This window comes from Streptomyces sp. NPDC088745 (assembly GCF_044751045.1).
In the GTDB taxonomy this organism is placed as follows: domain Bacteria; phylum Actinomycetota; class Actinomycetes; order Streptomycetales; family Streptomycetaceae; genus Streptomyces; species Streptomyces cremeus.
The window spans coordinates 313,257-369,017 of sequence record NZ_JBIVLB010000002.1; the positions used below are offsets into that span (position 1 = coordinate 313,257).

A 55,761-nucleotide genomic window follows, 5' to 3' on the forward strand; every position below is an offset into this window, starting at 1 on the left:
TCGGGCCAGCGCACGTGCGCCAGCCCGGACTTCTCCAGGTCGATCTCGCCGGCGAGCAGCTCGCGCACCGCCACGTCCTGCTCGGGGCCGGACAGCAGCCGCAGCGGCTCGCTGAACAGGTCGCTGTCCTGGTGCGCGCGGACCAGGGCGTAGCAGAACGAGTGGAAGGTGGTGGCCTGCGGCGACTGCCGGGAGCCCAGGCGCAGCGCCATCCGGTCGCGCAGTTCGACGGCCGCCTTGCGGCTGAAGGTCAGCACCAGGACGCGCTCGGGGCGCGTTCCGGCGGCGATCCGGGCGGCGACGGCCTCGACGAGGGTGGTCGTCTTGCCGGTGCCGGGGCCCGCCAGGACGAGCAGGGGGCCTTCGGCGTGGTCAACCACCGCGCGCTGCGGTGCGTCCAGCAGAGGAGGGTCCACGCGGCCCGGTGCCGTCCGGATCAGCCGGTAGGCGCCCGGAGGCCGCTGCCGCGACCGTGGAGAGTGCCGGTACGTCTGGTTGCGGGAGGCCCCCGGGTGGCCCGAGGAAGTGGAGGTGCTCACGTGGATTGCTGGTCCTGGTGGGTGATGTGCCGGCCGTCTCGCGGCCGTAGGGGGTGACTGTGCCGTACGGGGTCGGTGTGCCGTGCGCGTCCGGCGTACCGCGTGCTGTGGACGCTACGCCAGTGAACGCCCCGGACGCAGCGCCTCCGGTGGCCGCGGGGGCGCACCGGAGTGCGCGACGGCGTACTCCGTACGGTCTGCGGACCGCCCGTGACGGCGGCGGATGGCGGAAGCTGGACGGTGTGAGCCCTGCGATCCGCCGCGCACCGGGCCCGGTCTCAGGGGCCGTCGCTCCCGGGTTCCGCCCCGGTGACCGCCCCCGTGTCCGCTCCGGCGCCCGTGCCGCCGTCCCATCGGGCCCGCCTCATGTCGAGGCGGGGCAGGTGGCCGTCGGCGCTGCGGGGGGCGGTGCGCAGCGGGGTGCCCTCCTGCCGGTAGCGCTCCAGGGCGCGCAGTTCGTGCCCGGGCAGCAGGCGACCGTCCGAACGCACCACGCGCCACCAGGGCACCGCGCCGCCGTACAGGGCCATCACCCGCCCGACCTGGCGCGGGCCGCCCTCCTCCAGCCACTCCGCCACGTCGCCGTACGTCATGACCCGGCCGGGAGGGACCTCCTCGGCGACCGCCAGGACCCGTTCCGCGTACTCGGGGTACTCGGGCGGTTCGTCACCGGGGGACAGCTCGTCGCTCATCCGGCCCATCCTGCACCACGCCACCGACAACGGGCCGGCACGGGCCCCCGGCGCCGAACAACACAGTGGGCCTGTGACCACGCGCGCGCGTACCGTGCACGGGACGAACGGGGGCCCGGCACCCTGCGGCCCCCTGTCATCATCCGGTCATGCCACCATCATCCGGACGGTGACCGGTGAGACGAGAGCAAGAAGACACGACGATGAAGGAGCAGGACGTGCAGCCTCGACCGGCGGCGGGCGCTCCTGACGCCGTCCCGCGCCCCGAGACGGACGCCCCGCACGGCGGCGGCGAACAGACCGACGACGGCCCGCCACGGCCGGACACGGCCGTGGACACGGCCGCGGACAGGACCGCAGACAGCGCTGCGGGGGCGGCAGCGGACAGGGCCTCCGCGGGGGCGGGCGACTGGTCCTCCGCGGAGGCGGCCGACAGCTCCTCCGCGGGGGCGACGCTCGTCACGCTCGACAAGGGGCACTCCGAGCGGGTGTCCGGCGACGAGCCGCTGCTCGCCGCCCGGGTGCACCGGCCCGCCGACCTGGTGCGGCTGCTGTCGGGCCTGTTCGGCATCGTCTGTGTGATCGCGCTGGCGGCGTTCGCGCACGGCACCGCGTCCGGCCTGGAGCAGGACATCATCGACGGCACGGCGCAGACCCCGGTGGTCTTCGTACGGCTGGCGGGCCTGATCTCCAGCATCGCCGTGCTGATCCTCCCGGTGGCCTTCGCGATCGAACGGCTGATCAAACGCGACGGCCTGCGCATCGCCGACGGCGTGCTGGCCGCGGTGCTCGCGCACGGTGTCGCGCTCGCCACCGACCTGTGGGTCTCCGGGTCCGCCCCGAAGCCCATCCGGGAGGCCCTCACCCGGCTCGCGAGCGACGGTTCCGGCCTCACCGACCCGGTGCACGGCTACCTCGCACCGGTGATCGCGTACATGACGGCGGTCGGGATGGCGCGCAGGCCGCGCTGGCGGGTGGCGCTGTGGGCGGTGCTGCTGCTCAACGCGTTCGCCGTGCTGGTGGGCGGTCAGACGACGCCGCTGTCGATCGTCGTGACGGTGCTCATCGGCTGGACGGTGGCGTACGCGACCCTCTACGCGGTGGGCTCCCCCAATGTGCGCCCCACCGGGCAGACCCTCCTCGCCGGGCTGCGGCACGTGGGCTTCCGTCCGGTGTCGGCGATGCGCGCCGAGGACGACCCCGACATGGGCGACCAGGGCGACCGGGGCCGGCGTTACCTCGTCACCCTGGAGGACGGTCCGCCGCTGGACATCACGGTCGTCGACCGCGAGCAGCAGGCGCACGGGTTCTTCTACCGGGTGTGGCGGCGGGTCACCCTGCGCGGCATCACCCAGCGCCGGTCGATCCAGTCCCTGCGCCAGGCGCTGGAGCAGGAGGCGCTCCTCGCGTACGCGGCCATCGCCGCCGGTGCGAACGCCCCGAAGCTGATCGCCACCTCCGAGCTGGGCCCGGACGCCGTGATGCTCGTGTACGAGCACCTGGGCGGCCGGTCGCTGGACTCGCTGCCCGACGAGGAGATCACCGACGAGCTGCTGCGGGACGCCTGGCGGCAGGTGGAGGCCCTCCAGTCGCGGCGCATCGCGCACCGCAGGCTGACGGGCGACGCGATCCTGGTGGATCGTTCCGGCACGGTGATCCTCACCGATCTGCGGGGCGGCGAGATCGCCGCGGGCGACGTGGTGCTGCGGATGGACGTGGCGCAGCTCCTGACCACGCTGGGGCTGCGCGCGGGGGCCGAGCGGGCCGTGGCGAGCGCCCTGGACGTGCTGGGCCCGGACCGGGTCGCCGACAGCCTGCCGCTGCTCCAGCCGATCGCGCTGAGCCGCTCCACCCGCGCGACGCTGCGCAAGCTGGGCCGTGAGCGGGCGCAGCGCCAGCGCGAAGCGGTCCTGGCGGCGTCGGAGGCGGCCAAGGAGGCCAGGGCCCGGGAGAAGGGCGCGGACGCGGACGTCCCCGGGCGCAAGGCCGTACGGGCGGAGAAGAAGGCCGAGAAGGAGGCCATCGACGACGCGATCGAGGACGCCAGGGAAGAGGACCTGCTGGCCCAGATCCGCCACCAGGTGCTGCTGATCCGCCCCCAGGCGCCGGTCGAGGCGGCCCGGCTGGAGCGCATCAAGCCGCGCACGCTCGTCAGCGTGCTGGCGGGCGCCTTCGCCGCGTACTTCCTGATCTCGACGCTGCTGGAAAACCCGGTGACCGACGCCTTCGCGCAGATGAACTGGGGCTGGGTCGCGGTGGCGGTGCTCTTCTCCGCGCTCAGCTACGTGGCGGCGGCGATGAGCCTCCTGGGCTTCGTCCCGGAGAAGGTCTCGTTCTGGCAGACCGTCAAGGCGCAGGTGGCCGGGTCGTTCGTCAAGCTGGTGGCGCCGGCGGCGATCGGCGGCGTCGCGCTCAACACCCGCTTCCTGCAACGGTCGGGCGTACGGCCCGGACTCGCCGTGGCGAGCGTGGGCGCCGCCCAGCTCTTCGGCCTGGGCAGCCACATCGGCCTGCTGATGATCTTCGGATACGTGACCGGGACCTCGCAGAGTTCCTGGGAGACCCCGTCCCGGACGGTGATCGCGGGCCTGCTGACGGCAGCGGTGCTGGCGATGATCGTGACGGCAGTACCGTTCCTGCGGAAGTTCGTCGTCACCCGTGTGCGGTCGCTGTTCGCGGGGGTGGTGCCGCGCATGCTGGACGTGCTCCAGCGGCCGAAGAAGCTCGCCACCGGCATCGGCGGCATGGTGCTGCTGACGGTGGTGTTCGTGATGTGCCTGGACGCGTCGATCCGCGCGTTCGGACAGGGCGACAACGAGCACCTCAGTTACGCCGCTGTCGCCGTGGTGTTCCTGACGGCCAACGCGGCGGGTTCGGCGGTGCCCACGCCCGGCGGTGTCGGCGCGGTCGAGCTCGCGTTGATCGGTTCGCTGACGTTCGTGGGGGTGCCGAAGGAGGTCGCGACGCCGGCGGTGATGCTGTTCCGGCTGCTGACCTTCTGGCTGCCGGTGCTGCCGGGGTGGCTGTGCTTCAACAGCCTCACCCGCAAGGGCGCCCTGTGACCACCCGCCGGGTGCCTCCCCGTCCCCTCGAAGAAGGTGGCAGGGGCACCCGCTTGGACCCCGGCGCGCGCGGACCGGCACCCCACCGCGCACGATAGAGGGCATGCCTACCCCTTCCGCTCTGCGCGTTCCGGCCCTGGCCGCCTCCGTCGTCGTACTGCTGTCCCTCGCGGGATGCTCCGACGGTGGTGAGAAGCAGGACGACAAGAAGCAGGACCTCGCCACCCAGGAGCTGACGTGGGAGGAGTGCCCGGCCCCGACTCCCGCCCAGGGCGAGGGCGGCAAGCCGTCGCCGCTGCCCGGCGGCGCCCGGTGGAAGTGCGCGACCATGCAGGCCCCGCGCGACTACGCCAAGCCGGACGGCGAGCGCATCGACCTGGCGCTGATCCGCGCGGAGGCCTCCGACAAGGACAGCCGCATCGGCTCGCTGATCTTCAACTTCGGCGGGCCCGGCGGCTCCGGGGTGAGCACCCTGCCGAGCGCCGCCAAGGACTACGAGAAGCTGCGCACCCGGTACGACCTGGTGAGCTTCGACCCCCGGGGAGTCGGCCGCAGCGCTCCTGTGAAGTGCCAGGGCGACAAGGAGCTCGACGCGTACTACGCCGAGGACGCCACCCCCGACGACGACGCCGAGGAGAAGAAGTACGCCGACGGCGTCAAGGCGTACGCGGCGGCCTGCGAGAAGAACTCCGGCAAGGAACTGCCGTACGTGGGCACCACCAACGCGGCCAAGGACCTCGACCTGATGCGACAGGTCCTCGGTGACGAGAAGCTGCACTACTTCGGCATCTCGTACGGCACCGAACTGGGCGGCGTGTACGCCCACCTGTTCCCGAAGAAGGTCGGCCGGGCGGTCTTCGACGCGGTCGTGGACCCCACCCAGAAGACCGAGCAGAGCTCCCTGGGCCAGGCCAAGGGCTTCCAGCTCGCGCTGAACAACTTCGCCAAGGACTGCGTGGCGCGCGGCGACGAGTGCAAGCTCCAGGGCAGCACGCCGCGGGAGATCGAGGACGACATCGTCGCCCTCCTCCAGCGCCTCGACAAGAAGCCGATCCCGGGCACGCCCGGCCGTGAGCTGACGCAGAGCCAGGCCACCAACGGCATCGTCCAGACCTTGTACTCCAAGGAGTTCTGGCCCTACCTGGAGCAGGGCCTCGACGAGGCGGACGGCGGCGACGGCGCGCTGCTGCTGGTCCTCGCCGACTCCATGAACGGCCGCAACGAGGACGGTACGTACAGCAACATCGGGGCGGCCAACGCCGCGATCAACTGCGTGGACTCCAAGGAGCGCTACGACCTGGCGTACGCCAAGTCGAAGGTCGCCGAGTTCAGGGCCGCCTCCCCCGTGTTCGGCGACTTCCTCGCCTGGGGCCTGTCCGGCTGCGCGTCGTGGCCGGTGCCCGGCCAGTGGGAGACGCCGGACGTGAGCGCGCCGGGCGCGGCGCCGATCGTCGTGATCGGCAACACCGGTGACCCGGCGACGCCTTACGAGGGCGCGCGGAAGATGGCCGAGCAGTTGGGCAAGGGCGTCGGCGTGGAGCTGACGTACAAGGGCGAGGGCCACGGCGCGTACAACGGCGGCAGCACGTGCGTGAAGTCGGCCGTGGACGACTACCTGCTGGAGGGGAAGGTCCCGGCAGCCGGCAAGGTCTGCGAGTAGGACCGCGCGGAGGGCCGCCGGACCGGTGACGGCCGGTCACCGCAAGGGATTTCCGTGACTGTCAGTGGTCGACCCTAGGATGTTGGCACCTGCTTTCGACATCGGGGCAGGTGTCGGACGAATGCGTTACGACGCGCGGCGGGGGGATCGGCCATGGCACGGCGGGGAGCGGCACGGCGGGGAGCGGGACGGCGGGCGGGACACACCAGGGCGGGGGCGAGGGCAAGTGCCCTGGCAGTGGCGGCGGTTCTGGCCGCCGCCACCGTCGGCGGATGCGCCACGAACACGGAGCCGGACCGGCCGGAAGCGGGCGGGACCGGCTCGGCCGCCGGGCCCACGGGCAGTGCCCGGCCGCCCGCCCCCGATCCGAAGTCCGGGCTGCCGGCGGCCCTGACCGGCCAGAAGCTGGTCTGGAAGGAGTGCGCCCCGCCCACGAAGGCGCAGGGCAACGAGGCGCAGCGGCCCGGCCGGGAGTGGCAGTGCGCCACCGCCGAGGTCCCGCTGGACTACGCAGCCCCGAAGGGCGAGACCCTCGGCATCGCGCTGGTCCGGGCGCGCGCGACGGGCGGCGACGACAAGCGGATCGGCTCGCTCCTGTTCAACTTCGGCGGGCCCGGCGGGTCAGGGGTGGCGTCGCTGCCGCAGATGGGAGACCTGTTCGCCGCCCTGCGCGAGCGGTACGACCTGGTGGGCTTCGACCCCCGGGGCGTGGCGGAGAGCTCGGAGGTGGTGTGCCGGGACGACAAGGAGACCGACGTCTCGCTGGCCCTGGACTCCACCCCGGACACCCCGGCCGAGGAACGGGCCTACTTCGCGGACGCCAAGGCGTTCGGCGAGGGCTGCGCGAAGCGCTCCGGGAAGATCCTCCCGCACGTCGGCACGGACGACGCCGCCCGCGACCTGGACGTCCTGCGCCAGGTCCTGGGCGACCGGAGACTGCACTACTTCGGCTTCTCCTACGGCACCGAACTGGGCGGCGTCTACGCCCACTTGTTCCCGGGGAAGGTGGGGCGACTGGTGATGGACGCGGTCGTCGACCCGTCCGCGGACGGCGTGGCCGGAGCCCGCAACCAGGCACTCGGCTTCCAGCGGGCCCTGGACAACTACTCCAGGAGCAGCGGAGCGAGCGCCGAGGCGGGCACCGACCGGGTGCGGCGCCTGCTGGACCGCCTGGACCGGAAGCCGCTCCCGGCGTCCGGAGGGCGCGAACTCACCCAGAGCCTCGCCCTGACCGGCATCATCGCCCCGCTCTACAGCAAGGAGAGCTGGCCCGCCCTCACCCGGGCCCTGAAGGCGGCGGAGGACGGCGACGGCACCCTGCTGCTCCTGCTCGCCGACTCCTACAACGACCGCGACTCGCAGGGGCACTACAGCACCGCGCACCACTCGCAGCGCGCCATCTCCTGCGCCGACACCGCCGCCCGGCCGACCGCCGAGCAGGTCCGCGCCACGCACCTGGCGGACTTCCGGAAGGTCTCCCCGGTCTTCGGCCCGTTCCTGGCCTGGGACCTGGCGGGCTGGTGCGCCTCCTGGCCGGTGCGGGGCGCGCACACCGACACGGACGTCTCGGCCCCCGGCTCGGCACCGGTCCTGGTGGTCGGCGGCACCGGGGACCCCGCGACACCCTTCGAGGGCTCGCAGCGGATGGCGGAGGAGCTGGGCAAGGGCGTCGGCGTGCACGTCACGTTCAGGGGCGAGGGCCACGGGGCCTACCCGACGGGCAACGCCTGTGTGGTGCGGACCGTCAACGCGTATCTGCTGGACGGGAGAATACCGGCGGCGGGCACCGTCTGCTCGTAGTGGCCGCCCCGCCCGCTCGCCCGTTCGGGACAAGCCGGAGGGGCCGGGCAGCCCCTGGCCGCCCGGCCCCTCGGCACATCCGGCCGGCCTAGTAGACCGGCTTCTCCGGCTCGATCTGGTGGACCCAGCCGATCACGCCGCCGCCGACGTGCACGGCGTCGGCGAAGCCCGCCGACTTCAGCACGGCGAGAACTTCCGCACTGCGGACACCCGTCTTGCAGTGCAGGACGATCTTCTTGTCCTGCGGCAGGCTCTCCAGGGCGGTGCCCATCAGGAACTCGCCCTTGGGGATCAGCTTCGCGCCGGGGATCGAGACGATCTCGTACTCGTTCGGCTCGCGGACGTCGATGATCTCGATCTTCTCATCGGCGTCGATCCACTCCTTGAGCTGCCGGGGAGTGATCGTGGAGCCGGCGGCGGCCTCCTGGGCCTCCTCGGACACGACGCCGCAGAAGGCCTCGTAGTCGATGAGCTCGGTCACGGTCGCGTTCGGGCCGCAGACCGCGCAGTCGGGGTCCTTGCGGACCTTGACCTGGCGGTACTGCATCTCCAGGGCGTCGTAGATCATCAGGCGGCCGACCAGCGGGTCGCCCACGCCGGTGAGGAGCTTGATGGCCTCGGTGACCTGGATGGAGCCGATGGACGCGCAGAGCACGCCGAGCACGCCGCCCTCGGCGCAGCTCGGCACCATGCCCGGCGGCGGGGGCTCCGGGTACAGGCAGCGGTAGCAGGGACCGTGCTCGGACCAGAAGACCGAGGCCTGGCCGTCGAAGCGGTAGATGGAGCCCCATACGTACGGCTTGTTCAGCAGCACGCACGCGTCGTTGACCAGGTAGCGCGTCGCGAAGTTGTCGGTGCCGTCGACGATCAGGTCGTACTGGGAGAAGATCTCCATCACGTTCTCGGCTTCGAGCCGCTCTTCGTGCAGGACGACGTTCACGTACGGGTTGATGCCGAGGACCGAGTCCCTCGCGGACTCCGCCTTCGAGCGGCCGATGTCGGCCTGGCTGTGGATGATCTGGCGCTGCAGGTTCGATTCGTCGACCTCGTCGAACTCGACGATGCCGAGCGTGCCGACTCCGGCGGCGGCCAGGTACATCAGAGCGGGGGACCCGAGGCCGCCGGCGCCCACAGCGAGCACCTTGGCGTTCTTCAGGCGCTTCTGCCCGTCCATCCCGACGTCCGGGATGATCAGGTGGCGGGAGTACCGACGGACCTCGTCGACGGTGAGCTCGGCAGCGGGCTCGACCAGGGGTGGCAGCGACACGGGAACTCCGGTGGTCGGTCAATCAATACGGTTGTTCGTCGTGTAACACTGCCACGCCCCTTCTCATTCCGAGACACCCGGTCCGATGCGCGAGACGATTTCGTCCCAGTACCCGGGCAGGGCCTCCCAGGGGCTGCCGGCCGGGTCGTCGGCGCCCGCCCGCTCGGTCCGGTCGGTGAACCAGATGGTGCCCGCCCCCTGCCAGCGGGCGATGCGCAGCGCCTCGTCCAGATGGGTGCGCGGCACGCCGTGCACCAGGTGGCAGAAGCGGGAGGCCGGGTGGGCGGCCGTCCACGGGGCCGCCTGCGACCAGCGGTAGTCCGTCCACGGCCCGGAGAAGGTCACCAACTGGTCGGCGGTCTCCGCGTATCCGGCATACGGGTGGGTGCCGTGGCCGAGGACCAGCCGGCCGCCGTCCGGGGCGTGCGTGCCCGCCAGCATCGACCGCAGGGCGGCGGTGAGCCGCCGGATTTCGGACAGTTCGTCCCGCCCTGTGGGACAGCGGTCCAGATAGAAGCCGTCGACCCGGTACCAGTCCAGGAAGCGCTGCGCGTCCGCGACCAGCTCGCCGAACGCCCGCACCCCGTAGGTCAGGTCCAGGTGCCCCAGCACCCGCAGCCCCGCGTTGCGCAGCCGCCCGGAGGCGTCGAGGCAGTGCGGGTCGGGGCGTGCGCCGGGCCCGTCGGCGACGTTCAGCACCGTCCAGTGCAGGGGCGCCGCGCGGCCCGGCCCGGCGTGCACCCGGGAGAAGCGCAGGAGTTCGGCCCACTCGACCGGCGCGAGCAGCGGGTGCGCGTAGCCCGGTACGCCGATCCCGAGCCGGTCCGCCCCAATCGCGGGGCGGACGGCGGGGGAGGTGCTCAGATGCGGCACGCCGCCTCCATCCAGATGTCCGCGAGCGATTCCTCCAGGTTGATCCGGGGCCGCCAGCCCAGCCGGTCGCGGGCGGTGCGCACGTCGGCCTGCTGCCAGCTCCCGCAGCCGTCGGGGTACGGGTACGGGGCCGCCCCGAGGTGCTCGGTGAGGGCGTCGCCGGAGCGGGGGGCGCCGATGGTCGGCACGCCTCCGTTGCGCACGGCGGCGCTGGCCGCAGCCGAGCTGGAGTACCCGCTGGGGGCGTCCAGTTCGTGCAGGGCGCCGCCGTATCCGGCGACCCGGGCGAGCACGGCGGCGGCGTCGCGCAGCCGCACCGCGCGGCCGGTGCCGATGTTCACGACGCCCTGGGCGGCGGACAGGGACGCGGCGTGCACGGCGCGCGCCACGTCCCGGACGTCGACGAAGTCGCGCTGCACGCCGAGACCGGAGAGCTTGAGCTCGCCGTCCCCGGACTGCATGGCCCGGCGCATCGCCTCGGCGAGCCGGCCGAGCGGCGATCCGGCGGGCGTGCCGGGGCCGACCGGCGAGAAGACCCGCAGCACGACGGCGTCCAGGCCCGAGCCGAGCACCAGCTCGGTGGCCGCCAGCTTGCTGACGCCGTACGGCCCGCCGGGGCGCGGCACCGCGTCCTCGGCGGTGGAGGACCCCGGCTGGGACGGCCCGTACTCGGCGGCGCAGCCGAGCTGGACCAGGCGCGCCCCGCAGCCGCTGCGGCGCAGCGCCTCGCAGACGGTGGCGACGGCGACGGTGTTGTGCCGGGTGAGGTCGCGGGCGCCGCCCCGGGTGGCACCGGCGCAGTTGACCACGACGCCGGGGTGCACGGCGTCCAGGAACCGGGTCAGGGCGCCGGGGCTGCCGGTGGCGAGGTCGAACCGCACGTCGGCGTCGTCGCCCCGGCCGAGTGCGGTGAGCTGGACGGCGGGGTCGGCGAGGAGCCGGTCCGCGACGAAGCGGCCGAGGTATCCGTTGGCGCCGAGCAGGAGGACCCTCATCGCGCCTCCTCCCCTCGGTGCCGACGGGCGTGCACGGACTGCACGGACAGGGGGGGTGGGGGGGTCATGTGACGTTCTCCTTGAGGGTGTTTGTGCGGGCACTGCGGGTGGGACGGGTGGTGCGGCGGCCGCCTCGGCGTCGGCTCCGGGGCTGCCAGGAAGGTGGCTCGGTCGGGTCGTACGACTGCGGGGGCCGTACGTCGGAGGGGCGGGCCGGCACGGCGACCGCGCGGCCGGCGGGCGCGCGCGGGGCCCACCGGGGGCGTGCCCGCGCGCTGTCGCGCCGGCCGGTCAGGCGCGCCGCCCGGCGTGGGCGGAGGCCCGTGACAGGGCGACGGCGGCGTGGGCGAGGAGCCCGAGGGCGGCGGCTCCGCAGGCGAGAGCCGGGACGGCGCCCGCGCCCCACTCCCGTACGGCGGCGCGCACGAGTGCCGCCAGGGCCTCGCAGCCGGGGACCCGGGACGCCAGGGGCGCGGCGAGGGCGAGGGCTTCGACCACGCAGGCGGCGGTGAGTCCGGCCGCGCCCGCCCGGGGCATCCCGTGCACGGCGAGCAGTCTGGCCAGGAAGAGCAGGGACCCCACCGCGAGCGCGGACACCGCGAAGGCGCCGTCGAAGCCGAGTCCGGCCGCCCCGTACAACAGCGCCGCCAGGGTCGCCGCGTACAGGCCGAACACCCCGAGGAGCAGCGGCCGCACGGCCGCCCCGAAGTCCTCCGTGCCGCGGCTCGCGCTGAGCCGGCGGCGCGCCTGCACGGACAGCAGCCGGGCGCACCAGGCGGCGGGCGCGAGGGCCGCGGCGAGCCCGACGAGGGCGGCCGGTTCCGGCGCCCAGAGGGGGCCCTCGCCGAGGAGGCGGGACAGCAGGCCGTCGCCCAGGACGGCGTACAGCAGCAGCCAGCAGGTACGCGTCCACGGCGCGTAGCCGTCGGCCCGCAGCGGTCCGCGCCGCAGGCACAGGGCGACGGCGGCGAGCGTCGCGACCGCCCCGGCGACGGTGACCGCGATCCCGGGCCCGCCGGTCAGGAGGTCCCCGGCGAGCAGGGTGAGGGCGCACAGGACGCCGGGCAGGAGGGCGTACGCCGCCCAGGCGGCCGGCAGCGGATCAGTGTGCGCCGGGGCGTGCGCCGGGGCGTCCTGCTCGTCGGCGCGCGGCACCCGCGCATAGAGCTCCTCGGCGAGGGAGAAGACGTCCCGGTGCCGGAAGCGGGCGGCGGTGCGGTCGGTGACGCCGTGCGCTTCGAGGCCCGCGGCGATCTCCAGGGGGTCCACGGCCCGTTCGCAGAGTTCGCGGTGGCGGTGCATGAGCACCCTGACCGGATCGACGGGCCCGCCCCGGGAGGCGCCCGCTCCGGCGCCGTCGCCGGCGTCCGGCGCCGCGGCGGCCCCCGGCCGCGGGGGCCGCGCGGGCTGGACGAACCGCCCCCGCCCCGCCGGCCGCACCGGGACCGGTGCCGTCGTGGGCCGCACCGCGGACACGTCCGTGCCGCGGGCGGGGGTCTCCGCCCTGCCCGCCGGGTCTGCCGTCTGCGTGGTCATGGGCGTGCCTCCCGTACGGGGTCGGTGGGGTCGGACAGGTGCTCCGCGCGCGGCGGGCCGGGTTCGGCCAGGAGGGCCACAGCGGCACACGGCTCCCGGGGCGGCGGCTCGGACGCCGCGGACGCGGCCCGGCCCGGCGCGCGCCCGGTGTGGAGCGGCGCACCGCCCCGCCAGGCGCCCGGTACGTACGCCTCCGCCGGGAATTCGAACGGCAGCGGGTCGGCGTCCCGCGTCTCCCGGCGCACCGGGGAGTGCGACACCAGTTCCAGGTAAATGCCGCGAAATGCCGCGAGGTTCTGCTCGACGGTGAACAGTTCGAGCGCCCGCGCGCGCCCCGCCGCTCCCAGCCGCGCCCTGCGCTCCGGGTCCCGCAGCAGTGCGAGGCAGGCGTCCGCGAGGGCGCGGGGGTCGCGCGGCGGCACCACCAGGCCCGTGCCGCCGATGACTTCGACCACCGCGCCGGCGTCCGTGGAGACGGTGGCCCGGCCGCAGAACATCGCCTCGACGAGGCTGATCGGGAAGCCCTCCACGACGCTGGAGAGCACGACCACGGAACCCGCCGCGTACGCGTCCTCCAGGTTCGGGACGCCGGGGCCGCCGATCTCCTCGAAGGCGACCGGACACCCGCCCTCCGGGTGCGCGTCGGCGGCCCCGTCGGGGAAGAGCCGGGCGGCCAGCGCCCGGCAGTGCGCGAGGTAGCCGCGTCCGGTGCGGTCGTCGTCGGCGACCGGCGCGGCGATGATCCGCAGCCGGGCGCCGGGCTCGGCCGCGCGCACCGCCGCGAAGGCGTGCAGCAGCGTCACCAGGTCCTTGGCGGGGTCCACCCGGCCCACCCACACCAGCGTCCCGTCCACGCCCGCGCGGTCCCGGTCCGCCCCCGCGCGCTTCCGGTCCGCGGCCTCTCCGACGGCCGTGAACCGCTCGGCCTCCATCCCCGGGTACACCGTGCGCAGCTTGGCCCGGTCCGCGCCGCAGCGCTCCTGCCAGCGCCGGGCGTGCGCGTTGCCGGGGGTGATCACGGCGGCCTGCGCGTACACCTCGGCGGCCAGCAGCCCCTGGAAGGAGGCGAGCAGCGTCCGTACGGAAGCGCTCAACTCGGCCTCCTGCGCGGCCAGGTAGTGCGCCCGCAGCCGCACCCCGTACTCGGTCACCAGCAGCGGCACCCCGAAGAAGCGCTTGGCCAGCAGCCCCGGCAGCGCCGCCGGGCCGCCGGACGCCGCGTGGCAGAGGTCGACGGCCCCCAGGCCGCCCTCCCCCGCCTCGTACCAGTCGAGCGACAGCGGGCGCAGGGCGCGCTCCAGGAGGTCGGCGAAGGCCAGGTAGTCGGGCACCTTCGCGATCTGCACGACCCGGGGCGCGCCCGGCGCGCGACAGGCGCGCTCCAGGGCGCGCACGGCGCGTTCGGAGCGCAGCGCGGCGTGCAGCCCGCCCTTCTCGCGGGCGAGTTCGGCCAGCCCGTACAGCCCTGTGGAGAAACGCTCCGCCACCGTCGGGTCCGCACCGGCGGTCTCCCCCGCGCAGACCGCCGAGACCAGTGCGCCGAAGTGCTCGTCGAAGCGGCGTCGTTCGCGCCGGCCGTGGGCGCGGGCGCCGAGGCGGCCGTGCGAGATCCCGAAGTCGGCCTCCGAGGTCCACAGCGGGGCCGTGCGCACCCGCTGCACCTGCGGCGGCAGTTCCAGCCAGCCCTGTTCCTCCTGGTCCGCGCTGCGGCTCAGGGCGTAGAGGTCGAACGCGTGCCGCGCGAGCCCGCGCACGAGCCGGTCGCACCAGAACCTGGATTCACCGGTCGCATACGGGTAGCCACCCTCCGTAAGCAGTCCGATCCGCACGCGCACACCCCCGATCTCCCTTGTGGACAGCCGCCGTTGGTCCGGCGACTCGCAGCGGGACCGACCGTATGCGGACATGCCGGTGGTGCGACGGACGGTTGTCCATCGCACCACCGGAAGGGGTGAAGAGTCGTAACTTTCCTGCGCGGTCGGCGTTTGGTCGCGCTAGAGAGGTGTGCGCGCGTGCCGCACGGGGCACCGGCCGGCGGCCCCGGTCAGTTCTCGGGATGCACCCACGGGTTGGGCCTGCACACCTTGTCGCCGGTCTTCAGCGTCTTCGTCTGCTGCATCATCACGGGCGCGAGCGCGCCGTCCTTGGCGCAGTACTCGTGGTTGCGCCCGAGCCGGTGGCCGACCTCGTGGTTGATGAGCATCTGCCGGTACGGCAGGAGCAGCGAGTCCCCGAAGGTCGGTGAGCCCCCGGCCCACCGGAAGGCGTTGATCATCACGCGTTCGGTCCGCGCGGAGTCGCAGGAGACGTTCCCGGAGAGCGTCTCCAGGTCCGACTTCAGGCACCAGATGCTCGTGGTGACCGGGGAAGCGAGCGTGACCACGAAGTCGGCGCGCCCTTCGGACACCCGCTCGAACGTCATGTCGCCCTTCCCGGCCCAGCTCCGTTTGTCGTTCAGCGTCCGCTGCACGGCCTCGGCGAAGAACTTCCCGTCGAGACCGAGGTCCTTCTCGACCTCCACGCGATACGTCTTCTTGGTCCCCTTGCCGGGCGCGGGGTCCTCGCCCGGCACGACGTCGAAGGCGTTGGGCCCCTTCGCGTCGGCGTCCATCGGCAGCTTCTGCGCCATGCGCTGCTCGTACGTCAGCGGGGTGGCCGGGGCCTTCCCGGGCTCGCTGCCCTGCGGCGAGGTGCGGTCCTGGTCGCGCGAGGAGCCGCCGGCGAGGTCGCGGCCGGCGACGCCGGGACCGGTGGCCCCGCCCGTGCGCCCGGACTGCGACTGCGGGCCGGCCACCATCACCGCGAGGGCGGCGGTCACCGCGGCCGCGGACACGCCGATCACGGTACGGGCCGGCCACCGCGCGGAGCGGGGCGCGGTGCCCTCGGGGCCGTCCGCGTCCGGGCGGCGGGCCCCGGCGTCGTCCCGGTCGGTGACGGTGTCGTACGGATCGCGGAACCCGGCCCCGGCCCCGGCTCCATGCGACTGCGGCTGCGGCTGCTCGAAGGCTTCGACGAAGTCCGGACGCGGCCCGTCCGGGCGCTGCCGCTGCCCCGGGCGGCCCGGCCCCCGCTGCACGGGAACGCGCGCGCCGAGACCGACGCCGGTGGACGGCTGCTGCGTCCTGGCCTCCGGCTGCCGGGGCCGCTGCCGCGGGCCCGACGGCTGCTGCGGCACGAAGGCCGCCGTGTCGCGCGCCGCCCCGACCCAGTCGCCGTAACGCCCGGCGCCGGTGTCGGCGACCGCACGGCGATTGGAGCCGGTGTCGGTGACCGCACGGCGGCCGGAGCCGGTGTCCGTGATCCCGTGGCGCCCAGCGCCGGTGTCTCCCCAGCCGCCTCCGGGCTCCCGCTGTTCGGGATGCCCGCCCCGCACCTGGGCCTGGGCCCGGACCGGGTTCTGCGGTCCCCCCGCAAGGTGGCGCGGCTGGAAACGCGGTCCCGCTCCGGTGTCCTGAACGCGCGGCACAGCTCCGGTGTCACCGCGGCGACGCCGCCCGGTACCGGGTGCGGCGGGCTCGCCCGCCGCGCCTCGGGGGGTGGCGTCGCCGCCGGGTATGCCAGGTGTCTCGTCGGCACCCTCCGGTGCGGCACCTCGGCGACTGTGACGTCCCACGCGGCGGATCAGCTCCTTGTTTCCGTGTGCGTGTGCGCTTCCGTGTTCGATTCCGTACGCGTTTCAGTGTGCGGGTCCGCGTGCGCCGCCGTCCGCCCGGGGGCGTGCGGCTCCCCGGACGTCCGCGCCGGTGCGGGCCGGTGCTCCCGTACGAGATCGAGGAAGGCCTCCGCGACCGCCTCGGGGTACTCCATCATCGCCACGTGCCCGGCGTCCGGAAGGGCCAGGAGCCGGGAATCGCGGAAAGCTGCCGAGGCCCTGCGGGCCATGCGGAAGGACACCAGTTGGTCGCGCCCGCCGTACACCAGCAGGGTGGGGGCGAGCACCCGCTCCGCCTGTTTCCACAGTCCGTGCTGGCCGCCGAGGGTGTACGCGTCCACGATGCCCCGCGCGGAACGGGTCATCGCCTCCCAGAAGTACGGCAACTGGAGCCGCCGTTCCATCTCGTCGACGGCGGCACGGAAGCCCTCCTCGGTGACCTGGGCGGGGTCTCCGTAACACAGGCCCGTCACGCTGCGCGTGCGCTGTTCGGCCGTCCAGTCGCGGCTGAGCTTCGCGAAGAGCCCGGCGACGCCCGGGATGGCGAGCAGCCCGGTGGGGATGGCGGCCCGCTGCACCCGGAGTTCCGGCAGCGCGGGCGACACCAGGGTGAGCGTGCGCACCAGGTCGGGGCGGACGGCGGCGACACGGGTGGAGACCGCGCCGCCGAGCGAGTTGCCGAAGAGGTGGACCGGGCCCCGGCCGGCGGCGTCGAGATGGCGGATGACGGCCCGCGCGTGCCCGGTGATCGAGTAGTTGCCGTCCTCGGGCGGCGGGGAGTCGCCGAATCCCGGCAGGTCGACGGCCTCGCCGGCGACGACGCCGTCGAGCAGCGGCATCAGCGCCGACCAGTTCTGCGAGGAGCCGCCGAGCCCGTGGACGTACAGGGCGGGCGGCAGGTCCTGCCGCGCCGGGGGCCTGGAGCGCACGTTCAGCGTCAGCCCGGGCAGGGAGACGGTCCGCAGTTCCTCCCCCTCGGCGACCCTGACGGTACTGACCATCGGCAGCGGGGCGGCCGCGGTGGATTCCGGCAGATCGGTCGAAGACATGGCGCCAATGTTACGAGACGATCACGCAGCGGCTCCTGTGTCCGCGGTCACAGACCGCCCACCGCCCACCACGCGCCCGGACCGCACGGCACACGGCACCGTCCGCCCCGGACCGCATGGCGCACGCCACCGTCCGCTCCTACGCTCGAAAGAGGGCGCGCGTCCGCACATGACGGGCCGCGTGCCGGAAAGGCGGAAGACCATGACTGTGGATCCCACCGAACCGGACGACTTCACCGCGGGCCCCGACGAGACGCCGGAGCTCACTCCCGAGACCCCCGAGGCGGACGCCGCCGAACAGCACACCGACGTACGGCCGGAGACGGACGACCCCTTGCCGAGCACGGAATCCGGCTCCGCCGACCCCGCGGACCTCGCGGAGCAGACGCGCGTGGTGACCCTGGACGAGGACGACTACCGCTGAGCGGCGCGAGCACCGCGGGGAGGAGTCCCCTGAACAGGCCGACGAGGGCGGTCACCGCCGAGCGGACCCACTTCTCCGCATTTCGGCCGCCGCTCGCCCCTCCCGCGGTGTCCGCTCCGTGAAATTGTCCGTCCGCACCGCGCACAGGGGGGTTACCCAAAAGTACGATGGGCGACCGCGGCGCACATCACACGGAACAGCCGTGCGGTGAGAAGTCCGTGTAATGGAAAGACATGGGAGGCGGCGTGACAGCCACCGAGCAGACAGAGGCGGCACGTCCGCGGGGCACCCGCCTGCCACGCCGAGCCCGACGCAACCAGCTCCTGGGCGCGGCCCAGGAGGTCTTCGTCGCGCAGGGCTACCACGCGGCGGCGATGGACGACATCGCCGAGCGCGCCGGGGTCAGCAAGCCGGTGCTCTACCAGCACTTCCCCGGCAAGCTCGACCTGTACCTAGCGCTGCTGGACCAGCACTGCGAGTCGCTGCTCCAGGCGGTCCGCACCGCTCTCGCCTCGACCTCGGACAACAAGCTGCGCGTCGCGGCGACCATGGACGCCTACTTCGCGTACGTCCAGGACGAGGGCGGGGCCTTCCGCCTGGTCTTCGAGTCGGACCTGACGAACGAGCCCGCCGTGCGCGAGCGCGTGGACCGGGTCTCGCTCCAGTGCGCCGAGGCGATCAGCGAGGTGATCGCCGAGGACACCGGCCTGTCGAAGGACGAGTCGATGCTGCTGGCCGTGGGCCTGGGCGGGGTCTCGCAGGTGGTGGCCCGCTACTGGCTGTCCAGCGGCAGCACCATTCCGCGCGAGACGGCGGTCCAGTTGCTGACCTCGCTGGCCTGGCGCGGCATCGCGGGTTTCCCGCTGCACGGCTCCGAGCAGCACTGACGCACCGCACGGCCGACGGCGCCCGGAGCGGGCGTGTTCGCTCCCGGCGTTGCCCGGAAAGCGAATGACGTGCCCGCTCCGGGCTAATGTGTCTGGACGTACGGCGCGGTGGACCGCGCCGACCCGGATCGTCGGAGGGACATAGCCGTGGAGGTCAAGATCGGCGTGCAGCACGCACCCCGGGAGATCGTTCTGGAGAGCGGGCAGTCTGCCGAGGAGGTCGAGCGCGCCGTGGCCGACGCGCTGGCCGGCAAGGCACAGCTGCTCAGCCTGAACGACGAAAAGGGCCGCAGGGTCCTGGTGCCGGCGGACCGCATCGCCTACGTGGAGATCGGCGAGCAGGCGCAGCGTCGCGTGGGCTTCGGCGCCCTCTAGCAGTCGCACCGGTTACGTGCGCGGGGCCCGGCGGGATCAACCCGCCGGGCCCCGCGCACGTCTGCACTCCTGCCGGGCCGTTCAGGGTCCCGGGCGCTGAGGAGGGTTGCATTCCGCACCCTCCGGGTAAGACGGGCTACGACCCATTTGCCCACGTAGCAGTGCACGGGAGGGAACCGCGTTGATCTTGGAAGCTCTCGGCTCCGTCGTCCTGGGACTCGCCCTCGCCTGGGCCGCCCTCGCGCGGCTGCCCGAACGCCTGCCGTCCCGTCCGCTGGTCCTCACGGCGGGCCTCTTCGGCTCCCTGTTCGGCGCCTGGGTGGCCCACACGTCCGTCGGCCCGGGGCACCCCTTCGCCACCCTCGTCGGGGCGGCCGCGGTGGGAGCGGTGGCGCTCTCGCTGCTGCTGCGCCCCTCCGGACGCATCCGCCGCCGGTCCGCCGCGGCGTAGCGGACGACGGGCCCGGCCTTTCGGCCGGGCCTCGCGCCGTCGGCGTTGGCCCGGCGGTTCCGGCGCGCGAGGGTCAGGCCGCCAGCCCCAGCGCCGCCATCCGCTTGGTGTGCGCCTCGGTGATCCGGGAGAACATCCGGCCGACCTCCGCGAGGTCGAAGCCGTCCGCCACCCCGCCCACCAGCATGGTCGACAGCGAGTCGCGCTCGGCGACCACGCGCTGCGCCTGCGACAGCGCCTCGCCCATCAGCCGCCGCGCCCACAGCGCGAGCCGCCCGCCGACCCGCGGGTCGGCCTCGATGGCGGCGCGCACCTTCTCGACGGCGAAGTTGCCGTGCCCGGTGTCGTCCAGGACGGCGAGCACCAGCGAGCGGGTGTCGGTGTCCAGGCGGGCGGCCACCTCCCGGTAGAAGTCACTGGCGATCGAGTCGCCGACGTACGCCTTGACCAGGCCCTCCAGCCAGTCGGACGGGGCGGTGAGGAGGTGGAAGTCGTCCAGGGGCTTGGCGAAGGGCTCCATGGCGGCGGTGGGCTCGGCGTCGATGGCCGCCAGGCGGTCGCGCAGGCGCTCGAAGTGGTGGAACTCGGCGGAGGCCATCTTCGCCAGTTCCGCCTTGTCGCCCAGCGTCGGTGCCAGCTTGGCGTCCTCGGCGAGCCGCTCGAAGGCCGCCAGCTCTCCGTACGCGAGGGCGCCGAGCAGGTCGATCACCGCGTTGCGGTAGGTCGGCTCCACACTGGCCGTGGCCCAGTCCTGGGCGGCGATTCCGGTGGGTGCGGGGGCTTCGGTAGCGGCGGGTTCGGCGGGGGTGTCAGGCGTCTCCATGAACCGCACAATAGCCCGCGCGCAGGGGGAGGTAAGGGCCTGGTCAGTGCGGTGGGCACGGAACGCGCCCCGGGACACGTCCGCACCGCCGCCCCACTATTCCTACGAATTCACCCAACACACATGCGCGAATCCGGGGTACAGTGGTAATGCGCCTGCTGAGCATTCCCCGCGTACGCACCCCTGGTGCGCGCGCTCTGTGCAGGCCATCCGCATGAGGATGCCCGGTCGGTGGCCCGATCGGCTCCGACCCGACAGCCCTCCGTGCGATCGGTGCACAAGCACCACCGCAGACGAGGGAACCCTCAGCGACACGAGCGCTAGAGCAACGGCAGTGGTCCCGCGCCACCCGGTCCTCCCAAGGCCGGATGAGACCCAGGCACGGTACGACCCCCGTTGTTCGCCCCGAGTCGCGTCTCACAGAAGAGGCAGCACCCTGACTACGTTCCGTGACCTCGGCATTCTTTCCGAGACGGCCGAAGCCCTCGAGGCAGTCGGCATCACGTCCCCCTTCCCCATCCAGGAGATGACGCTTCCCGTCGCCCTCTCGGGCAGCGACGTCATCGGCCAGGCCAAGACCGGTACGGGCAAGACCCTCGGTTTCGGTCTCCCGCTCCTCGAGCGCGTCACCGTCCCCGCGGACGTCGAGGCGGGCCGGGCCAAGCCCGAGAAGCTCACCGACGCCCCGCAGGCCCTGGTCGTCGTCCCCACCCGCGAGCTGTGCCAGCAGGTCACCAACGACCTGCTGACCGCCGGCAAGGTGCGCAACGTCCGGGTCCTCGCGATCTACGGCGGCCGGGCGTACGAGCCCCAGGTGGAGGCGCTCAAGAAGGGCGTCGACATCATCGTCGGCACCCCGGGCCGTCTGCTCGACCTGGCGGGACAGAAGAAGCTCGACCTGTCCCACATCCGCGCGCTCGTCCTGGACGAGGCCGACGAGATGCTGGACCTGGGCTTCCTGCCGGACGTCGAGCGGATCATGAACATGCTGCCGGCCAAGCGGCAGACCATGCTCTTCTCCGCGACCATGCCCGGCGCCGTCATCGGCCTGGCCCGTCGCTACATGTCGCAGCCCACGCACATCAGCGCCACCTCGCCGGACGACGAGGGCGCGACCGTCAAGAACATCGCGCAGCACGTCTTCCGCGCCCACAACATGGACAAGCCGGAGCTGGTCTCCCGCATCCTCCAGGCCGAGGGCCGCGGCCTCGCAATGATCTTCTGCCGTACCAAGCGGACCGCCGCCGACATCGCCGAGCAGCTGGAGAAGCGCGGCTTCGCGTCCGGCGCCGTGCACGGCGACCTCGGCCAGGGCGCCCGCGAGCAGGCGCTGCGCGCCTTCCGCAACGGCAAGGTCGACGTGCTGGTCTGCACCGACGTGGCCGCCCGCGGCATCGACGTCGAGGGCGTGACGCACGTCATCAACTACCAGACGCCCGAGGACGAGAAGACCTACCTGCACCGCGTGGGCCGCACCGGCCGCGCGGGCAACAAGGGCATCGCCGTCACCCTGGTCGACTGGGACGACATCCCGCGCTGGAAGCTCATCAACAAGGCGCTGGACCTCCCGTTCGACGAGCCGGAGGAGACGTACTCCACGTCCCCGCACCTGTACGAGATCCTCTCCATCCCCGCGGGCACGAAGGGCATACTGCCCCGGGCCGAGCGGACCCGTGCGGGTCTGCGCGCGGAAGAGGTCGAGGACCTGGGCGAGACGGGCGGCCGCGGCCGCAAGTCCGCGCCCGCCGCCGCTGCCGCCGCCGTGGTCGAGGACCGTCCGGCCCGCACGCGCACCCCGCGCCAGCGTCGCCGTACGCGTGGCGGCTCGGAGCTGGGACCGGAGACGACCCCGGAGACGACCGCGGCCCCCGTGACCCCCGCCGCTGAGGCCACCGAGGTCGCCGAGGCCCCGGAGGCGTCGGAGCCGCGCACGCCGCGCCGCCGCCGTCGCACCCGGGCCGCCGTCCCCGCGGTGGCGGAGGCTCCCGTGGCCGAGGCCGCCGAGCCCGTGGCCGTCGCGCAGACCCCCGTCGCGCAGACTCCCGTCGCCGAGGCCCCCGTCGAGGAGGCCCCGGCCAAGAAGACCGTCCGCAAGCGGACCGTGAAGGTCACCGCGCCCGCGCCGGAGGCCGACGAGGCCCCGGTCAAGCGCGCTCCCCGGGCCCGGGCGCCGCGTGCCAAGGCCACGCCGGCCGTGGAGGCGGCGCAGGCGGTCGAGGCTCCGGTACGTCCGCGGCTGAAGCGCCCGGTGCGTGCGCGGGTCTCGGCGGAGCCGGAGGTCGACTTCCAGATGGCCCCGATGCCGGAGCCCGAGCCGACGCAGCCGCGCCGCCGCACGTCGACGCGGGCGTCCTCCGCCGCGTCCGCCTCGAAGCCGAGGTCGGAGAAGCCGAAGTCCGTGGAGTCGGCCGCGGAGGGCGAGGCCAAGCCGCGCCGCCGCCGCACGACCCGCAAGCCGGCCCAGCAGGAGAGCTGATCCCCGGCACGACGCCCTGACACCGACGGCCCCGCTCCCCCTCACCGGGGGGGCGGGGCCGTCGGCGTGAGCGGGGCCGTCGGTCAGGCGAAACGGTTCCAGAAGGCGACGAGGGCCTCGGCCGTGTCGTGCGGGTTGTCCGTGTTGGGCGAGTGGCCGGCGTCCTTGACGACCGTGCGGTGCGCGTCCAGGCGCACCGCCATGTCGTCGAGGAGCGGCACGGGCCAGGTGTCGTCCTGCGTCCCGGAGACCACGTGCACCGGCAGCCCGGTGGCCCGCACCTCGGCGACCCGGTCCGGCTCCACCCTGAGCGCGCGCGCCGTCGCGATGAGCTGGGCGGGGCTGTGCAGCAGCCAGCGGCGGCGCAGGGCGGCCTCCAGGGCCGGGTCCTCCGTCGTGCGCGCCGCCTCCCCGGGCTCCTCCGGGGCGGGGGTCTCCAGGGCCTGCACGGCGTCCCAGACCTCGCCCATGGTCATGAACCCGAGGGCCTGGGACAGCAGCGCGGCCTTCTCCTGCTGCGCGGGGTCGATCTCGGCGGGTCCCGAGGACATGAGGGTCAGGGTGCGGAAGGGCGCCGGGTCGAGAATCGCGGCGGCCCGGGCGATCTGGCCGCCGAGGGAGTGACCGAGGAGGTGGAGCGGGCCCGCGCCGTCGAGCGCCTGCGCCTGGGCGAGGACGTCCGACGCCAACTCGCCCTGCGCGTAGGGCGCTTGGTCCTCCTTCGGCCCCGGCGACTCGTACTGCCCCCGCCCGTCCACCGCGACCGCGCGGTACCCGGCGTCGGCGAGGGGGCGCAGAACGGTGATGAAGTCCTCCTTGCTGCCGGTGAAGCCGGGGAGGAGGAGGGCGGTGCCCCGGGGCGTCCCGTCCGGTCTCGCGTCGAGTACGGCGAAGGCGCCGCGCTCCGTGCGGAGGGGAGCGGCGTGGACGCCGGGGGGCGGGGTGAAGGTGGGCGGCCTGCTCATGCGGTCGAGGCTACCGGTGGGTTCGCGGCAGGCGGCGCTCCCCGGCACGCCCGGCGCCGCGCGCCCGCGCCGCCCGGCGACGGGCCCCGGCCCCGCGCTAGTACTGCGACTGCAAGTGCTGCCAGAACCCGTCCCGCAGCGACCTGCGCAGGTCCGAGTGCCCCCGCAACGACCGCTGGAGCATCCGCTCCGCCTCCACCAGGAGTTCCTGGTCCACCGGCCCCGGCAGGTACGGCCGTCCCGGCAGCAGCTCACCCAGCTCCTGCCGCCCGCGCTCGGCGAGCCACTTCGCGGCGATCTGCGCGCCCAGGAAACGCACCTCCTCGCGCTTGGGCGTCGGCCCGTTCTCCTGCTCATAGGTGGTCACCGGGCGGCGGGTGACGTACGGCTTGCAGAAGTCGAGGTCGAAGGTGCGCTGGCTGTCGACCTCCCAGAGCAGCGGCTCGGCCTGGTTGCGGCCGTCGCCCGCCTCGATGCCCCAGAGGTGGACGCGCGCCCCGTAGCCCTGTGCCGCCTCGACCGCCGAGACGAGGTCCTCGTCGCCGCCGACCAGGGCCGCGTCGCTGATCGCGCGGTGCCGGGCGAGGGACTCCAGGTCCGTGCGGATCAGGGAGTCGACGCCCTTCTGCTGGTTGTTGGCGTTGAGGTTGCCGAGGCGGACCTTGACGTCGGGGAGTTCCGCGATGGACTGCTGCTCGGTGGTGTGGATGCGGCGCCGGGCGCCGTCGTACCAGTACACCCGGAGCAGCCGGCTGTCGGCGAAGATCGTGCGGGCCTTGTCGATGAAGGCCTCGATCAGGCCCTCCGCGTCCAGGTCGAAGGAGCGCCGGTCCTCGGTGCCGGTGACCAGGAGGCCGGCCGCCGCGTAGACGTAGCCCGCGTCCACGAAGATCGCGTGGGTGGAGGGGGTCTTGGCGACCTCCGCGAGCACGCGCGTGAGGAGTTCGTTGGTGCGGTCCAGCCGGGCGGAGATCCTGGCGAGGTCGGTGGGGTCGGAGGGGCCCGAAGGCTGTGCGTCGTCCATACGGGTCCCATTGTCCGGGGCGCCGAGACCGGCGCACAACCGGCGCTCCCCGCGCCCTCTACCGGAGGGTAGTTAGCCTGGCGAAAATTTTCTTTAGTGTAGGGAATGTTTTTCGGGGGAGACTGGTTGTACCCCTTGGAACGCAACGGCAACCCCGCCCACGCGTGCCCCTTACATTCACCCCCAGTTCTCCAGCAGGAGGATCAGACGAAGGGAGAAGCGCATGCGCTTCGAAATCATGCGCCTGGACGATGTGGACGGCACCGCCGTCGACAGCACCGTCGTGGACGCCGCCTCCGTCAACCGGATCGTGCAGCAGGCCGCCGCTGTCGGCCAGCGCATCTACATCCGCCCGGCCGTCACCACGGCCTCGTAACACGTAAGACGACGCAAGACGACGCAGTGGACAGACATGAAGAGGAACGCCCCCGTGCACGAACGGCACGGGGGCGTTTTCCGTGGCCGCGGCCACACGGCCGGGCCGCCTTGGAGCTCAGCTCCCCTGGATCACCTGCGTGACCCCGTTGATGATCTGCTGCACGGCCAGCGCGGAGAGCATCATGCCCGCGAGCCGCGTCACGAGCACCACACCGCCCTCCTTGATCACACGGATGATCACCAGCGAGAAGCGCATCGCCAGCCACAGCACCAGGTGCATCGCGATGATGGCCGCCCACACCGAGATCTGACCGGTGAGGCCGTCGTTGTGCTGCACCGCGAGGATCACCGAGACGATCGCGCCGGGCCCGGCGAGCAGCGGCATGCCCAGCGGCACGAGGGCGATGTTGACGTCCTTGGTCTGCGTGGGCTCCTCGTTCTTGCCGGTGAGCAGGTCCAGCGCGATCAGCAGCAGGAGCAGCCCGCCCGCGATCATCAGCGCGGGGACGGAGATGTGCAGGTAGTCGAGGATCTGCTGGCCGATGATCCCGAAGACGGTGATCACGCCGAAGGCGACGGCCACCGCCTGCCAGGCCATCCTGCGCTGCACCTTGGCGGGGCGGCCCGAGGTCAGTCCGAGGAAGATCGGGGTGATCCCCGGGGGGTCCATGATCACGAAGAGGGTGAGGAACAGGGAGCCGAAGACGGCGAAGTCGAGCACAGGAGAGCCTTGCGGTCAGGGCCGTGCGGGCGGGCGCGGGCGCACGCGGACACGGCTCCGTACGGAACATGAGGGGGGTGGGGGTTTTGTCGTACGACACCGGGGGGCCCGGCGTCGGCAGGCGCGCCCGGGGCGAACGGGTGCCCGGGACGTGCGCGGCGCACAGGCCGCGCCGAACGCGCCCTACGCGCGCGGGCGTCCGCCCGCGCCCGGCACCGGGAAGGCGCCGGTCGCACGGCGGGTGATCTCGCCGTAGACGTCGGGGTGGGTGGTGTAGTCCCCGAGCCGGACGGTCTTGCGGGAGCCGTGGTAGTCGCTGGAGCCGGTGACCAGGAGGTCGTGCTCGGCGGCGAACGCACGCAGGCGGGCCCGGTCGGACTCGTCGTGGTCCATGTGGTCGACCTCGATGCCGTCGAGACCGGCGGCGGCCAGCTCGGCGATCGAGGTCAGCGGCACCGTGTCGCCGCGCTTGGCGGCGCCGGGGTGCGCGAAGACGGTGACGCCGCCGGCGGCCTTGACCAGGCGGACGGCGGTGAAGGGGTCCAGCTCGTGCTTGTCGACGTACGCGCGCCCGTCGTTGGCCAGCCACTCGGAGGTGAAGGCGGCCGAGACGTCCCGGACGACGCCGAGTTCCACGAGGGCCTCGGCGATGTGCGGGCGGCCGAGGGAGGCGTCGCCCGCGATCCGGGCGACCTGCTCCCAGGTGATCGGCACGCCGAGGTCCTGGAGCTTGGCGACCATGCCCCGGGCGCGCGGCACCCGGTCGTCCCGGACGAGCTCGCGCTCGCGGGCGAACTCGGGCTCCTCGGGGTCGAAGAGGTACGCCAGCATGTGCATGCCCGTGCCGTCGAGGCGGCAGGACAGCTCGGCGCCGGTGACCAGGGTCAGACCGGCGGGGAGGTGGGCGATCGCCTCGGCGTGGCCGCGCACCGAGTCGTGGTCGGTGAGGGCGACGACGTCGAGCCCGGCGGCCGCCGCGTTGCGGACCAGTTCGGCGGGGGTGTCCGTGCCGTCGGACGCCGTGGAGTGGGTGTGCAGGTCGATACGCACGCGCTTGGCTCCAGGGGGGCGGGACGGACAGAGGGGACGTTCAAGGGTAACTGGGATTCGAACACCCCAGATCAAACCCCCGGCCACCCTCGGCACAAGCTCCCGGCCGTCCTCGGCGCAAGCCCCGGCCACCCTCGGCGCAAGCCCCCGGCCGCCCTCTGCCCAAGCCCCCGGCCGCCCTCGGCCCAAGCTCCCGGCCGCCCCGGCCGAACCCCTGCGTCTCCAGCAGAAGCCTCGGCCCGTCTACAGCAGAAGCCTCGGCGACAGCGCCCCGCACGGCAGCAGTTCGACCTCCGCCCCCGCGTCCCGCAGATCGGTGAGCACCAGCTCGTCGTACATCAGCAGCCCCGACTGCTCCGGCCACACGACGGCCCACAGCCACAGCCCGCGCGCCTCCCCCGCGAACACGGCGCGGTCGGCGGGCGTGCCGGAGACGTGCCAGAGCGGGGTGGGGCGGCCGGCCGCGAGGAGCTTGGTGTGCGGCGGCTTCTCCATGGCGATGTGCGGCCCGGGGTCGGGGCCGTCGATGCCCGCGTACCTCGCGCCGAGTCCGACCCCCAGCTCCTCGGCCACCAGCAGGAGTTCGCCGAATCCGCCGAGCGGTCCGGGGCCCGAGCAGGCCACCGCCGTGGCGCGTCCGCCGCTGCGGTCGTCGCCCGCGTACGCGATCCCGCTGAACAGCCAGCCCACCGGCAGCGGCCACGGCATCCACACGGGCACCCGCGCCCGGTTCACCGCGACCGAGAGCGCTTCGACGCTGGGCGGCAGCACCGGCTGGAGCGGATTGACCGCCCCGTGAACGCCGCACTGCCAGGTGTCGGCGAAGAGACCGGGCGCCCTGACCCGGCCTCCGCACTTCGGGCAACTGGGTTCGCCCCTCATAGCGCCCAACAGTCCTCCCCGGTCGACGCCGCGTCAAGGACGATCACCCGTCCGGCGCGCACCGCCTTCCGGCACGCCCTGCCGCGCTCCCCCGATGTCTCCCCCGCCCCTTGCCGCCCAAAACTAGATGTAGCTTGCATTCATTAGCCGACCTAACTTATTGTTTGTATATCGCAACGATCTAGTGGAGAGCGAGAGAAGCCATGCAGCACGGTGCGGGCAAGCCAGGGGCTCCCGAAACCGCCCCCAGCGACTCGTTGGCCGAGGGCGCGGGCAGCATCCTGCGCCAGCCGAAGGCGGTCTGGGCGACGGCCGGCGCGTCCGTCGTCGCCTTCATGGGCATCGGGCTCGTCGACCCGATCCTGCCGTCCATCGCCAAGGGCCTGGCCGCGTCCCCCAGCCAGGTGTCGTTGCTCTTCACCTCGTACTTCCTGATCACCGCCGTCGCGATGCTGGTCACCGGCTTCGTCTCCAGCCGGATCGGCGGCCGCAGGACGCTGCTCGCCGGACTCGCGCTGGTCGTCGTCTTCGCCGCGCTCTCCGGCACCTCGGGTTCGGTCGGCGAGCTGGTCGGCTTCCGGGCGGGCTGGGGCCTGGGCAACGCGCTCTTCGTCTCCACCTCGCTCGCCGTGATCGTGGGCGCCGCGGCCGGCGGCAGCGCCGCCGCGATCCTGCTGTACGAGTCGGCGCTCGGCCTCGGCATGGCGTGCGGCCCGCTGCTCGGCGCGGCCCTCGGCAACGCGAGCTGGCGCTACCCGTTCTTCGGCACCGCGGCCCTGATGGCCGTCGGCTTCGTGTGCATCACCGCGTTCCTGAGGGAACAGCCGAAGCCCGCCCGCAAGACCTCGCTGCTCGACCCGCTCAAGGCCCTCGGCCACGGCGGACTCGCCTCGGTCGCCGCCTCCGCGTTCTTCTACAACTACGCGTTCTTCACCATCCTGGCCTTCACCCCGTTCGTCCTGAACATGACGCCGTACAAGTCCGGCGCGGTCTTCTTCGCCTGGGGCCTGCTGCTCGCGGTCTTCTCGGTGCTGGTCGCCCCGCGGATGCAGCAGCGGTTCGGCTCGCTGAAGGTGCTGGGCGCCTCACTGGTCCTGCTCGCCGTCGACCTGCTGGTCCTGGGCTTCGGCAGCCACTCGACCGCCGTCGTGGCGACGATCGTCTCCGGTGCGTTCATCGGCGTGAACAACACCGTCTACACGGAACTGGCGCTCGGCGTCTCGGACGCCCCCCGGCCGGTGGCCAGCGCGGGCTACAACTTCGTCCGCTGGTTCGCGGCGGCCGCCGCCCCCTTCCTCGCCCCGAAGATCGAGGAGTGGAGCAACGTCCACGTCCCGTTCGTGGTCGCCGCGGTCACGGCGGTGCTCGGCGCGGCGGTCGTCCTGGTCCGCCGGAAGGCCCTCGCCCAGGAGGCCGAGGAACTCCAGCCGGCGCACGCCACCGAGGACGGCGTGAGCGTCTTCGCCGGCTGACCACCGCCGCCGCGCGCCCCGGGTTTCCCCGTGCGTTGCCCGTTTCCCGTTCCGGTGGGAGACGCCCGGGGGCTGGCCAGGCATACCGTCCGCGGCCCACGGTCGTAGCGCAGAACTCCGTACGAAGGGGAAGCGCATGAAGAAGCTGTTCACCGCCCTGGCCTCGGCCGTCCTGGTCCTCGGGCTGGGCGTCGGCGCCGCCGGCACCGCGGGGGCCGTCGCACCCGCCGCCGCACCGCAGGTCGTGGCCGGAAGCTGCGGGTACTACAACGGCACCCAGCTCACCGTCCGGGGCCACACCGGAGACCGGGTCCGCGAGGTGCAGTGCCTGCTGGTGCACGTGTGGGGCATCGGCGTCGGCCCGCAGGGCGTCGACGGGAAGTTCGGGGCGAACACCGAGGGCGCGGTGCGCCAGTTCCAGCAGTGGTACGGCGGGCTCGCCGTCGACGGGAAGGTGGGCGTGAACACCTGGGCGGCGCTGCGCAGTTAGCGGCAGCCGTACGAACGCGGGGCCCGGCCGGCAGGACCACCGGCCGGGCCCCTTCGCGCGATGCGCCCGCCTTCCGTTCAACAGGCTTCCGCGACACGCCCGCCTTCCGCGCGGCACGCCTCCCGCTCCCGCGACACGCCCGACGACGTACCGCGGTCGAACCCGACAGCGAATTCCGGCCGGTTCTCACCGCCCGGAATCAGTCCAGCGGGACGCCCGCGCGGAGCGGGTCGCGAAGGTCCGTGCCGTGCGCGAGCCAGCGCTCCTGGAGTTCCTGCGCGCCCTTCACGCGCTTCCACGCCGCCTCGTTCTGCGTCATCGGCAGCAGGGGCAGGAAGCGGACCGGGTCCATCGGGTCGTCCAGTTCCAGGTCTTCCACCAGCTCGCCGCCCTCCGCCACCAGTACGGAGCTGAAGGGCGCCCCCGGCCACAGCGGCCCGCCCACCTCAAGGGACGCCCCGGGCGCCACGATCAGGCCCTCCACCTGCGGGGACGCGGCCAGGACGGCGAGCGGCCGCAGCACCTTGTCGGTGTCGGCGAGCCCGGCCCGCACCGACAGGACCAGCTCGGCGCGCGGACCCTTGACGGGGTCGGCGAGGGCGGCCGTCGGGTCGGTCATCGGGGCGGCCGACATGCCGAGGGTGGCGTACCGGACGAGGTCGCCGTCCAGGAAACGCAGCACCTCGATCCGGTCCGTGCCGAGGAACGTGACGGCCGCGCGCGCGTCCGGTTCGCCCAAGGCCGTCCGCAGTCGGGCTTCCACCAGCGCAAGAACATCTCCCATGGTCCGCGAGCATAGGCGGCGTATGGAACGGGCAAAGGAGAGCCGTGGCGGGGCTTGACACCGAGGACGGCTGGTAACCTGGGCCGCTGAATCGGGGCAGCTCGCAGAAGCGTTGCTTTCCAGCCCCGTGGGCCTGAAGGAATCGTCGTCCCTCACGGGGGACCGGCCGGAGGAGGTGGGACTGCGGTGGACCGAAGTCGGCCCGGTAGTACCAACCGCTCTTCCGTACCCCCTCTGCCCCACGCGGCCTGAAGCGTCGCACGCGGTCCGAGGTTTCGTACCCGGCCCTTCGAGCACGGAAACATCCGCGCTCCTCGGGACGCACGCAGGGCTCCGCGCCCGACGGGCACGACGGAAGAGCACATCGATCTCACCTGATTTGCCTGATCCGTGTCTGAGCGAACGCCGTCACCGCGACCTCGCGGTGCCGCCCGCTTTGCCGACGTGCACGCTGGAACGCCACGACGCCGTGGCGCCGCACGTCTCCATTCCGGGCAGTGCCACGCGACCCGCCCGACGGCTTCTCCGTGAAGGAGCCCGCCATGTCGATGATCCGTGACCTGCGCGCAGTGGTCCGTCCGTCCCTGCGCAAGAGCCCCACCGTCTACACCAACTACGACGCCACCCGCGACCACTCCGCGAGCAGTGCCGTCGTGGACTGCGCCGTCTACCGCGACGGCCGCCGCATGAAGGAGTGCACGACCCCGCACGAGGCGATGATCCGCGTACGGGAGTCCGGCGAGGGCTTCGCGTGGATCGGCCTGCACGAGCCGACCGAGGCGGAGTTCGCGGGCATCGCGGCCGAGTTCGGGCTGCACCCGCTGGCCGTGGAGGACGCGGTGCACGCGCACCAGCGGCCCAAGCTGGAGCGGTACGACGACACCCTGTTCACCGTCTTCAAGACCATCCACTACGTCGAGCACACCGAACTGACCGCGACCAGCCAGGTCGTGGAGACCGGCGAGGTGATGTGCTTCACCGGCCGGGACTTCGTGATCACCGTCCGGCACGGCGGCAAGGGCTCGCTGCGGACGCTGCGCCACCGCCTCCAGGACGACCCGGAACTCCTCTCCAAGGGCCCCTCCGCCGTTCTGCACTCGATCGCCGACCACGTGGTCGACGGGTACATCGCGGTCGCCAACGCCGTGCAGGACGACATCGACGAGGTGGAGATCGACGTCTTCTCCGCACCGGCGAAGGGCAGCTCGCGGGGTGCGGACGCGGGCCGGATCTACCAGCTCAAGCGCGAGGTCCTGGAGTTCAAGCGGGCGGTCGCCCCGCTCCTGCGCCCCATGCAGCAGCTCAGCGAGCGGCCGATGCGGCTGATCGACCCGGACATCCAGAAGTACTTCCGGGACGTGGCCGACCACCTGGCCCGGGTCCACGAGCAGGTCGTGGGCTTCGACGAACTCCTCAACTCGATCCTCCAGGCCAACCTCGCGCAGGCGACGGTCGCCCAGAACGAGGACATGCGCAAGATCACCTCCTGGGCGGCGATCGTCGCCGTGCCGACGATGATCTGCGGCGTCTACGGCATGAACTTCGACCACATGCCGGAACTCCACTGGAAGTACGGCTACCCGATGGTGCTGGGCGGCATCGCGCTGGTGTGCCTGGGCATCCACCGCGCCCTCAAGCGCAACGGCTGGCTGTAGGGGGCGGGTGGCGGAGAGCTGAGTAGGGTGACCCCATGTCGCAGCCCCCGGCCCCCCGCCAGAACCTCCTCGACCAGGCCCTCGTCGAGGAGGCCACCAAGAAGTCCGGGCTCGTCTGGGTCCGGGGAACCGGGCCCGCCCGGGCCCTGTGGCACGTCTGGCTCGACGGGGCCCTGCACCTCGTCGGCGACGGGCCGGGCGAGCAGCCGTTCCCCGGCCTCGACGACGGCTCGGTCGCGCAGGTGACCGTACGCAGCAAGGACAAGGGCGGGCGGCTCGTCGCCTGGACCGCCCTGGTCAAGGAGCTGACCGCCGGCACGGAGGAGTGGGACGCCGCCGTCGCGGAGCTGAAGGGCAAGCGCCTGAACGCCCCCGACGCCGAGCGGATGACGGACCGCTGGGCCCGTGAGTGCCGCGTCCTGCGCCTCGCCCCGCAGCCCGGCCTCCAGCCGCTGCCCGAGGGCGATCTGGCCGCCGCCCCGCTCCCGTCGTCCGCGACGACCCGCCGCCCCGTCCCGGCCGGCCTGCCGAAGCTGCTGCTGAAGCGGAAGCGCTAGTCGCGGGCCTTGGGGAGCTGGCGGCCGTAGTCGACCGTCAGGTCCTTCGGGGGCGGGGTCAGGGGGAAGTCCTTGTCCCAGTCGGCGAGCTGGACCACGCCCGCGCCGCCCGCGCGGGCCAGGCGCAGCGGATAGGGCTTCTTTTCGAGGGACACGGCCAGGGCGCCGCCCTGGCCGTCCTCGCCGCCGACGACCTTGATGGTACGCATGCCAGTAATCGTCTCGCGGTCGCCCTTGGTGGGGGTGCCGTTGAGGCCGAGGAGACCGTCGAGCAGGACGGCCTTGTCGGTGAAGCCGCGGAACTGTTCGTACGCCGGGTCGCCCTTGGGCACCTTGACGTACTTGTCCTCCAGCTTGTCCGCCGCCTCCTCGTCCTCCTTCTTGAAGGTCGCGCCGGGCTTGGTGGCGTCGTGCCGCCAGAAGTCGGCGCCCGCCTTCATGAAGAGTTCGTCCCGGATGCGGAGCAGCTCGAAGGTGGAGTCCTTGGTGGTGACGGAGCCGGTGCCGCCGGTGTCCTTCAGCCGCATGTTCAGCTTGTATGTGCCGCCCTTGCTGATGAACGTGCCGGTCAGGCGTACCGCGGTGGCCGCCTTCGCCGTCGCGCGGGCCTTGCCCTCGATCTCGGCGGCGCTCAGCCTGCCGACCCCGTTGGTTCCCTCGTCCAGGTCCTCGCCGCACCCCGCGAGCCCCGCCGCGAGACCGGCGCACACCGCACCGGCGAGTACGGCCCTGCGTGCGCGGGCTGCCGGGGGGAATGCGGTCACGGTCGGCACTGCCTCTCCTCAAGGGGTCCGGTGGTCCGGTTTGGCAGAGGGCAGCGTACCCGGGCCGTCCCCGTCGGCAGGCAGGCAGCCGTACGGGCCGCCCGGCAGAGCGACAGTGATCGTCACGGGCTAGCCTGAAGCCGGTGTCCGGCGTATTTGCAGACAAATGCGCGAGCGTGTGAAGGATGAGGACGAGGAGGCGGTCGGTATGGCGGCAGGGGCGCCCCGCGTCTTTGTCTCGCACCTGGCCGGGGTGCCGGTCTTCGACCCCAACGGCGACCAGGTGGGGCGGGTGCGCGACCTGGTGGCCATGCTGCGGGTGGGGCGCAGGCCCCCGAGGCTGCTGGGGCTGGTGGTGGAGGTGGTGAGCCGGCGGAGGATCTTCCTGCCGATGACCCGGGTGACCGGTGTCGAGTCCGGCCAGGTCATCACCACCGGCGTCGTCAACATGCGGCGCTTCGAGCAGCGGCCCACCGAGCGCCTGGTGCTGGGCGAGCTGCTCGACCGGCGGGTGCGGCTGGTGGAGGACGGCGAGGAGGTCACCGTCCTGGACGTGGCCATCGCGCAGTTGCCGGCCCGCCGGGACTGGGAGATCGACAAGGTCTTCGTCCGGAAGGGCAAGATCGGCGCGCTGCGGAGGAAGGGCGAGACCCTGACGGTGGAGTGGTCGGCCGTCACCGGGTTCTCGCTGGAGGAGCACGGGCAGGGCGCGGAGAACCTGCTCGCCGCGTACGAGCGGCTGCGCCCCACCGACCTGGCCAACGCCCTGCACCACCTCACCCCCAAGCGGCGTGCCGAGGTCGCCTCGGCGCTCGACGACGACCGGCTGGCGGACGTGCTGGAGGAGCTGCCGGAGGACGACTCGATCGAGATCCTCGGCAAGCTCAAGGAGGAGCGGGCCGCCGACGTCCTGGAGGCGATGGACCCGGACGACGCCGCCGACCTGCTCTCCGAGCTGCCCGAGGAGGACAAGGAGCGGCTGCTGACGCTGATGCGGCCGGACGACGCGGCCGATGTGCGCAGGCTCCTGTCGTACGAGGAGCGGACGGCCGGCGGTCTGATGACCACCGAGCCGATCGTGCTGCGGCCCGACGCGACGGTCGCGGACGCGCTCGCCCGCGTACGGCAGCAGGACCTCTCCCCCGCGCTGGCGGCGCAGGTGTACGTGTGCCGGCCGCCGGACGAGACGCCCACGGGCAAGTACCTGGGCACCGTGCACTTCCAGCGGCTGCTGCGGGAGCCGCCGGGGACGCTGGTCAGCTCGGTGGTGGAGTCCGACCTTCCGCCGCTGTCGCCGGACACCCCGCTGCCCGCCGTGACCAGCTACCTCGCCGCGTACAACATGGTCGCCGCCCCCGTCGTGGACGAGGGCGGGGCGCTGCTGGGCGCGGTGACGGTGGACGACGTACTGGACCACCTGCTGCCGGAGGACTGGCGGGAGACCGAGTTCAACCCGGGGGGTGTCGTCGGTGGCCGCTAAGCCGAACAGGCAGGGGGGCGAGCCCCGGGGTGGTGAGGGCAGGGAGCGCACGCGTCCCCAGACCGGCGCGAGCGCGCTTCCGCGCGCCTCCCGCGTGCGACTGGATCAGCCGAAAGCGCCCCGTACCCGCCTGCTGCCCGAGTGGGACCCGGAGGCGTTCGGCCGTTTCTCGGAGCGCATCGCCCGCTTCCTCGGGACGGGCCGGTTCATCGTCTGGATGACCGCGGTCATCATCGTCTGGGTGCTGTGGAACGTCTTCGCGCCGAAAGACCTGCGCTTCGACGAGTTCCCCTTCATCTTCCTGACGCTGGCGCTCTCCCTCCAGGCCTCGTACGCGGCCCCCTTGATCCTCCTCGCGCAGAACCGCCAGGACGACCGGGACCGGGTCACGCACGAACAGGACCGCAAGCAGAACGAGCGCTCGATCGCCGACACCGAATACCTCACACGGGAGATCGCGGCGCTGCGGATGGGCCTCGGCGAGGTCGCCACCCGCGACTGGATCCGCTCCGAACTCCAGGACCTGGTCAAGGAGTTGGAGGAGCGGCGGACCGTATTCCCGGCGGAGGCGGTGCACCGGAGTGACGAACCCGACCGTTGACCGGGCTTCCCGCTCCCCGGCCGGGCCGCCGTAGTATCGGAGCATGGTTACGGAAGACGCGGTGCGCGAAGCACTGGCGACGGTGAACGACCCCGAGATCCACCGGCCGATCACTGAACTCGGCATGGTGAAATCGGTCGAGATCGGTGCGGACGGAACGGTCGCCGTCGCGGTCTATCTGACCGTCTCCGGCTGCCCGATGCGCGAGACGATCACCACCAACGTCCGTGCGGCCGTCGAGCGGGTCGAGGGCGTCACCGCCGTCACCGTCGAGCTCGACGTGATGAGCGACGAGCAGCGCAAGGAACTCGCGGGCGCGCTGCGCGGCGGCACCGCCGAGCGCGAGGTCCCCTTCGCCCAGCCCGGCTCGCTGACCCGGGTGTACGCGGTGGCCTCCGGCAAGGGCGGCGTCGGGAAGTCCTCGGTGACCGTTAACCTGGCCGCCGCGATGGCCGCCGACGGGCTCAAGGTCGGCGTCGTGGACGCGGACATCTACGGCCACAGCGTGCCCCGCATGCTGGGCGTGGAAGGCCGCCCCACCCAGGTCGAGAACATGATCATGCCGCCGTCGGCGAACGGCGTGAAGGTCATCTCCATCGGGATGTTCACCCCGGGCAACGCGCCGGTCGTGTGGCGCGGCCCGATGCTGCACCGCGCGCTCCAGCAGTTCCTGGCGGACGTGTACTGGGGCGACCTGGACGTCCTGCTGCTCGACCTGCCGCCGGGCACCGGTGACATCGCCATCTCCGTGGCGCAGCTCGTCCCGAACGCCGAGATCCTCGTCGTCACCACCCCGCAGCAGGCCGCCGCCGAGGTCGCCGAGCGCGCCGGGTCCATCGCCGTGCAGACGCACCAGAAGATCGTCGGCGTGGTCGAGAACATGTCGGGCATGCCGTGCCCGCACTGCGACGAGATCGTCGACGTGTTCGGCACGGGCGGCGGCGAGCGCGTCGCCGAGGGGCTGACCAGGACCACCGGTGCGACCGTCCCCGTCCTGGGCTCCATTCCGATCGACGTGCGCCTGCGCGAGGGCGGCGACGACGGCCGTCCCGTCGTGCTGACCGACCCGGACTCCCCGGCCGGTTCCGCGCTGCGGGCCATCGCGGGCAAGCTGGGCGGCCGGGCGCGCGGGCTGTCGGGGATGTCGCTGGGCATCACGCCGCGCAACAAGTTCTGACCCGCTCGCGGGTACGTGGGTAAGGGGCGGCCTCCGGGAGGCCGCCCCTTACGCGTGTCCGCTCAGCCCTCGTACGTCACGCGGACCCCTTCAGCCCGCGTATGCCACGCGTGTCTGCTCAGCTCTCGTACGTCGTGATGTCCTTGACCACCGAGAAGCCGAGCCCGTACGCGCTCATGCCGCGGCCGTACGCCCCGATGTGGACGCCGGACCCCGTGGACCCGGCGAGCACCCAGCCGTACTCGGACTCGCGGTAGTGGAAGGGCGTCGGCACCCCGTCGACCGGCAGCGACAGCGCCGACCAGTCGGGGCCCTCCAGGTCGTCGGCCAGCTCGAAGGAGACCTCGGTCTGCTGGTCCAGCCAGTTGTCCCGCATCGAGTGGTCGAGCTGCGCGGGCCAGGTCTGCGAGAGCAGCCCGGCCCCGGCCAGCCAGGCGGCGGAGGACACCGTGGTGGCCTCCAGGGTGCCGGTGCCGTCACCGCTGCGGCGCACCGGGGAGGCGGCGACGGTCACCACGACCGCGAAGCGCTCCTTCTCGGGCCCCTCCTCGCCGGAGGTCTTTATCGTCGGCTCGTCGCCGTGCCCCATCGCGCCGTGCTGGACGGTGCCGTCGGCCGCGGTGCCGACCTGCATCAGCCAGCGGCGGCCGATGAAGGCCTCGTCCAGTCCGTACCAGGGGAAGGGGGCGCGCAGATAGCCGTCGACCGTACGCCGGGCCGCCGGAACCCCTTCCGTGGTGGATCCACCGGGCGCACCGGAATTCTCCTGCGCCCCTGCCCGACTCGTCGTCTCCATCTGCCCGGCCGCCTCCTCGATCGTCGAGTCCGGTGCGGCCCGCCCCCCTCGGGCGTCCTGCTACCGGAACAGATGGAGAATAGCCAACCCTCCGCCGACACCTCCGCCGACGGGCCGTCAGCACCCCGAACCCGAGGGGCGGGAGGGGCACTCCCCTCCCGCTGCCGGCTCGCTGCCGGCTCGCTGCCGAGAGTCCCCGGGCAGCAGAAAGGGGCCGTGCGCCTCGGCGCCGGCCCCCGGGTCCCCGTGACCCCTCAGGTCGTGTCGGGGTCGAACACCGGCCGTTCCTCCTTGCGGAGGTTCGCCGGGGCCGCCGGCCCGTCCTTCTTCGTCAGGTCCGCCCTGGGCGCCTCGGTCCCGGGGTCGTCGGACGGCGTGCGCGCGGCGGGCCGCGACTTCCCGTTCACCACGTCCGTGACTTCCTGCAGCTCTCCGCGCAGGTCGAAGCTCTCCCGGATCTCCTTGAGCCCGAGGTCGTCGCCGCCGTGCTCGGCGAGCTGCTTGCGCACGAAGGTCTTCGGGTTCAGGTCCTCGAACTCGAAGTCCTTGAACTCCGGTCCCAGCTCACTGCGGATGTCCTGCTTCGCGCTCTCCGAGAACTCCCGGATCTTGCGGATGGTCCGCGTGGCGTCCTGGATCAGCTTCGGCAGCTTGTCCGGGCCGAAGATGAGCACGGCGAGCACCGCGAGCGTCAACAGCTCCAGTCCGCCTATGTCTGTGAACACCTTGCAGCTCCTTGGATTCTCCGGGCTCGTTCCACGGTACCCGCCCGAGCTGTCCGGACGGTACCTCCAGGTGACGCCCGGCTGCCGCCCGCCGGGCCGTTCGGCGTCGTCCGGCCCCGTCCCGGCGGTGTGCGCCGGATGCGGCAAAGGTCAGGAATCTCCTGCCGATCCGAGCACCAGGGCCACCATCCGCTCCTTGCCGTCCCGCACCAGGGTCAGGCCCATCCGCTCCCCCGGACGCTTTGACCTGATCTTGACGATCAGCTCCTCGCCGCTGTGCACCCGCTGCCCGTCGACCTTGGTGATGACGTCGCCGGGCTTGATGCCCGCCTTGGCGCCGGGGCCGCCCGGGGTGACCGCCGGGGTGTCGTTGGCGCCCTTCGCGCCGACCCTGGCGCCGTCGCCGGTGAACTTCATGTCGAGGGAGACGCCGATCACCGGGTGGGTGGCCCTGCCGGTGCTGATCAGTTCCTCGGCGACCCGCTTGGCCTGGTTGATCGGGATGGCGAAACCGAGGCCGATGCTGCCCGCCTGGCCGCTGTCGAGGCCGCCGGTGTCGGGGCCGCGGATGGCGCTGTTGACGCCGATCGCCCGGGCCTGGGAGTCGACGAGCGGTCCGCCGGAGTTGCCGGGGTTGATCGGGGCGTCGGTCTGCAGGGCGTCGACGTAGCTGACGTCACTGCCGTCGCCCTTCTCGCCGCCCGCGGTGATCGGACGCTGCTTGGCGCTGATGATGCCCGCGGTGACGGTGTTCTGGAGGTCGAAGGGGGCGCCGATGGCGACCACCGGATCGCCGACGCGGACGTTGTCGGAGTTGCCGAGCGGCAGCGGCTTCATCCCGGAGACGCCGGTGACCTTCACCACGGCGAGGTCGTAACCGCTGTCCTTGCCGACCAGCTTGGCGCGGGCGCTCTCGCCGCCGCTGAAGGTGAGGGAGATGACACCGCTCTTGCCGGCCGGCTCCACGACGTGGTTGTTGGTGAGGATGTGGCCCTTGTCGTCGAGGACGAACCCGGTGCCGGTGCCCTTGCCGCTGCTGCCGCTGACGTGGAAGGTGACGACGCTGGGCAGGGCGCTGGCGGCGATGCCCGCGACGGTGTCGGGCGCGCGGTCGGCGGGCGCCTTCCCGGCCTGCGGCAGGCGTACGGAGTCGCCGCCGAAGCCGTCGTTGCGCTCGATGTACGCGCCGACGCCGCCGCCGACGCCGCCCGCGACCAGCGCGATCACCAGGGCCCCGGCGAACAGTCCGCCGCGCCGCCGCTTCCTGGACGGCTCCCCGCCGTACGTCAGGGCCTGCGGAGGGGCCGCGCTCCACGGGTCGTACTGGAGCCACTGGGACGGCGGGTGGCCCTGCGGGCCGGTGCCGTGCGGGGGGTGGGGGGTCTGCCGGTGTTCCGGCCCCAGCTCACCGGCGAGCTGCGCCGGCGGTACGGGAGCGTCCTGGGCCGGGGCCGGGCGCTGCACCGGAGGCGCGGGGGCCCAGGGTCCGGGCTCGCCGTAGGGCGGTGTGCCGTACGGGTCGGGATCGTGCAGGGGCCTGCCCCCGCCGCCGGGCCCGGGGACCGGAGCACTGCCGGCGGGCTCGCCCGCCGGGTCCTCGCCGTGGCCCGGGACCTGCCCGGCGGCCGAGTGGCCGGTGGCGCGCCGCGCCGGTATCGCCTCCTGGGACACGCCCGCCGGGGGCACGTCATGGCGGAGCGCGGCGTCCGCCGGGGGCCGCGCCGCGTCCGGGACCTGGTCTGGGCCTTGGCCCTGGCCCGGAGCGTTCCCGTTCGCGGAGGACGCCGCGTCCGGCCGTGCGTCCGGAGCCCGCTCCGGTACCGGCGGGGTCGTCCCGTCCGTGGGCTTCCCCGGCGCGGGGCGGCTCCACCATTTCGCCCGTGGTCCGCCGGGCCTGCCCTCGTCCATGCTCTCCCCCGCAACTGGCCTGGGCCCCAGCCCAAGGCGGCGGGAACCGGTCTGCGCGCCCGTTGGCGGGCACCCCTGCCCTGGATTCAACCAGGTTTGCGACGGCGCGCGCAGAGTGCGGGTCAGCGACTGCGGGAAACGGAGAGCTCGGACGCGGGCGGCGCGGCCAGGTGCCCCGGCGCCGACGGTGTCGCCGTGGGTGCGGGGGTGGGCCCGCGGCCCTTCAGCGGCAGGGCGTACGAGGTGTCCGCGAGGGGGGCGGGGAGGGAGACGGGGAACATCCGCAGCCCCCGGTCCCAGCGGCCCTGACCGCGCAGCAGCCCGTGCGGCGGCCCTTGCTGGGCCCCGGGCGAACGCGCCGTCAGTCCGGCGGCGTACGGAACGGGAGGCGCGGCGGCCGTGCCCGCCCGGTTGCCGGACGTGGCCGACAGAAGTGTCGCTCCGCCGGCGTTCGCCGTACCGAGTCCGGCCCCGCCGACACTGGCCGCGCCGCCCTGACGGCGGCTGCTGTCGGTGCCGCCGGCCGGGGTCGCGGCCCGGGTCGGCACGAGGCCGCCCGCCCGCTCGCCCCTGGCGGTGGGGTTGCCGGAGGTCTCCGCGGGCAGTGCGCCGCCGAGCGCGATCGCGGCCAGGGACACCGCGCTCGCCGCGGCGAACGCGAACCTGCGCGGCCTGCGCCCGCCGGACCGCTCGCTCTCGGGCCTGCCGACCTCGTGGATGCGGAAGCCCCGGTCACGGGAGGCGTCGGGCAGGACGCCCGGGTGGCCGCCCCGGGGCTCGTAACCGATCCGGCCGCCGAAGCCCAGCGGGTCCTCGGGGGCGTAGACCCCGAAGGCCGTGCCCTCGCCGAATCTTCTGCGGCCCGGAGGCCCGTCGCCCGGCCCGTCCGTGTCCTGGTGGTCCTCGTGGCTCCGGGGGGTCTCGGGGCCGCCCGGCAGGCCCTGGAGCCGGGCCAGGAAGCCCGCGGAGGGGGCAGGGGGGGCGCTGCGCGCGAAGACGTCCTTGAGCCTGCGCTGCGCGTCGGCCTCGGCCTTGCACTTGGCACAGGTCGCCAGGTGGGCCAGGACCCGCTCGCGCGCGTCGTGCCCGAGTTCGCCGTCCACCAGGGCGGCGAGCCGGTCCCCGAGGTGCTGTTCCGCCGGGGTGGGCCGGGATCCGCTCACCCGAGACCCCCCTCTCCGGCAGGAGAGGGCACGAGGGGCAGGCCCGCGCCCACCGACGCCATCGCGCGCTGCTCGGCGCGGGCCTGGGGGGAACGGTGCTTGAGCGCCTTGCGCAGGTGGGAGCGGCCGCGGTGGATGCGGCTGCGGACCGTGCCGAGCTTCACGCCGAGGGTCGCGGCGATCTCCTCGTACGACAGTCCCTCGATGTCGCAGAGCACGACGGCGGCCCGGAACTCGGGTGCCAGGGTGTCCAGCGCCTGCTGCACGTCCGCGTCGAAGTGGGTGTCCTGGAAGGCCTGCTGGGGCGACGGGTCGCGGCTGGGCAGCCGCTCGGCCGCGTCGTCGCCGAGCGAGTCGAAACGGATGCGCTGCTTGCGGCGCACTATGTCCAGGAAGAGGTTGGTCGTGATCCGGTGCAGCCAGCCCTCGAAAGTGCCGGGCGTGTACGTCGACAGCGAACGGAAGACCCGGACGAAGACTTCCTGGGTCAGGTCCTCCGCGTCGTGCTGATTGCCCGTCAGGCGGTAGGCCAGGCGGTAGACGCGGGTGCTGTGCGTGCTGACGATCTCCTCCCAGGTGGGAGGCGTCCACGTCTCCTCCGCGTCCGAGAAGTCAGCGAAGGCCGCCGTCGTGGCGACGGGGGCGGTGGAGGTGGAACGGTCAGCGGTGTCGGTCACGGATTTCGGCTCGCCCGCAGACCTGAAGAAGCGTTTGAGCACTCCTCCCCGATCACCGGCCGCAGCCGCACCTCCCCTGTCGGCTCTGGTGGTGTCCAGTGGAGCCCCTACCATAACCACCTCGCCCGTTAGCTCCGGATAAGAGTCTTTGCGTGAATTTTGGGACCCTTGCCGGTCCCGGTCCCCGTGTTCCATCTGTCCCCCCGTCCCCTCCCAACGACCGGTCCCATCTGCGAGTTCCCGACTCCAGCGGATACAGTCACCGTTGCGCCAACTACGGGGACAGGAGAGGGTCATTACCGCCAACCGGCAGACGAGCTGGGCGTTCGCCGACGCCTACGTCGCCGAGGACGACACTCTGCGCTGGGCCCGGGACCGGGCCCGGGACGCGGGCGTCCCCTCGGTGTCCCCGGGCACCGGTGCCGCGCTGCGGCTGCTGGCCGGAACGGCGGACGCCAAGGCCGTCGCCGAAATCGGCACGGGCACCGGCGTGTCCGGCATCTACCTGCTGCACGGGATGCGCCCCGACGGAGTGCTGACCACCGTCGACCTGGAGCCCGAGCGGCAGGGCTTCGCCAAGCAGGCCTTCCGCTCGGCGGGCTTCGCGGGCAACCGGGCGCGCTTCATCCCCGGCCGCGCCCTGGACGTACTGCCGCGGCTGGCGGACGGCGGGTACGACCTCGTCTTCTGCGACGGCGACCGGCTGGAGTCGCTGGACTACCTCGCTGAATCGTTGCGGCTGCTGCGGCCCGGCGGCCTGGTGTGCTTCGAGGGCGTCTTCGCGGACGGCCGCACGGTGGACTCCGCCGCCCAGCCCGCCGAGGTGCTGCGGCTGCGGGAACTGCTGCGCACGGTGCGCGAGTCGACCGAACTGGTGTCCTCACTGGTGCCGGTGGGCGACGGGCTGCTGTGCGCGGTGCGCAGGGGCTGAGCGGGCCGGCTCCGCTCCCGGGAGGCCACCGCTGCCCCACGGGGCACGCCCTCGCCGCCCCCGGAACGCACCACTGCCCCGGTGACACGCTCACGCGTGGCCGGGGCAGTGGAGAGATGTAGAGCGCTATTCCGCCTTCAGGCGTTAGCCGACGACCTTCTTCAGGGCGTCGCCGAGTGCATCGGCCTCGTCCGGAGTCAGCTCGACGACAAGTCGACCGCCGCCTTCGAGCGGAACGCGCATGACGATGCCCCGCCCCTCCTTGGTCACCTCGAGCGGGCCGTCGCCCGTCCGCGGCTTCATGGCCGCCATGCTCGTTCCCCTTCCTGAAACCAGCTCACGCAGCCGACAACCCAGGTGTCACCGGCATCGAACACATTGCTTCCAGGCCATTATCCCGCATCGCAGGACCCAATGACCAACATCAGTCGGCATCGCTTGCGCAACGCACAGCCGCAAAACCACTCAATTCGGCGATCAGGCTGCGATACTTCGCCGCTTCGCACCACTCCCGGACGTGTTTTTGTTTGACGCAGGTCACATGTGCAGCGTTCGAGATCTCCGACATGCTGGCCTGTGCATGCCCAATTTCCGCTGCCGGGAGCCGGCTCAGCGCTCCCGAATGCCTCCAGGAGGGGACCGACGATGCCCGACACCGTGCTCTACGAGGTGACCGACGGACTCGGGACGATCACGATCAATCGTCCCGACGCCATGAACGCGATGAACACCGAGGCCAAGGTCGCCCTGCGGGAGGCGGTGCTGGCCGCGGCCGCGGACCCGGCGGTGCGGGCGGTCCTGCTGACGGCGGCCGGGCGGGCGTTCTGCGTCGGCCAGGACCTCAAGGAGCACATCTCCTCGCTGGCCGCCGACCGCGAGGCGGGCACCGGCACCACCATGAGCACCGTGCGGGAGCACTACAACCCGATCGTCCGGGCCCTGACCGGGATGCCCAAGCCGGTCGTCGCGGGCGTCAACGGGGTCGCCGCCGGTGCGGGCCTGGGCTTCGCGCTGGCCGCGGACTACCGGATCGTCGCCGAGACCGCCGCCTTCAACACGTCCTTCGCCGGGGTCGCGCTGACCGCCGACTCGGGTGTGTCCTGGACGCTGCCGCGGCTGATCGGCCACGGCCGGGCCGCCGACCTGCTGCTCTTCCCGCGTTCGATCACGGCGCAGGAGGCCCTGGAGCTGGGCCTGGTGAACCGGGTGGTGCCGGCCGCCGCGCTGGCCGCCGAGGCGACGGCCGTGGCGCGGGCGCTCGCGGAGGGCCCGACGGCCGCGTACTCCGCGCTGAAGGCGTCGCTGGCATACGGGTCGTCGCACGGACTCGCCGAGACGCTGGAGAAGGAGGACGAGCTCCAGACGGCGGCGGGCGCTTCGGAGGACCACGCGATCGCGGTCCAGGCGTTCATCGACAAGGCCCGGCCCACGTACCTGGGCCGCTGACCGGCTCCTCCTCGTACGTCCCGAAACTCGTACGTCCCGAAAGGCGGGGGCGTCAGGAGCCGCCGCCCCGGGCCACGCAGTCGGCCAGGTGGTCGTCGACCAGGCCGCAGGCCTGCATCAGGGCGTAGGCCGTGGTGGGGCCGACGAAGCGGATGCCGCGCTTCTTGAGGTCCTTGGCGAGCGCCGTCGACTCCGGGGTGACGGCGGGGACGTCCGCGAGCGTGCGGGGGGCGGGGCGGCCGGCCGGGTCCGGGGCGTGGGACCAGACCAGCCGGTCGAGGTCGCCCTCGGGCCATTCGGCGAGGACGCGCGCGTTGGCGAGGGTGGCCGTGATCTTGGCGCGGTTGCGGATGATGCCGGGGTCCGCGAGGAGGCGGGCGGCGTCGGTGTCCGTGAAGCGGGCGACCTCCGCGATCCGGAAGCCCGCGAAGGCGGCGCGGAAGCCCTCGCGGCGGCGCAGAATGGTCAGCCAGGACAGGCCGGACTGGAAGGCCTCCAGGCACAGCCGTTCGTAGAGCGCGTCGTCGCCGTGGACCGGGCGGCCCCACTCCGAGTCGTGGTACGCCGTGTAGTCCTCGGTGGCCAGGCCCCAGGGACAGCGCAGGGCGCCGTCGGGGCCGGGGGCGGCTGCGGTCACGGCTTGGGCTCCTCGGCGGCGGGGGGCGCGTCCTGGCGGTCGGGCGTGGCGGACGGCGACGCGGGGGCGGGGTCCGGCGCGGGCGCGGACTCGGGTGCGGGGTCCGGCGCGGGGGCGGGCATGGTGTCAGAAGGGGCGGGGGGCCCGGGGGCGTGGCGCTTGGCGAAGAGGTCGGGCCCGCCGACCGTGGTGGCCTGGGCGCCCGCGAGCGCCGCTTCCAGCTCGGCGATACGGGAGTCCCGCTCGGCCAGTTCCGCGCCGACCCGGCCCAGGACGTCGTCCACGTCGGCCATCCGGTACCCCCGCACGGCCAGCGGCAGGCGCAGCGCCTCGATGTCCGCGCGGCCGATCGGGCGGGTCAGCGGCAGCGGGTCCACGAGGTGGTCGGGGGCGGCCTCGGGCAGCGGCCCCTGGTCGCCGCCGGCGCCGACGACGGCGAGCGTCACGGCAGCGACGACCACCACCATCGCCAAGAGCAAGAACACGAACACGAGCGTCTCCCCGGGCACGGGCCCGCACAGTTGACCTGCGCGGCGACCTGATCAGTACGGAATCCTTCCGGCCCCGATCGTGCCACGCGGGTGTGACAGTTAAGGTCGCAGACGGCCTCCATCAGGGCCGTACAGGTCCGTGACGAGGAGGAATCTGCAGATGCTGCGGCTGGGACGGCGCGTTTTCGAGACGCACGAGCCGGTGATCATGGCGATCGTGAACCGCACCCCGGACTCCTTCTACGACCAGGGCGCGACCTTCCGCGACGAACCCGCGCTCGCCCGCGTGGAACAGGCGGTGTCGGAGGGGGCTGCCATCATCGACATCGGCGGGGTCAAGGCGGGCCCCGGCGAGGAGGTGAGCGCCGAGGAGGAGGCGCGGCGGACGGTCGGTTTCGTCGCGGAGGTGCGGCAGCGGCACCCGGAGGTCGTGATCAGTGTCGACACCTGGCGGCACGAGGTCGCCGAGGCGGTCTGCGAGGCGGGCGCCGACCTGCTGAACGACGCGTGGGGCGGCGTCGACCCCGAACTCGCCCGGGTCGCCGCGCGGTACGACGTCGGGCTCGTGTGCACGCACGCGGGCGGGGCCGAGCCGCGCACCCGGCCGCACCGGGTGACGTACGAGGACGTCATGGCGGACATCCTGGACGTCACGGTGGGGCTGGCGGAGCGGGCCGTGGCGTTGGGGGTGCGGCGCGACGCGATCATGATCGATCCCGGGCACGACTTCGGGAAGAACACCCGGCACAGCCTGGAGGCGACGCGGCGGCTCGGGGAGATGGCGGAGACGGGGTGGCCCGTGCTCGTGTCGCTGTCGAACAAGGACTTCGTCGGGGAGACGCTGGACCGGCCGGTCAAGGAGCGGGTGATCGGGACGCTGGCGACGACGGCCGTGTCGGCGTGGCTGGGGGCACGGGTGTACCGGGTGCACGAGGTGGCGGAGACGAAGCAGGTGCTGGACATGGTGGCGTCGATCGCGGGCCACCGGCCGCCGGCGGTGGCCCGCCGGGGGCTGGCCTGACCCCCACCCCTCCCCGGCGGAGGAGCCGGCCCGGCCCCCGTCGACGGGTGGCGGCGGCCGGGGCCCGGCCCGGACGCCCTCCCCGCGCCCCCTGGGGGGCACGGGGGGCGCGTGGGTCAGGAGGGGGTGGGAGAGCCGGTCTCTTTGGTGACGAGGGCCACGGCCTCCTCCACGTCGTCCGTGACGTGGAACAGCAGCAGGTCCCGCTCCGAGGCCTTGCCCTGGGCGATCACCGTGTTGCGCAGCCAGTCGACCAGGCCGCCCCAGTACTCCGTCCCGAACAGGACGATCGGGAAGCGGGTGACCTTCTGGGTCTGGACCAGGGTCAGGGCCTCGAACAACTCGTCGAGGGTGCCGAAGCCGCCCGGGAGGACCACGAAGCCCTCCGCGTACTTCACGAACATCGTCTTGCGGACGAAGAAGTAACGGAAGTTGACCCCGATGTCGACATGCGGGTTGAGCCCCTGCTCGAAGGGGAGCTCGATGCCCAGGCCGACCGAGACGCCGTTCGCCTCGCGGGCGCCCTTGTTGGCGGCCTCCATGGCGCCGGGGCCGCCGCCGGTGATCACCGCGAAGCCCGCCTCGACGAGGGCGCTGCCGATCCGTACGCCCGCGTCGTACTCGGGGGTGCCGACGGGGGTGCGGGCGGACCCGAAGACACTGATGGCGCTCGGGAGTTCGGCGAGCGCGCCGAAGCCCTCGACGAACTCGGACTGGATGCGCATGACCCGCCAGGGGTCGGTGTGCACCCACTCGGAGTCGCCCTCGGTGTCGAGGAGACGCTGGTCCGTCGTGCCGGGCTGGACCTGTTCCCGGCGGCGCAGGACCGGACCGAGCCGTTGCTCCTCGGGCGTCCGTCCCTCTTCAGGATGCGTCATGCCGTGCTCCCTTCGCTGCCGTACGTTGTCCGGTCAGGGTAGGTCCACAGGTGTGACGAATGAGGAAATTCAGGCCGTCAGCCAGGCGTGGAGTCGCTCCTCGCCCTGCCGGATCCTGGCGACCTCGACGCGTTCGTCTCGCTTGTGGGCGAGGAGCGGGTCGCCGGGGCCGTAGTTCACCGCCGGTACGCCCAGCGCGCTGAAGCGGGCGACGTCCGTCCAGCCGAACTTGGGGTTGGCCCTGCCGCCGACCGCCGCCATGAACGCCTGCGCGGCCGGGTGGGAGAGGCCGGGGAGGGCCGCCGGGGAGTGGTCGTCCACGACGAACTCCGCGATGTCGCAGTCGGCGAAGACCTCACGGACGTGGGCGAGGGCCTCGTCGGGCGAGAGGTCGGGGGCGTAGCGGTAGTTGACGGTCACCGAGCAGGCGTCGGGGATGACGTTGTTGGCGACACCGCCTTCGACGCGGACGGCGTTGAGTCCCTCGTGGTACTCCAGGCCGTCGATCACCGGGCGGCGCGGCTCGTACGCGTCCAGCTTCGTGAGGATCGGCGCGATCTTGTGGATGGCGTTGGAACCCATCCAGCTTCGCGCGGAGTGGGCGCGCTCGCCGGCGGTGTGCAGGACGACGCGCAGGGTGCCCTGGCAGCCGCCCTCCACCTCGCCGTACGACGGCTCCAGGAGTACGGCGAAGTCGGCCGTGAGCCAGTCGGGGTGGGCTGCGGCGACGTGGCCGAGGCCGTTGAGGTGGGCGGCGACCTCTTCGTTGTCGTAGAAGACGAAGGTGAGGTCGCGGTTGGGCTCGGGGACGGTGGCGGCGATCCGGAGCTGGAGGGCGACGCCGGCCTTCATGTCGCTGGTTCCGCAGCCCCAGAGCACGCCGTCCTCGTCGAGGCGGGAGGGGACGTTGTCGGCGATCGGGACGGTGTCGATGTGCCCGGCGAGGACGACGCGTTCGGCGCGGCCGAGGTTCGTGCGGGCGACGACGTTGTTGCCGTGGCGGTCGACGGTGAGGTGGGGGTAGGCGCGCAACGTCTGCTCGATGGCGTCGGCGAGGGGCTTCTCGGTGCCGCTCTCGGAGCGGAAGTCGACGAGCTGGGCGGTGACGTGGGCGGCGTCACGGGTGAGGTCAAGGGGGGTTTCGGACATGGGTCCGAGCCTAGTGCGGGGCGCTCCGGTAAGGGGTGCGGGGAACTGCGCGCTCAGCCACGACGGATCTGCACGGCTCCCACCCGGGGTGGCGCCCCGTTCAGGGGCGCGGGGAACTGCGCGCCCAGCCACGACGCTCCTGCACGGGAACCGTTCCCCCTGGCCGCGCGGCGAGCGCTTTAGGGAAAGGGGCGGGGCAGGGGCCTCTCTGCCCGAGCCGGGCGGGGCTGGGTGTCCCGGTGCCGGGGCTGAGCTCTCGGCCTGGGCGGGGTCGCGCGTCCGGCACAGGCGCTTGCGCGGGGGGCGGCACCCGGGTGGGCCGGGAGCGGGAGGGGCCGCCCCCTTGCCCGCCCGTTCCGCCCCCTTGGGGCGGCCCCGTCGCCCAAGGGGGCTGGGGGGGCGAAGGCGGGCTGCGATGGCCGAGAGGAAGGGGGTGCAGGGAGGATGCGGGACCCAAGAGGGCGGAGGCTGAGGGGGGTTGGGGGGTGTGAGGGGTGAGGGTGGGGGATGTGCGGGGAGGAGGGAGGGTGGGGCTCCAGTACCTTGGGGGCGTGGCTCAGGTTCGTGGTTCTTCGCCCCTTCGCCGCCGCGCCGTACGCATCGGCGCCGGTGTCGCCGTGCTCCTGGCGCTCGCCGGATACGTGGCCGTGCAGTTCTTCGCCGGCGGCCAGGGCGACACCCGGTGTTCCGTACGGGGTGGCGCGGAGAGCGGCGCCCGGTACGAACTCACCACCGAGCAGGCCGTCAACGCGGCGACCATCTCCTCCGTGGGCACCTCGCGCGGCATGCCCGAGCGCGCGGTGACCATCGCGCTGGCCACCGCCCTCCAGGAGTCCGCCCTGCGCAACATCGGGCACGGGGACCGGGATTCGCTCGGCCTGTTCCAGCAGCGGCCCTCGCAGGGGTGGGGCACCGAGAAGCAGATCCTCGATCCCGCGTACTCGGCGGGCCGCTTCTACCAGCACCTCACCGAGGTCCCCGGCTATTCGCGGCTCCCGCTGACCGTGGCCGCCCAGCGCGTCCAGAAGAGCGGTTTCCCGCAGGCGTACGCCAAGCACGAGCCGGACGCCGCCCTGCTGGCCTCCGCCCTCACCGGCCGCACCCCCGCCTCGCTGTCCTGCGAGTCCCGTCGCGGCGACGACAGCGCGCCGGGCGATCCGGCGGAGGTCAGGAAGCGCCTGGTCCGGGACTTCGGCGCCGGGGTGCTCCCCCGCAGCCGGGCGGCGGCGGGCGCGCCCGAGGCCCGTACCGTCGTCGTGCCCGTGCCGGCGGGGTCCGGGGCGGGCAGGGCGGCGGCCTCCGACGTGAACGCCTCCCCGCAGCAGCGGGGCTGGGCGCTGGCCCACTGGGCGATGGCGCACTCCGCCGAACTGCGCGTCGGCCGCATCGCGTACGCGGGCCACGAGTGGCGCACCTCGGAGGCCTCGAAGGGCTGGCAGAAGGTTCCGGCGGACCGGGCCGGCACGGGCGAAGTACGGATCACCACCTCCCCGTAGCGCGAGTTCGCCCGCCGGTTCACCCGCACCGCGACCCGTCCGGACAAAAAACCGATAACGGGCAGATCACTTCCCGGTCAAGGCCGGGTCACCGTCCGAACACCGGGCGGTCACCCGTCCACCGTGTCACTCGAAGGGGGTGGCCGGACCGCCCCGGAAGAACGCGCGCCCGCACCTCGCCCCACCTCGGGCTCCGTCCGGGAAATCCCTTGGGCGGAAAGGGAAGGAAGCACCTTTCCCGTCCGGCGGGCGCAGCGCCTTTGACCGTTTTTATCCGCACCGGGCCAGGTGCCGCATTGCGAACTCTTTACCTCGGCCCACCGCAACCTCCCCCGCCCTCCGAGCGGTTGTCATGGCGTCCGATCGCCGGACAGACAGCGCCTCACAAGCGTCCACAACGTCTTCTCCCGCTAAGGAGCACCATGTCCCTCCCCCTGGCTCGTCGGATCGCCCGCGCCGCCCTGCTCAGCGCCGCAGGCGCAGCGTCCGTGGTCGGTGCGGCCGGCTCCGCCAGCGCGGTCGACCTCCCGGCTGCCCCGAACCTCGGTGGCCTGACCGCGCTGGACGGCGCCGGTCTCGGCGACACCGTCGACGGTGCGTCGCAGAAGGCGTCCAACGTGGCGGGCGACACCGGCAGCGCTGCCGTCAAGAAGGCCGTCCCGGCCGCCGGCAAGACCGTCGGCAAGGCCGGCAAGACCGCCACCCCCGCCGCTCAGAAGGCCGCCGGTGACGTCGCCGGAAGCGCCGGTGAGGTGCTCGGCGAGACCGCCAAGACCGCCACGGACGGCGGCCTGCCCACCGGTGGTCTGCCGACCGGCGGCCTGCCGGGCGCCGGCACCCTGCCCGTCCAGGGCCTGCCGCTCGGCTGAGCCGCACCGCTCCTGACGAAGGGGCCCCGGGAGGGCGAATCTCCCGGGGCCCCTTCGCGTGCGTACGGCGGACGTGCGTGACGGGAGGTCTCAGCCCGCCAGGCGGGCCACCGCCGCGGCGACGCGCTCGTCCGTGGCGGTGAAGGCGACGCGCACGAACCGGGCGCCCGCCGCGCCGTAGAAGTCGCCCGGCGCCACCAGGATGCCCAGCGACGCGAGGTGGGCGACCGTCTGCCAGCAGTCCTCGTCGCGGGTGACCCACAGGTAGAGGCTGGCCTCGCTGTGCTCGACCCGGAAGCCGTGCGCGACCAGCGCCTCGCGCAGGGCCGTGCGGCGGGCCGCGTACCGTTCGCGCTGCTCGGCCACGTGCGTGTCGTCGCCGAGCGCGGCGACGGTGGCGGCCTGCACCGGGGCGGCGGTCATCATGCCGCCGTGCTTGCGGATCTGCAGCAGGTCGCCGAGGACGGCCGCGTCACCGGCGACGAAGGCGGCCCGGTAGCCCGCGAGGTTGGAGCGCTTGGAGAGGGAGTGGACGGCGATGACGCCCTCGTAGGTGCCGCCGCAGACGTCCTCGTGCAGGACGGAGACCGGGTCGGTCTCCCAGCCCAGCTCCAGGTAGCACTCGTCGGCGACCAGCAGGACGGAGTGCTCGCGGGCCCAGGCGACGATCCGGGTCAGCTCGTCCTTGCCGATGACCTCGCCGGTGGGGTTCGAGGGCGAGTTCAGCCACAGCAGCTTGACCCGGGCGGGGTCGAGGTCGGCGACCGGGTCGTCGTAGACCACGTGCTCGGCGCGGGCCAGCCGGGCGCCCACCTCGTACGTCGGGTAGGCGAGCCGGGGGAAGGCGACCTGGTCGCCGGGGCCGAGCCCGAGCTGGGTCGGCAGCCAGGCCACCAGCTCCTTGGAGCCGACCACCGGCAGGACGTTGGCGTGCCGGACCCCGCGGGCGCCGAGCCGCCGCTCGACCCACCGCACCAGCGCGTCGCGCAGTGCCTCCGTGCCCCACACCGTCGGATAGCCGGGCGAGTCCGCGGCGGCGACGAGTGCCTTCTGGATCAGGTCGGGGACCGGGTCGACGGGGGTGCCGACGGAGAGGTCCACGATGCCGTCCGGGTGGGCCGCGGCCGTCTTCTTGTACGGCTCCAGCTTGTCCCAGGGGAAGGCGGGGAGGCGGTCGGTGACTGAGGACACGGTGCGGTTCGCTTTCTCGTACGGAGCGGGGAGAGGGGCGCAAAAGCCCCGGCCCCGTACGGCGGCGAAGGCCGTACGGGGCCGGGGTCGGCACTCAGTGGCGCCTGCCGCCTACTGGTTCTGCGGCGGCAGCGCGGCGATGAACGCGTGGTCGCGCTCGATCAGGCCCAGCTTGGAGGCACCACCGGGCGAACCGAGGTCGTCGAAGAACTCGACGTTCGCCTTGTAGTAGTCCTTCCACTCCTCCGGAGTGTCGTCCTCGTAGAAGATCGCCTCGACCGGGCAGACCGGCTCACAGGCACCACAGTCGACGCATTCGTCCGGGTGGATGTACAAGGACCGCTGGCCCTCGTAGATGCAGTCGACCGGGCACTCCTCGATGCACGCCTTGTCCTTGACGTCGACACAAGGCTGCGCGATGACGTAGGTCACGCTGTCGTTCCTCCTCGATAGGGCGCGGCGGGCCGAGCTTCTCCGGCTCCGTCCACGGGCGCGCGGGAGCGCGGCGTCGTGCGATGCCCGCACCTAGTATCTCCGTTCCCGGGCACGATCCGAACAGGAGGGGTGGACAGAGCTGTGGAATTCACTGCCGGCGGACGACTTGAGGTCCGGCTGACGCCGGATGACGTGGGCAAACGGGTATCAGTCCGGCGTCTGACCGGGGACTCTGCCGCGGGCGCCCGATTCGCGGACGTGGTCGGCGTGCTCACCTCCTGGACCGACGGTGTGCTGTCGATCACACGAAAGAATGGTGAAACGGTACGGCTCGACGCCTCCGCGGTGGTCGCCGCCAAACTCGTGCCCGCCGCCCCCGCGCGGCGGCGCGGCCCCGCCGCGACCTTCGCCGAGCTGGCCGCGGTGACCGCGCGGGCGTGGCAGCCGCTGGAGAGCGAACGGCTCGGCGGCTGGACGCTGCGGGCCGCGAACGGTTTCACGCGGCGCGCCAACTCCGTGCTGCCGCTGGGGGACCCGGGACTCGCGACGGACGAGGCGCTGGCGTACGTGCGCACGTGGTACGAGTCCCGGGGGCTTCCGGCGTACGTCCAGGTGGCGACCGGCGCCGAGGGGACGCAGGAGCTGCTGGGGGCCGAACTGGCCGACAGCGGCTGGGAGCTGGAGATGTCGGCGCTGGTGCGGATCGCGGCGCTGGCGCCGGTCGGGGACCTGGACGCGGGCCCCGCCGAGGCGGACGTGGTGCTGACGCGGGCGGCGGACGCGGCGTGGCTGGCGCGCTATCAGCGCTTCCAGACGCCCGGGCCCGAGGTGGAGAAGGTGCTGCACAGCGGGCCTTCGGTGTGGTTCGCGACCGTGCCGAGTACGGAGCCGGGGAGGGCGGCGGCGATCGGGCGGTGCGTGGTGGACGGGCGGTGGGCCGGATTCTCGGCCGTCGAGGTCGATCCCGCGTACCGGCGGCGGGGGCTGGCGACGGCGGTGATGGCCGTGCTGGCGCGCAGGGCGCTGGACGAGGGCGCGTCGGCGGCGTGGCTCCAGGTGGAGGCGGACAACGAGGGGGCGCGCGCGCTGTACGAGGGGATGGGATTCGCCACCCATCACCGTTACCACCACTACCGGGCGGCCTAGCGCGGGCACGACCGGGCGGGCACGACCGATTCACGGAACGGGTACGAGGGTTTCATGGACGACGCAGCAGACGGCACTGCCGGTGGTGGACTTCCCGACTGGCGGGCGCGGTTCGCCGAGGAGGCGCGGGCGGAGCGCCCCGATCTGGCGACGCTGTGCCTGTTGATCGGCGCGGTCGCCGATCCGGGGCTCGGGCAGGCCGGGATCGACGAGGCGCAGATCGAACTGGACCGGCTGGCGGGGCTGCTGCCGTTCCGCCCGGCCGGGCCCCGGTCGTGGGCGGCGGCCCTGGGGGAACTCCTGGGCGCGCGCTGCGGGTTCGAGGGCACGCCCGGGGACTACCAGCGGCTGGACTCCTCGCTGCTCCCGGCGGTGCTGAAGCGACGGCGGGGGCTGCCGATCCTGCTGTCGGTGGTATGGCTGGAGGTGGCCCGGCGGGCCGGGGCCCCGGTGTACGGGGTGGCGCTGCCGGGGCACTTCGTGGTGGCGTTCGGCGAGCCGGGCGGGCAGGTGCTGGCGGATCCGTTCAACGGGGGCAGGCTGCTGACCGGGACGGACGCGGAGCTGCTGGTGGCGGGGGCGACGGGCGAAGGGCTGGACGCGTCGATGCTGCGGGCGGCCGATCCGCTGGACATCGTGCTGCGGGTGCTGAACAACATCCGGGCCTGGGCGGCGGCCAGGCCCGAGCGCAGCGACGTACAGCTGTGGGCGGTGGAGCTGGCGCTGCTGCTGCCCGCCCATCCGGCGCGGCTGCGCTACGAGAGGGCCCGGCTCCTGGTGGAGCGGGGCGACTTCCTGGGCGGGGCCCGGGAGCTGGAGGCGTACGCGGACGTGGTCCAGGCGGTGGAGCCGTCGTCCGCGGAGGCGATCAGGGGGCGGGCCAGGGCGGCCAGGGCCCGCCTCAACTGACCGTCCGGGGCCACCGGGCGACGCCGGCGGCGATCTGGCGGGTGGTGGCGTCGAGCCGGTTGCGGAAGTTCGCCGGGGCGGTCCGCGTCGTGCGTGCGGCGAGCGGCGTTCCCCGTGGGCGGCGGGCCGGGTGACGGCGGCCCGGGTCTGCCGCGACTCGACGGTCGTGCGGACGAGTCGCCCCCGTACCGCCCGGGCGGCACGGGGGCTGCGGTGGCACGGGAGTCACGGATTCAGGTCGATGGCCTGCGTCCGTTCGGCGGCCGTCTTGCCGACCAGCGCCTTCTGCATGGCGTCGCGTACGTCCTCCATGGAGACCGGACGCTTGCCGGAGGGGTCGTTGACCATGACGTTGTCGAAGGTGGAGCCGCACAGCTCCTTGAGCACCTTCAGGTCGTACACCGGCGTCAGCTTCCCGTTGACCGCCTTCATCGACAGGATCTTCGGCAGCGACTTCGCGGGCCCGAGGGGGATGGACTGACCACCCGCCGTGATCTTGACGTTGGCCGACATGGCCGGTTCGGCGAACTCCTTCATCGCGCGGTCGAGTTCGGCCTGGGTGACCGTCGGCTGCTTGGCGACGGCGGGCAGTTCGACCGGGACCGTCCTGCCGCTGCGCACCTGCGCGAGGTAGGCGTCGCGCACCTTCGCCATCGACGCCTGGACGTCGAGCGCCTTGCCGGGCTTGCCCGGTACGGCGACCGCCTTGCCGGGCACGAACTTGACGGTGCCCTCCGACGCCGTGCCCGAGGTGCCCGCCAGCGACGTCAGCGCGACCGTCAGCTTCTCCTCGTCGACCGGGATCACCGGCTGGGCGATGCGCGCGCCGCCGAACAGGGAGCCGACGACGGACACCGGGTTGTAGTCGGTGCCGGACGCGCCGCGCACCGTCTCCTGGCCGTCCAGGGACAGGCCGGCGTTGGCGGGGGCCAGCTCCGTCCTGCGGCCGTCGACGCTGAGCTGGAGGGGCAGCGTGGCCCGCTTGCCGAGTGCCGCGTCCAGCTTGACGACGGCCTCGTCCTTGGTGCCGCCGCCGATGTCCACGCCGAGGACGGTGGTGCCCTTGGGCACGTCGGTGTGGTTGAGCAGCAGCCCCGCGCCGTACACGCCGCCCGCGATCACGACCACGCCGACGGCCAGCAGGACCACCTTGGAGCGGCCCTTCTTCGCGGGAGCGGCGGGCTTGGGCGCGGGCGGCGGCGGTGCCGGTTCGTCGCGTACGGGAGCGCCCTGGCCGGGGCCGGACGCGCCCGGCGGGTCCGGCAGCCGGGGGACGGGACGGGGCCCGGTGGGGAACTGCGGGCGCGGCCCGTCGGGCTGCACCACCGGGAC

Annotated in this window: 54 protein-coding genes (2 of these 54 running past the window's edge); 23 read left to right on the forward strand and 31 right to left on the reverse strand. The window is 73.2% G+C overall.

The window, feature by feature from the left end; translation table 11 throughout:
* Positions 1-539, reverse strand: partial view of an ATP-dependent helicase gene (locus ACIP93_RS06005; protein WP_401756162.1) — the start only. 3,016 nt of this gene lie to the left of the window's left edge; only the first 539 of its 3,555 coding nucleotides appear in the window; its start codon is at positions 537-539; its stop codon lies beyond the left edge, outside the window.
* A 278-nt stretch (positions 540-817) separates the two neighbouring features.
* On the reverse strand, positions 818-1,231 hold the full coding sequence (locus ACIP93_RS06010) for an MGMT family protein (RefSeq protein ID WP_401756165.1): 414 nt from the start codon (positions 1,229-1,231) through the stop codon (positions 818-820).
* Between the two features lie 218 nt (positions 1,232-1,449).
* Between ACIP93_RS06010 and ACIP93_RS06015 the strand changes: the two genes are divergently transcribed.
* From ACIP93_RS06015 to ACIP93_RS06025, 3 genes are all read left to right on the forward strand, one after another.
* On the forward strand, positions 1,450-4,293 hold the full coding sequence (locus ACIP93_RS06015) for a lysylphosphatidylglycerol synthase domain-containing protein (protein WP_401756168.1): 2,844 nt from the start codon (positions 1,450-1,452) through the stop codon (positions 4,291-4,293).
* Positions 4,294-4,396: 103 nt separating this feature from the next.
* Complete coding sequence (locus tag ACIP93_RS06020) at positions 4,397-5,953, forward strand: alpha/beta hydrolase (RefSeq protein ID WP_345228550.1); 1,557 nt, start codon at positions 4,397-4,399, stop codon at positions 5,951-5,953.
* Positions 5,954-6,106: 153 nt separating this feature from the next.
* Positions 6,107-7,753 (forward strand): alpha/beta hydrolase, encoded by a 1,647-nt coding sequence (locus ACIP93_RS06025; RefSeq protein ID WP_401756172.1) that lies wholly within the window; start codon positions 6,107-6,109, stop codon positions 7,751-7,753.
* 88 nt (positions 7,754-7,841) lie between these two features.
* Here ACIP93_RS06025 and moeZ read toward each other — a convergent pair whose 3' ends face one another.
* From moeZ to ACIP93_RS06060, 7 genes are all read right to left on the reverse strand, one after another.
* On the reverse strand, positions 7,842-9,020 hold the full coding sequence (gene moeZ, locus ACIP93_RS06030) for an adenylyltransferase/sulfurtransferase MoeZ (protein WP_401756175.1): 1,179 nt from the start codon (positions 9,018-9,020) through the stop codon (positions 7,842-7,844).
* A 63-nt stretch (positions 9,021-9,083) separates the two neighbouring features.
* Positions 9,084-9,893 carry a spherulation-specific family 4 protein gene (locus ACIP93_RS06035; RefSeq protein ID WP_345228553.1) on the reverse strand — a complete coding sequence of 270 codons (810 nt, stop codon included), beginning with the start codon at positions 9,891-9,893 and terminating at the stop codon, positions 9,084-9,086.
* Positions 9,881-10,888: an NAD-dependent epimerase/dehydratase family protein gene (locus ACIP93_RS06040; RefSeq protein WP_189820696.1), complete on the reverse strand. Its 1,008-nt coding sequence runs from the start codon at positions 10,886-10,888 to the stop codon at positions 9,881-9,883. The genes ACIP93_RS06035 and ACIP93_RS06040 overlap by 13 nt, the downstream gene beginning before the upstream one ends.
* Before the next feature lie 291 nt (positions 10,889-11,179).
* Positions 11,180-12,424, reverse strand: a complete 1,245-nt coding sequence (locus tag ACIP93_RS06045; protein WP_401756178.1) for a hypothetical protein — start codon at positions 12,422-12,424, stop codon at positions 11,180-11,182.
* On the reverse strand, positions 12,421-14,253 hold the full coding sequence (locus ACIP93_RS06050; protein ID WP_401757001.1) for a DUF3492 domain-containing protein: 1,833 nt from the start codon (positions 14,251-14,253) through the stop codon (positions 12,421-12,423). The genes ACIP93_RS06045 and ACIP93_RS06050 overlap by 4 nt, the downstream gene beginning before the upstream one ends.
* Before the next feature lie 215 nt (positions 14,254-14,468).
* A complete protein-coding gene (locus ACIP93_RS06055) occupies positions 14,469-15,890 on the reverse strand; it encodes a DUF3152 domain-containing protein (RefSeq protein ID WP_401756181.1) in 1,422 nt (473 codons plus the stop codon).
* A gap of 155 nt (positions 15,891-16,045) precedes the next feature.
* Entirely contained in the window at positions 16,046-17,125 is a 1,080-nt protein-coding gene (locus ACIP93_RS06060) for an alpha/beta fold hydrolase (RefSeq protein WP_345228556.1), read from the reverse strand.
* Positions 17,126-17,327: 202 nt separating this feature from the next.
* Between ACIP93_RS06060 and ACIP93_RS06065 the strand changes: the two genes are divergently transcribed.
* The 4 genes from ACIP93_RS06065 to ACIP93_RS06080 all read left to right on the forward strand — a co-directional run bounded on the left by ACIP93_RS06065 (position 17,328) and on the right by ACIP93_RS06080 (position 19,262).
* Positions 17,328-17,549, forward strand: coding sequence for a hypothetical protein (locus tag ACIP93_RS06065; RefSeq protein WP_345228557.1), 222 nt, complete (start codon positions 17,328-17,330; stop codon positions 17,547-17,549).
* 245 nt (positions 17,550-17,794) lie between these two features.
* Positions 17,795-18,436, forward strand: coding sequence for a TetR/AcrR family transcriptional regulator (locus tag ACIP93_RS06070; protein ID WP_345228558.1), 642 nt, complete (start codon positions 17,795-17,797; stop codon positions 18,434-18,436).
* Between the two features lie 147 nt (positions 18,437-18,583).
* On the forward strand, positions 18,584-18,811 hold the full coding sequence (locus ACIP93_RS06075) for a DUF3107 domain-containing protein (protein ID WP_345228559.1): 228 nt from the start codon (positions 18,584-18,586) through the stop codon (positions 18,809-18,811).
* Positions 18,812-18,992: 181 nt separating this feature from the next.
* Positions 18,993-19,262, forward strand: coding sequence for a hypothetical protein (locus ACIP93_RS06080; RefSeq protein WP_345228560.1), 270 nt, complete (start codon positions 18,993-18,995; stop codon positions 19,260-19,262).
* 73 nt (positions 19,263-19,335) lie between these two features.
* Here ACIP93_RS06080 and ACIP93_RS06085 read toward each other — a convergent pair whose 3' ends face one another.
* On the reverse strand, positions 19,336-20,085 hold the full coding sequence (locus ACIP93_RS06085) for a ferritin-like fold-containing protein (protein WP_345228561.1): 750 nt from the start codon (positions 20,083-20,085) through the stop codon (positions 19,336-19,338).
* Between the two features lie 526 nt (positions 20,086-20,611).
* Between ACIP93_RS06085 and ACIP93_RS06090 the strand changes: the two genes are divergently transcribed.
* Positions 20,612-22,561, forward strand: coding sequence for a DEAD/DEAH box helicase (locus ACIP93_RS06090; protein ID WP_401756188.1), 1,950 nt, complete (start codon positions 20,612-20,614; stop codon positions 22,559-22,561).
* 83 nt (positions 22,562-22,644) lie between these two features.
* Here ACIP93_RS06090 and ACIP93_RS06095 read toward each other — a convergent pair whose 3' ends face one another.
* Both ACIP93_RS06095 and ACIP93_RS06100 read right to left on the reverse strand, forming a co-directional pair.
* Positions 22,645-23,526 carry an alpha/beta hydrolase gene (locus ACIP93_RS06095; protein ID WP_345228563.1) on the reverse strand — a complete coding sequence of 294 codons (882 nt, stop codon included), beginning with the start codon at positions 23,524-23,526 and terminating at the stop codon, positions 22,645-22,647.
* 97 nt (positions 23,527-23,623) lie between these two features.
* Entirely contained in the window at positions 23,624-24,550 is a 927-nt protein-coding gene (locus ACIP93_RS06100; RefSeq protein WP_401756191.1) for an NYN domain-containing protein, read from the reverse strand.
* 223 nt (positions 24,551-24,773) lie between these two features.
* Here ACIP93_RS06100 and ACIP93_RS06105 point away from each other — a divergent pair, with 223 nt between their 5' ends.
* Entirely contained in the window at positions 24,774-24,926 is a 153-nt protein-coding gene (locus ACIP93_RS06105) for a hypothetical protein (protein WP_345228565.1), read from the forward strand.
* 117 nt (positions 24,927-25,043) lie between these two features.
* Here the strand turns inward: ACIP93_RS06105 and ACIP93_RS06110 are convergent, their stop codons facing one another.
* The 3 genes from ACIP93_RS06110 to ACIP93_RS06120 form a co-directional block, all read right to left on the reverse strand.
* Positions 25,044-25,649, reverse strand: coding sequence for a MarC family protein (locus tag ACIP93_RS06110; protein ID WP_345228566.1), 606 nt, complete (start codon positions 25,647-25,649; stop codon positions 25,044-25,046).
* A gap of 183 nt (positions 25,650-25,832) precedes the next feature.
* Positions 25,833-26,699: a PHP domain-containing protein gene (locus tag ACIP93_RS06115; protein ID WP_401756195.1), complete on the reverse strand. Its 867-nt coding sequence runs from the start codon at positions 26,697-26,699 to the stop codon at positions 25,833-25,835.
* 243 nt (positions 26,700-26,942) lie between these two features.
* A complete protein-coding gene (locus ACIP93_RS06120; protein WP_345228568.1) occupies positions 26,943-27,581 on the reverse strand; it encodes a DUF6758 family protein in 639 nt (212 codons plus the stop codon).
* Positions 27,582-27,784: 203 nt separating this feature from the next.
* Between ACIP93_RS06120 and ACIP93_RS06125 the strand changes: the two genes are divergently transcribed.
* A complete protein-coding gene (locus ACIP93_RS06125) occupies positions 27,785-29,053 on the forward strand; it encodes an MFS transporter (RefSeq protein WP_401756198.1) in 1,269 nt (422 codons plus the stop codon).
* A gap of 136 nt (positions 29,054-29,189) precedes the next feature.
* The gene (locus tag ACIP93_RS06130; RefSeq protein ID WP_345228570.1) at positions 29,190-29,543 is read left to right on the forward strand and encodes a peptidoglycan-binding domain-containing protein; all 354 of its coding nucleotides are present in this window, start codon (positions 29,190-29,192) and stop codon (positions 29,541-29,543) included.
* A gap of 199 nt (positions 29,544-29,742) precedes the next feature.
* Here ACIP93_RS06130 and ACIP93_RS06135 read toward each other — a convergent pair whose 3' ends face one another.
* Positions 29,743-30,327, reverse strand: coding sequence for a suppressor of fused domain protein (locus ACIP93_RS06135; protein ID WP_401756201.1), 585 nt, complete (start codon positions 30,325-30,327; stop codon positions 29,743-29,745).
* 542 nt (positions 30,328-30,869) lie between these two features.
* Between ACIP93_RS06135 and ACIP93_RS06140 the strand changes: the two genes are divergently transcribed.
* Both ACIP93_RS06140 and ACIP93_RS06145 read left to right on the forward strand, forming a co-directional pair.
* Positions 30,870-31,982, forward strand: coding sequence for a magnesium and cobalt transport protein CorA (locus tag ACIP93_RS06140; RefSeq protein WP_401756204.1), 1,113 nt, complete (start codon positions 30,870-30,872; stop codon positions 31,980-31,982).
* Between the two features lie 35 nt (positions 31,983-32,017).
* Positions 32,018-32,539 (forward strand): hypothetical protein, encoded by a 522-nt coding sequence (locus ACIP93_RS06145; RefSeq protein WP_401756207.1) that lies wholly within the window; start codon positions 32,018-32,020, stop codon positions 32,537-32,539.
* Here the strand turns inward: ACIP93_RS06145 and ACIP93_RS06150 are convergent.
* The gene (locus tag ACIP93_RS06150; protein ID WP_401756210.1) at positions 32,536-33,303 is read right to left on the reverse strand and encodes a hypothetical protein; all 768 of its coding nucleotides are present in this window, start codon (positions 33,301-33,303) and stop codon (positions 32,536-32,538) included. The genes ACIP93_RS06145 and ACIP93_RS06150 overlap by 4 nt on opposite strands.
* A 208-nt stretch (positions 33,304-33,511) precedes the next feature.
* Here ACIP93_RS06150 and ACIP93_RS06155 point away from each other — a divergent pair, with 208 nt between their 5' ends.
* The 3 genes from ACIP93_RS06155 (at position 33,512) to ACIP93_RS06165 (ending at position 36,561) form a co-directional block, all read left to right on the forward strand.
* The gene (locus ACIP93_RS06155) at positions 33,512-34,783 is read left to right on the forward strand and encodes a magnesium transporter MgtE N-terminal domain-containing protein (RefSeq protein ID WP_345229160.1); all 1,272 of its coding nucleotides are present in this window, start codon (positions 33,512-33,514) and stop codon (positions 34,781-34,783) included.
* A gap of 94 nt (positions 34,784-34,877) precedes the next feature.
* On the forward strand, positions 34,878-35,384 hold the full coding sequence (locus ACIP93_RS06160; protein WP_401756213.1) for a DUF1003 domain-containing protein: 507 nt from the start codon (positions 34,878-34,880) through the stop codon (positions 35,382-35,384).
* A 43-nt stretch (positions 35,385-35,427) separates the two neighbouring features.
* A complete protein-coding gene (locus ACIP93_RS06165) occupies positions 35,428-36,561 on the forward strand; it encodes an Mrp/NBP35 family ATP-binding protein (RefSeq protein ID WP_401756216.1) in 1,134 nt (377 codons plus the stop codon).
* A gap of 118 nt (positions 36,562-36,679) precedes the next feature.
* Here the strand turns inward: ACIP93_RS06165 and ACIP93_RS06170 are convergent, their stop codons facing one another.
* From ACIP93_RS06170 to sigE, 5 genes are all read right to left on the reverse strand, one after another.
* Entirely contained in the window at positions 36,680-37,357 is a 678-nt protein-coding gene (locus ACIP93_RS06170) for a hypothetical protein (protein ID WP_345228577.1), read from the reverse strand.
* Positions 37,358-37,611: 254 nt separating this feature from the next.
* Positions 37,612-38,082 (reverse strand): sec-independent translocase, encoded by a 471-nt coding sequence (locus ACIP93_RS06175; RefSeq protein ID WP_345228578.1) that lies wholly within the window; start codon positions 38,080-38,082, stop codon positions 37,612-37,614.
* Positions 38,083-38,232: 150 nt separating this feature from the next.
* Positions 38,233-39,990, reverse strand: a complete 1,758-nt coding sequence (locus ACIP93_RS06180; RefSeq protein WP_401756220.1) for a trypsin-like peptidase domain-containing protein — start codon at positions 39,988-39,990, stop codon at positions 38,233-38,235.
* A 122-nt stretch (positions 39,991-40,112) separates the two neighbouring features.
* A complete protein-coding gene (locus ACIP93_RS06185) occupies positions 40,113-41,153 on the reverse strand; it encodes a zf-HC2 domain-containing protein (RefSeq protein WP_401756223.1) in 1,041 nt (346 codons plus the stop codon).
* On the reverse strand, positions 41,150-41,944 hold the full coding sequence (gene sigE, locus ACIP93_RS06190) for an RNA polymerase sigma factor SigE (RefSeq protein ID WP_401756226.1): 795 nt from the start codon (positions 41,942-41,944) through the stop codon (positions 41,150-41,152). Before sigE ends, ACIP93_RS06185 begins: the two co-directional genes overlap by 4 nt.
* Positions 41,945-42,095: 151 nt before the next feature.
* Between sigE and ACIP93_RS06195 the strand changes: the two genes are divergently transcribed.
* Positions 42,096-42,761, forward strand: coding sequence for an O-methyltransferase (locus tag ACIP93_RS06195; protein WP_345228582.1), 666 nt, complete (start codon positions 42,096-42,098; stop codon positions 42,759-42,761).
* Between the two features lie 144 nt (positions 42,762-42,905).
* Here the strand turns inward: ACIP93_RS06195 and ACIP93_RS06200 are convergent, their stop codons facing one another.
* Together ACIP93_RS06200 and ACIP93_RS06205 are read right to left on the reverse strand one after the other, a co-directional pair.
* Positions 42,906-43,073, reverse strand: a complete 168-nt coding sequence (locus ACIP93_RS06200; protein ID WP_003966491.1) for a DUF3117 domain-containing protein — start codon at positions 43,071-43,073, stop codon at positions 42,906-42,908.
* Between the two features lie 112 nt (positions 43,074-43,185).
* On the reverse strand, positions 43,186-43,329 hold the full coding sequence (locus ACIP93_RS06205; RefSeq protein ID WP_401756229.1) for a hypothetical protein: 144 nt from the start codon (positions 43,327-43,329) through the stop codon (positions 43,186-43,188).
* A gap of 77 nt (positions 43,330-43,406) precedes the next feature.
* Here ACIP93_RS06205 and ACIP93_RS06210 point away from each other — a divergent pair, with 77 nt between their 5' ends.
* Positions 43,407-44,207, forward strand: a complete 801-nt coding sequence (locus ACIP93_RS06210) for an enoyl-CoA hydratase/isomerase family protein (protein ID WP_401756232.1) — start codon at positions 43,407-43,409, stop codon at positions 44,205-44,207.
* Positions 44,208-44,259: 52 nt separating this feature from the next.
* On the opposite strand, the gene ACIP93_RS06215 is transcribed toward ACIP93_RS06210, so the two are convergent.
* A complete protein-coding gene (locus ACIP93_RS06215; protein WP_345228584.1) occupies positions 44,260-44,844 on the reverse strand; it encodes a DNA-3-methyladenine glycosylase I in 585 nt (194 codons plus the stop codon).
* A complete protein-coding gene (locus tag ACIP93_RS06220) occupies positions 44,841-45,335 on the reverse strand; it encodes a DivIVA domain-containing protein (RefSeq protein ID WP_401756235.1) in 495 nt (164 codons plus the stop codon). Before ACIP93_RS06220 ends, ACIP93_RS06215 begins: the two co-directional genes overlap by 4 nt.
* Positions 45,336-45,495: 160 nt before the next feature.
* Here ACIP93_RS06220 and folP point away from each other — a divergent pair, with 160 nt between their 5' ends.
* The gene (gene folP / locus ACIP93_RS06225; RefSeq protein WP_345228586.1) at positions 45,496-46,356 is read left to right on the forward strand and encodes a dihydropteroate synthase; all 861 of its coding nucleotides are present in this window, start codon (positions 45,496-45,498) and stop codon (positions 46,354-46,356) included.
* A gap of 116 nt (positions 46,357-46,472) precedes the next feature.
* Here folP and ACIP93_RS06230 read toward each other — a convergent pair whose 3' ends face one another.
* Positions 46,473-47,234: a TIGR00730 family Rossman fold protein gene (locus tag ACIP93_RS06230; RefSeq protein ID WP_345228587.1), complete on the reverse strand. Its 762-nt coding sequence runs from the start codon at positions 47,232-47,234 to the stop codon at positions 46,473-46,475.
* A gap of 69 nt (positions 47,235-47,303) precedes the next feature.
* A complete protein-coding gene (dapE, locus tag ACIP93_RS06235; protein ID WP_401756240.1) occupies positions 47,304-48,383 on the reverse strand; it encodes a succinyl-diaminopimelate desuccinylase in 1,080 nt (359 codons plus the stop codon).
* Positions 48,384-48,934: 551 nt separating this feature from the next.
* Between dapE and ACIP93_RS06240 the strand changes: the two genes are divergently transcribed.
* A complete protein-coding gene (locus tag ACIP93_RS06240) occupies positions 48,935-49,879 on the forward strand; it encodes a hypothetical protein (RefSeq protein WP_401756242.1) in 945 nt (314 codons plus the stop codon).
* Between the two features lie 422 nt (positions 49,880-50,301).
* Entirely contained in the window at positions 50,302-50,748 is a 447-nt protein-coding gene (locus tag ACIP93_RS06245) for an ATP-binding protein (protein WP_401756245.1), read from the forward strand.
* 90 nt (positions 50,749-50,838) lie between these two features.
* Here ACIP93_RS06245 and dapC read toward each other — a convergent pair whose 3' ends face one another.
* Together dapC and fdxA are read right to left on the reverse strand one after the other, a co-directional pair.
* Positions 50,839-51,939, reverse strand: coding sequence for a succinyldiaminopimelate transaminase (dapC, locus tag ACIP93_RS06250; RefSeq protein ID WP_345228591.1), 1,101 nt, complete (start codon positions 51,937-51,939; stop codon positions 50,839-50,841).
* Positions 51,940-52,050: 111 nt separating this feature from the next.
* Positions 52,051-52,371: a ferredoxin gene (fdxA, locus tag ACIP93_RS06255; protein ID WP_018956287.1), complete on the reverse strand. Its 321-nt coding sequence runs from the start codon at positions 52,369-52,371 to the stop codon at positions 52,051-52,053.
* 144 nt (positions 52,372-52,515) lie between these two features.
* On the opposite strand from fdxA, the gene ACIP93_RS06260 reads away from it, so the two are divergent.
* On the forward strand, positions 52,516-53,520 hold the full coding sequence (locus ACIP93_RS06260) for a GNAT family N-acetyltransferase (RefSeq protein ID WP_401756249.1): 1,005 nt from the start codon (positions 52,516-52,518) through the stop codon (positions 53,518-53,520).
* Between the two features lie 54 nt (positions 53,521-53,574).
* Positions 53,575-54,429 carry a transglutaminase-like domain-containing protein gene (locus ACIP93_RS06265; RefSeq protein ID WP_345228593.1) on the forward strand — a complete coding sequence of 285 codons (855 nt, stop codon included), beginning with the start codon at positions 53,575-53,577 and terminating at the stop codon, positions 54,427-54,429.
* 225 nt (positions 54,430-54,654) lie between these two features.
* Here the strand turns inward: ACIP93_RS06265 and ACIP93_RS06270 are convergent, their stop codons facing one another.
* Positions 54,655-55,761: the end of a hypothetical protein gene (locus ACIP93_RS06270; RefSeq protein WP_401756253.1), read on the reverse strand. The gene runs 1,161 nt beyond the window's last position; 1,107 of the gene's 2,268 nt are visible here — the last part of the coding sequence; its start codon lies off the right edge, out of view; the stop codon is at positions 54,655-54,657.

Bases quoted from the DNA above. Each gene is read 5' to 3' on its own strand.
- ACIP93_RS06010 (WP_401756165.1), bottom strand. From the start codon at position 1,231: ATGAGCGACGAGCTGTCCCCCGGTGACGAACCGCCCGAGTACCCCGAG.
- ACIP93_RS06020 (WP_345228550.1), top strand. From the start codon at position 4,397: ATGCCTACCCCTTCCGCTCTGCGCGTTCCGGCCCTGGCCGCCTCCGTC.
- ACIP93_RS06025 (WP_401756172.1), top strand. From the start codon at position 6,107: ATGGCACGGCGGGGAGCGGCACGGCGGGGAGCGGGACGGCGGGCGGGA.
- ACIP93_RS06040 (WP_189820696.1), bottom strand. From the start codon at position 10,888: ATGAGGGTCCTCCTGCTCGGCGCCAACGGATACCTCGGCCGCTTCGTC.
- ACIP93_RS06045 (WP_401756178.1), bottom strand. From the start codon at position 12,424: ATGACCACGCAGACGGCAGACCCGGCGGGCAGGGCGGAGACCCCCGCC.
- ACIP93_RS06060 (WP_345228556.1), bottom strand. From the start codon at position 17,125: ATGTCTTCGACCGATCTGCCGGAATCCACCGCGGCCGCCCCGCTGCCG.
- ACIP93_RS06065 (WP_345228557.1), top strand. From the start codon at position 17,328: ATGACTGTGGATCCCACCGAACCGGACGACTTCACCGCGGGCCCCGAC.
- ACIP93_RS06085 (WP_345228561.1), bottom strand. From the start codon at position 20,085: ATGGAGACGCCTGACACCCCCGCCGAACCCGCCGCTACCGAAGCCCCC.
- ACIP93_RS06090 (WP_401756188.1), top strand. From the start codon at position 20,612: ATGACGCTTCCCGTCGCCCTCTCGGGCAGCGACGTCATCGGCCAGGCC.
- ACIP93_RS06095 (WP_345228563.1), bottom strand. From the start codon at position 23,526: ATGAGCAGGCCGCCCACCTTCACCCCGCCCCCCGGCGTCCACGCCGCT.
- ACIP93_RS06100 (WP_401756191.1), bottom strand. From the start codon at position 24,550: ATGGACGACGCACAGCCTTCGGGCCCCTCCGACCCCACCGACCTCGCC.
- ACIP93_RS06105 (WP_345228565.1), top strand. From the start codon at position 24,774: ATGCGCTTCGAAATCATGCGCCTGGACGATGTGGACGGCACCGCCGTC.
- ACIP93_RS06120 (WP_345228568.1), bottom strand. From the start codon at position 27,581: ATGAGGGGCGAACCCAGTTGCCCGAAGTGCGGAGGCCGGGTCAGGGCG.
- ACIP93_RS06125 (WP_401756198.1), top strand. From the start codon at position 27,785: ATGCAGCACGGTGCGGGCAAGCCAGGGGCTCCCGAAACCGCCCCCAGC.
- ACIP93_RS06130 (WP_345228570.1), top strand. From the start codon at position 29,190: ATGAAGAAGCTGTTCACCGCCCTGGCCTCGGCCGTCCTGGTCCTCGGG.
- ACIP93_RS06135 (WP_401756201.1), bottom strand. From the start codon at position 30,327: ATGGGAGATGTTCTTGCGCTGGTGGAAGCCCGACTGCGGACGGCCTTG.
- ACIP93_RS06140 (WP_401756204.1), top strand. From the start codon at position 30,870: ATGTCGATGATCCGTGACCTGCGCGCAGTGGTCCGTCCGTCCCTGCGC.
- ACIP93_RS06145 (WP_401756207.1), top strand. From the start codon at position 32,018: ATGTCGCAGCCCCCGGCCCCCCGCCAGAACCTCCTCGACCAGGCCCTC.
- ACIP93_RS06155 (WP_345229160.1), top strand. From the start codon at position 33,512: ATGGCGGCAGGGGCGCCCCGCGTCTTTGTCTCGCACCTGGCCGGGGTG.
- ACIP93_RS06165 (WP_401756216.1), top strand. From the start codon at position 35,428: ATGGTTACGGAAGACGCGGTGCGCGAAGCACTGGCGACGGTGAACGAC.
- ACIP93_RS06170 (WP_345228577.1), bottom strand. From the start codon at position 37,357: ATGGAGACGACGAGTCGGGCAGGGGCGCAGGAGAATTCCGGTGCGCCC.
- ACIP93_RS06180 (WP_401756220.1), bottom strand. From the start codon at position 39,990: ATGGACGAGGGCAGGCCCGGCGGACCACGGGCGAAATGGTGGAGCCGC.
- sigE (WP_401756226.1), bottom strand. From the start codon at position 41,944: ATGGTAGGGGCTCCACTGGACACCACCAGAGCCGACAGGGGAGGTGCG.
- ACIP93_RS06200 (WP_003966491.1), bottom strand. From the start codon at position 43,073: ATGGCGGCCATGAAGCCGCGGACGGGCGACGGCCCGCTCGAGGTGACC.
- ACIP93_RS06205 (WP_401756229.1), bottom strand. From the start codon at position 43,329: ATGTCGGAGATCTCGAACGCTGCACATGTGACCTGCGTCAAACAAAAA.
- ACIP93_RS06210 (WP_401756232.1), top strand. From the start codon at position 43,407: ATGCCCGACACCGTGCTCTACGAGGTGACCGACGGACTCGGGACGATC.
- folP (WP_345228586.1), top strand. From the start codon at position 45,496: ATGCTGCGGCTGGGACGGCGCGTTTTCGAGACGCACGAGCCGGTGATC.
- ACIP93_RS06230 (WP_345228587.1), bottom strand. From the start codon at position 47,234: ATGACGCATCCTGAAGAGGGACGGACGCCCGAGGAGCAACGGCTCGGT.
- dapE (WP_401756240.1), bottom strand. From the start codon at position 48,383: ATGTCCGAAACCCCCCTTGACCTCACCCGTGACGCCGCCCACGTCACC.
- ACIP93_RS06245 (WP_401756245.1), top strand. From the start codon at position 50,302: ATGTCCCTCCCCCTGGCTCGTCGGATCGCCCGCGCCGCCCTGCTCAGC.
- ACIP93_RS06265 (WP_345228593.1), top strand. From the start codon at position 53,575: ATGGACGACGCAGCAGACGGCACTGCCGGTGGTGGACTTCCCGACTGG.